41 protein-coding genes and 1 pseudogene (2 of these 42 only partly in view) are annotated in these 57671 nt (G+C 69.8%); 24 read left to right on the forward strand and 18 right to left on the reverse strand.

From position 1 onward, the window contains the following. A protein-coding gene (locus WMF17_RS44070; RefSeq protein WP_437599555.1) for a hypothetical protein crosses the window boundary here: on the forward strand, nt 1-725 show its 3' portion. It extends 25 nt beyond the left edge of the window; 725 of the gene's 750 nt are visible here — the last part of the coding sequence; the start codon falls outside the window, past its left edge; it ends in the stop codon at nt 723-725. Nucleotides 726-796: 71 nt separating this feature from the next. Here the strand turns inward: WMF17_RS44070 and hisC are convergent, their stop codons facing one another. After that, complete coding sequence (hisC, locus tag WMF17_RS44075) at nt 797-1882, reverse strand: histidinol-phosphate transaminase (RefSeq protein WP_437599556.1); 1086 nt, start codon at nt 1880-1882, stop codon at nt 797-799. Nucleotides 1883-2733: 851 nt separating this feature from the next. Between hisC and WMF17_RS44080 the strand changes: the two genes are divergently transcribed. The 6 genes from WMF17_RS44080 to WMF17_RS44105 all read left to right on the forward strand — a co-directional run bounded on the left by WMF17_RS44080 (nt 2734) and on the right by WMF17_RS44105 (nt 13162). Further along, on the forward strand, nt 2734-6687 hold the full coding sequence (locus WMF17_RS44080) for a protein kinase domain-containing protein (RefSeq protein ID WP_437646894.1): 3954 nt from the start codon (nt 2734-2736) through the stop codon (nt 6685-6687). A 305-nt stretch (nt 6688-6992) separates the two neighbouring features. Beyond that, nucleotides 6993-8354: a phenylacetate--CoA ligase family protein gene (locus WMF17_RS44085; protein ID WP_437599558.1), complete on the forward strand. Its 1362-nt coding sequence runs from the start codon at nt 6993-6995 to the stop codon at nt 8352-8354. After that, a complete protein-coding gene (locus WMF17_RS44090) occupies nt 8351-9538 on the forward strand; it encodes a glycosyltransferase family 4 protein (protein ID WP_437599559.1) in 1188 nt (395 codons plus the stop codon). Before WMF17_RS44085 ends, WMF17_RS44090 begins: the two co-directional genes overlap by 4 nt. Nucleotides 9539-9812: 274 nt before the next feature. Next, the gene (locus WMF17_RS44095) at nt 9813-10481 is read left to right on the forward strand and encodes a hypothetical protein (protein WP_437599560.1); all 669 of its coding nucleotides are present in this window, start codon (nt 9813-9815) and stop codon (nt 10479-10481) included. After that, entirely contained in the window at nt 10478-11509 is a 1032-nt protein-coding gene (locus WMF17_RS44100) for a hypothetical protein (protein ID WP_437646896.1), read from the forward strand. The genes WMF17_RS44095 and WMF17_RS44100 overlap by 4 nt, the downstream gene beginning before the upstream one ends. Before the next feature lie 198 nt (nt 11510-11707). Beyond that, a complete protein-coding gene (locus WMF17_RS44105) occupies nt 11708-13162 on the forward strand; it encodes a sensor histidine kinase (RefSeq protein ID WP_437646898.1) in 1455 nt (484 codons plus the stop codon). Between the two features lie 150 nt (nt 13163-13312). On the opposite strand, the gene WMF17_RS44110 is transcribed toward WMF17_RS44105, so the two are convergent. From WMF17_RS44110 to WMF17_RS44125, 4 genes are all read right to left on the reverse strand, one after another. Continuing rightward, nucleotides 13313-13489, reverse strand: coding sequence for a hypothetical protein (locus tag WMF17_RS44110; protein ID WP_437646900.1), 177 nt, complete (start codon nt 13487-13489; stop codon nt 13313-13315). A gap of 197 nt (nt 13490-13686) precedes the next feature. After that, nucleotides 13687-14487 carry a transposase gene (locus WMF17_RS44115; RefSeq protein ID WP_437646902.1) on the reverse strand — a complete coding sequence of 267 codons (801 nt, stop codon included), beginning with the start codon at nt 14485-14487 and terminating at the stop codon, nt 13687-13689. A 17-nt stretch (nt 14488-14504) separates the two neighbouring features. Further along, on the reverse strand, nt 14505-15959 hold the full coding sequence (locus WMF17_RS44120; protein WP_437646904.1) for a hypothetical protein: 1455 nt from the start codon (nt 15957-15959) through the stop codon (nt 14505-14507). 221 nt (nt 15960-16180) lie between these two features. Further along, nucleotides 16181-17146 carry a DUF4365 domain-containing protein gene (locus tag WMF17_RS44125; protein WP_437646906.1) on the reverse strand — a complete coding sequence of 322 codons (966 nt, stop codon included), beginning with the start codon at nt 17144-17146 and terminating at the stop codon, nt 16181-16183. Between the two features lie 29 nt (nt 17147-17175). On the opposite strand from WMF17_RS44125, the gene WMF17_RS44130 reads away from it, so the two are divergent. The 3 genes and pseudogenes from WMF17_RS44130 (at nt 17176) to WMF17_RS44140 (ending at nt 19102) form a co-directional block, all read left to right on the forward strand. After that, the gene (locus WMF17_RS44130) at nt 17176-17430 is read left to right on the forward strand and encodes a hypothetical protein (RefSeq protein WP_437646908.1); all 255 of its coding nucleotides are present in this window, start codon (nt 17176-17178) and stop codon (nt 17428-17430) included. A 79-nt stretch (nt 17431-17509) separates the two neighbouring features. Beyond that, nucleotides 17510-18079 (forward strand): annotated as a pseudogene (locus tag WMF17_RS44135) (hypothetical protein); the annotation flags it as partial. A 201-nt stretch (nt 18080-18280) separates the two neighbouring features. Continuing rightward, nucleotides 18281-19102 carry a hypothetical protein gene (locus tag WMF17_RS44140; RefSeq protein WP_437646910.1) on the forward strand — a complete coding sequence of 274 codons (822 nt, stop codon included), beginning with the start codon at nt 18281-18283 and terminating at the stop codon, nt 19100-19102. 470 nt (nt 19103-19572) lie between these two features. Here the strand turns inward: WMF17_RS44140 and WMF17_RS44145 are convergent, their stop codons facing one another. Then, the gene (locus WMF17_RS44145; RefSeq protein ID WP_437646912.1) at nt 19573-20754 is read right to left on the reverse strand and encodes a hypothetical protein; all 1182 of its coding nucleotides are present in this window, start codon (nt 20752-20754) and stop codon (nt 19573-19575) included. 273 nt (nt 20755-21027) lie between these two features. Here WMF17_RS44145 and WMF17_RS44150 point away from each other — a divergent pair, with 273 nt between their 5' ends. The 4 genes from WMF17_RS44150 to WMF17_RS44165 all read left to right on the forward strand — a co-directional run bounded on the left by WMF17_RS44150 (nt 21028) and on the right by WMF17_RS44165 (nt 28724). Next, nucleotides 21028-23268, forward strand: a complete 2241-nt coding sequence (locus WMF17_RS44150) for a substrate-binding domain-containing protein (RefSeq protein ID WP_437646914.1) — start codon at nt 21028-21030, stop codon at nt 23266-23268. Between the two features lie 112 nt (nt 23269-23380). Continuing rightward, on the forward strand, nt 23381-25747 hold the full coding sequence (locus WMF17_RS44155; RefSeq protein ID WP_437646916.1) for a substrate-binding domain-containing protein: 2367 nt from the start codon (nt 23381-23383) through the stop codon (nt 25745-25747). 74 nt (nt 25748-25821) lie between these two features. Further along, the gene (locus WMF17_RS44160; protein WP_437646918.1) at nt 25822-26922 is read left to right on the forward strand and encodes a hypothetical protein; all 1101 of its coding nucleotides are present in this window, start codon (nt 25822-25824) and stop codon (nt 26920-26922) included. 341 nt (nt 26923-27263) lie between these two features. After that, nucleotides 27264-28724: a hypothetical protein gene (locus WMF17_RS44165; RefSeq protein WP_437646920.1), complete on the forward strand. Its 1461-nt coding sequence runs from the start codon at nt 27264-27266 to the stop codon at nt 28722-28724. A gap of 233 nt (nt 28725-28957) precedes the next feature. On the opposite strand, the gene WMF17_RS44170 is transcribed toward WMF17_RS44165, so the two are convergent. The 4 genes from WMF17_RS44170 to WMF17_RS44185 form a co-directional block, all read right to left on the reverse strand. Next, nucleotides 28958-29527 (reverse strand): hypothetical protein, encoded by a 570-nt coding sequence (locus WMF17_RS44170; RefSeq protein WP_437646922.1) that lies wholly within the window; start codon nt 29525-29527, stop codon nt 28958-28960. A gap of 848 nt (nt 29528-30375) precedes the next feature. Further along, nucleotides 30376-30681, reverse strand: coding sequence for a hypothetical protein (locus tag WMF17_RS44175; RefSeq protein WP_437599569.1), 306 nt, complete (start codon nt 30679-30681; stop codon nt 30376-30378). Further along, nucleotides 30678-30839, reverse strand: a complete 162-nt coding sequence (locus WMF17_RS44180) for a hypothetical protein (protein ID WP_437646924.1) — start codon at nt 30837-30839, stop codon at nt 30678-30680. Before WMF17_RS44180 ends, WMF17_RS44175 begins: the two co-directional genes overlap by 4 nt. A gap of 257 nt (nt 30840-31096) precedes the next feature. Further along, complete coding sequence (locus tag WMF17_RS44185) at nt 31097-31366, reverse strand: hypothetical protein (protein ID WP_437646926.1); 270 nt, start codon at nt 31364-31366, stop codon at nt 31097-31099. Nucleotides 31367-33802: 2436 nt separating this feature from the next. On the opposite strand from WMF17_RS44185, the gene WMF17_RS44190 reads away from it, so the two are divergent. From WMF17_RS44190 to WMF17_RS44215, 6 genes are all read left to right on the forward strand, one after another. Continuing rightward, nucleotides 33803-34924 (forward strand): NAD-dependent epimerase/dehydratase family protein, encoded by a 1122-nt coding sequence (locus tag WMF17_RS44190; RefSeq protein WP_437646928.1) that lies wholly within the window; start codon nt 33803-33805, stop codon nt 34922-34924. Next, on the forward strand, nt 34921-36027 hold the full coding sequence (locus WMF17_RS44195) for an SDR family NAD(P)-dependent oxidoreductase (RefSeq protein WP_437646930.1): 1107 nt from the start codon (nt 34921-34923) through the stop codon (nt 36025-36027). Before WMF17_RS44190 ends, WMF17_RS44195 begins: the two co-directional genes overlap by 4 nt. After that, nucleotides 36024-37316 carry a TIGR04295 family B12-binding domain-containing radical SAM protein gene (locus WMF17_RS44200; RefSeq protein WP_437646932.1) on the forward strand — a complete coding sequence of 431 codons (1293 nt, stop codon included), beginning with the start codon at nt 36024-36026 and terminating at the stop codon, nt 37314-37316. The genes WMF17_RS44195 and WMF17_RS44200 overlap by 4 nt, the downstream gene beginning before the upstream one ends. Further along, nucleotides 37303-38499, forward strand: a complete 1197-nt coding sequence (locus WMF17_RS44205; protein ID WP_437646934.1) for a glycosyltransferase family 4 protein — start codon at nt 37303-37305, stop codon at nt 38497-38499. Before WMF17_RS44200 ends, WMF17_RS44205 begins: the two co-directional genes overlap by 14 nt. After that, nucleotides 38490-39695, forward strand: coding sequence for a CgeB family protein (locus WMF17_RS44210; RefSeq protein WP_437646936.1), 1206 nt, complete (start codon nt 38490-38492; stop codon nt 39693-39695). The genes WMF17_RS44205 and WMF17_RS44210 overlap by 10 nt, the downstream gene beginning before the upstream one ends. 66 nt (nt 39696-39761) lie before the next feature. Further along, nucleotides 39762-40772: a UDP-glucuronic acid decarboxylase family protein gene (locus WMF17_RS44215; protein WP_437646938.1), complete on the forward strand. Its 1011-nt coding sequence runs from the start codon at nt 39762-39764 to the stop codon at nt 40770-40772. 48 nt (nt 40773-40820) lie between these two features. On the opposite strand, the gene WMF17_RS44220 is transcribed toward WMF17_RS44215, so the two are convergent. From WMF17_RS44220 to WMF17_RS44230, 3 genes are all read right to left on the reverse strand, one after another. Then, nucleotides 40821-41933, reverse strand: coding sequence for a DNA glycosylase AlkZ-like family protein (locus WMF17_RS44220; protein ID WP_437646940.1), 1113 nt, complete (start codon nt 41931-41933; stop codon nt 40821-40823). Nucleotides 41934-42263: 330 nt separating this feature from the next. Next, entirely contained in the window at nt 42264-42890 is a 627-nt protein-coding gene (locus WMF17_RS44225; protein WP_437646941.1) for a LysE family translocator, read from the reverse strand. A 336-nt stretch (nt 42891-43226) separates the two neighbouring features. Beyond that, entirely contained in the window at nt 43227-43472 is a 246-nt protein-coding gene (locus tag WMF17_RS44230; RefSeq protein WP_437646943.1) for a hypothetical protein, read from the reverse strand. A gap of 462 nt (nt 43473-43934) precedes the next feature. Between WMF17_RS44230 and WMF17_RS44235 the strand changes: the two genes are divergently transcribed. The 4 genes from WMF17_RS44235 to WMF17_RS44250 all read left to right on the forward strand — a co-directional run bounded on the left by WMF17_RS44235 (nt 43935) and on the right by WMF17_RS44250 (nt 46675). Then, nucleotides 43935-45320 (forward strand): hypothetical protein, encoded by a 1386-nt coding sequence (locus WMF17_RS44235; protein WP_437646945.1) that lies wholly within the window; start codon nt 43935-43937, stop codon nt 45318-45320. A 197-nt stretch (nt 45321-45517) separates the two neighbouring features. Then, nucleotides 45518-45820, forward strand: coding sequence for a hypothetical protein (locus WMF17_RS44240; protein WP_437646947.1), 303 nt, complete (start codon nt 45518-45520; stop codon nt 45818-45820). A 247-nt stretch (nt 45821-46067) separates the two neighbouring features. Then, nucleotides 46068-46247 carry a hypothetical protein gene (locus tag WMF17_RS44245; RefSeq protein ID WP_437646949.1) on the forward strand — a complete coding sequence of 60 codons (180 nt, stop codon included), beginning with the start codon at nt 46068-46070 and terminating at the stop codon, nt 46245-46247. A gap of 14 nt (nt 46248-46261) precedes the next feature. Continuing rightward, the gene (locus WMF17_RS44250; RefSeq protein ID WP_437646950.1) at nt 46262-46675 is read left to right on the forward strand and encodes a type II toxin-antitoxin system VapC family toxin; all 414 of its coding nucleotides are present in this window, start codon (nt 46262-46264) and stop codon (nt 46673-46675) included. 263 nt (nt 46676-46938) lie between these two features. Here WMF17_RS44250 and WMF17_RS44255 read toward each other — a convergent pair whose 3' ends face one another. From WMF17_RS44255 to WMF17_RS44275, 5 genes are all read right to left on the reverse strand, one after another. Next, nucleotides 46939-47118: a hypothetical protein gene (locus WMF17_RS44255; RefSeq protein WP_437646952.1), complete on the reverse strand. Its 180-nt coding sequence runs from the start codon at nt 47116-47118 to the stop codon at nt 46939-46941. A gap of 325 nt (nt 47119-47443) precedes the next feature. Beyond that, the gene (gene istB, locus WMF17_RS44260; RefSeq protein ID WP_437644948.1) at nt 47444-48181 is read right to left on the reverse strand and encodes an IS21-like element helper ATPase IstB; all 738 of its coding nucleotides are present in this window, start codon (nt 48179-48181) and stop codon (nt 47444-47446) included. A gap of 340 nt (nt 48182-48521) precedes the next feature. Continuing rightward, nucleotides 48522-50042, reverse strand: coding sequence for an IS21 family transposase (istA, locus tag WMF17_RS44265; RefSeq protein WP_437644946.1), 1521 nt, complete (start codon nt 50040-50042; stop codon nt 48522-48524). A 194-nt stretch (nt 50043-50236) separates the two neighbouring features. Next, complete coding sequence (locus WMF17_RS44270; RefSeq protein WP_437646954.1) at nt 50237-55084, reverse strand: SIR2 family protein; 4848 nt, start codon at nt 55082-55084, stop codon at nt 50237-50239. A gap of 498 nt (nt 55085-55582) precedes the next feature. Then, a protein-coding gene (locus tag WMF17_RS44275; protein WP_437646956.1) for a hypothetical protein crosses the window boundary here: on the reverse strand, nt 55583-57671 show its 3' portion. The gene runs 149 nt beyond the window's last position; 2089 of the gene's 2238 nt are visible here — the last part of the coding sequence; its start codon lies beyond the right edge, outside the window — the gene reads right to left on this strand; its stop codon occupies nt 55583-55585.

Consider the following 57671-nt stretch of genomic DNA (forward strand, 5'->3'; position numbering starts at 1 on the left):
TCGTTGTTCCGCGCGAGAGGACGCCGGATGAAAAGCAGATCCTCCTCGACGAGCTCTATGGCCTCCGCCGCCGGATCTTCGAGGGCTCGCAGCGGAAGCGGAGCTTCGCCAGCCACGTCATCGAGGCCGGTACGGAGCACGGCGCGGTCATGCTCCGCCGGAGCGCGGGCGGGCAGATCGTCGGCTATTTCGCGATGGAGATCCTCGAGCGGGAGTCCTCCGGCGCGCGGATAGCGATCTTCCGCGGCGAGTCCGGCGCGCTCGGCCAGCGCCCCGGCGGCGATGTCGCCCTGCGCCTCGTCCTGGAGCGCCTGATCCGGTACATGCTCGCCCACCCGGGTCGACCCGTCTATTGCCTGTGCTCGCTGGCGCACCCGTCGAGCTACGCCCTGTTCTCGCGGTTCGTCGACATCACACACACGAGCCCGGCCGAGAGCCGGGCGGCGGGCGCCGACGCGCTCATGTCCGGGCTCGCCGCCTCGTTCGAGCTCGGGGCGAGCGAGCAGGGCAGCCCGTTCGTCTTCGAGGCCGGGCAGCGGGCGAGCGAGCCGGCCGACGGCTGCGACTTTCTGCACCTCTACGAGAACCCATCGGTCCGTTGCTTCGTGTCGGCGCACTCCGGCCCGGCGGAGGGGCGCGGGCTGATCACGCTCGTGCCGCTGAGCCTCGGCGGCATGGTGCGCGCGGCGGCGCGCCATGCAGGGCCGGAGGCGAAGCGCGGGTAGCCGTGGGGCCCTCGACCGCGGTCGAGCGGGCGGCCAAGGTGATCCAGCGCCCGGGCGGTGCGCGGGCCGGGTCAGCTCGCCAGCACGTCTGACAGGCTGTCGAGGAAGCGCTGGTTCTCGCGCTCGGTGCCGATGGTGACGCGCAGGCTGGTCGGCAGGTTGCCGAACGGCCGCACGATGACGCCCTTCCGGAGCAGGGCGTCGTAGACGGCGCGCGCCGGCCGCCCGACGTCGACGAGCACGAAGTTCGCCTGGCTCGGCGCCACCGACAGCCCGAGCCGGGTGAGCTCGCGCGTGAGCCGGTCGCGCTCGCGGAGGTTGAGCGCGCGGCTCTTCTCGACGTGCTCGGTGTCGTCGAGCGCCGCGAGGGCGGCTGCCTGCGCGATCGCGCTGACGTTGAACGGCGCGCGCACCCGGTTCAGGTAGCCGATGAGCTGGGCCGGGCCGACGGCGTAGCCGACGCGGAGGCCCGCGAGGCCGTAGATCTTCGAGAAGGTGCGCGTGACGATGAGCCGCTCGCGGAGCCCGCGGAGTCGGATGGAGTCCGGGAAATCCGCGGCGTCGGCGTACTCGATGTACGCCTCGTCCATGACGATGATGACCTCGGGCGGCACCTCCCTGAGCAGGCGCTCGACCGCGCCGCGGCCCACGTGCGTGCCGGTCGGGTTGTTCGGGTTCGCGACGAACAGGAGCCGTGTCTGCGGCGTGACGGCCGCGGCCATGGCCTCGAGGTCGTGCCGCAGGTCGCGCAGCGGCACGGCCGTGAACGGGGCGCCGTAGGCGAGCGCGGCGAGCTTGTAGACGATGAAGGCTGGGTCGGCGAAGACGATGTGCGACCCCGGCGTCGCGAAGGCGTGCACGATGAGGTCGAGCAGCTCGTTGGAGCCGTTGCCCTGGATGATCTCGCCCATGGTGACGCCGTGGACCGCCGCGAGCCGCTCGCGGAGCCGGTAGGCCGCCCCGTCCGGGTAGAAATGCATGCTCGCGAGCTCCCGGCGCACGGCCTCGACGGCGCGCGGGCTCGGGCCGAGCGCGTTCTCGTTCGAGGCGAGCTTCACGGCGTCGGTCACGCCGAGCTCGCGCGCGAGCTCATCGAGCGGCTTTCCTCCTTCGTACGGTACGAGCGTCTCGACGGTCGGCAGAACAAGCGCTGACATGGGGCGCACCCTATCACACCTCCGCCACGCCATGCGAGCGTGCGGCGCCATGTTGAACGCCAAGGCGCGAAGGCGCAGAGGCGCAAGAAGAGAGAGGGGAGATTCACCGCCAAGGCGCGAAGGCGCCAAGGCGCAAGAAAGAGAGGGGAGATTCACCGCCAAGGCGCGAAGGCGCCAAGGCGCAAGAAAGAGAGGGGAGATTCACCGCCAAGGCGCAAAGGCGCAAGAAAGAGAGAATGGGGGCTTGCCAGAGGGCTCGCCGGCCCTAGCAGCGATGATCCCGCCGCCTCCACGAGGACCGCGGCTATCTCGTCCTCGCCCATCGCATCCCGCCTTTTTGCGCCATGGCGCCTTGGCGGTGAATCTCTCCTTCACGACCCTCTCAGCGACCCGGCCGCACGCTCTGCGCGAAATCGAGAGACCCCCCTGCTCGCGCGACAGACCCCCGCGAGCCGCCCCCGCAACACCTCGGGGTCGCTGCGCACCCCGAGCCGTGTGCACCGGTGGTCACGTAGTGTCATTTCGCAGGGTCTCCTGTAAACGTTCGGGCACACGTAGTGTCATTTCGCAGGGTCTCCTGTAAACGTTCGGGCACACGTCGTGTCATTTCGCAGGGTCTCCTGTAAACGTTCGGACACACGTCGTGTCACGTCGGAGCCCTTCTCCGAACCTCGGGACACACGTGGTGCCATCCCCCGCAGCCTGGCGGCGGTCCTCCCACCTCCCCACGGCTCCACCGCCCCCCTGCTCCCCGCGGGGCCCGCGCGGCGAGGTCTCCGGCGGCCTCACCGAGCGCCCGGCGCCGGGATCTGGCCTCCTCGCGTGTGCTCCGTGTGATACTCGCCGTCCCGATGAAACCCGGGGACATCGTCGCCGACCGCTTTCTGATCGAGCGCCTCGCCGGGTCGGGCGGGATGGGCTCCGTCTACCGCGCCCTCGACAGGCACACCGGCGAGACCGCCGCGCTCAAGGTCATGTCGGGCCGCGGCCTCGAGCACGGCGAGCGCTTCGCCCGCGAGGCGCAGGTCCTGGCCGAGCTGCGGCACCCGGGCATCGTCCGGTACATCGCGCAGGGCGCCACCGAGAGCGGGGAGCCGTGGCTCGCGCTGGAGTGGCTCGAGGGCGAGAGCCTCGCCGACCGGCTGCGCCGGCGCGGGCTCACCGTCAGCGAGAGCGTCACGCTCGGCCTCCGGATCGCCGAGGCCCTCGCCGAGGCCCACCGCAACAACATCGTCCACCGCGACCTCAAGCCGAGCAACCTCTACCTCGTCGACAAGGCCGTCGAGCAGGTCAAGCTCCTCGACTTCGGCATCGCTCGCCTCACGTCGCTCGCGCCCCTCACCATGACCGGCGTCGTCATGGGCACGCCGTTCTACATGGCGCCCGAGCAGGCGCGCGGCGAGCGCGCCGTCGGGACCCCGGCCGACGTGTTCGCCCTCGGCTGCGTCCTGTTCCACTGCCTCACCGGACGCCCGCCGTTCGTCGGAGACGACATCCACACCGCCCTCCTCCGCGTCGTGCTCGACGAGGCGCCCCGCCTCCGCGACATGCGCGCCGACATCCCCCAGAGCGTCGACGCCGCCGTGGCCCACATGCTCACCAAGGATCCGCACCAGAGGCCCGCGAACGGCGCCGCCGTCGCCCTCGAGCTGCTCCGCGTGGGCGAGATCCACAGCACCCCCCCGGCGCCCGTGAGCCGGCGCGCGAGCGCGCTCACCACCGGCGAGCGGCGGACGCTCTGCCTGATGCTCGCCCGCATGGGGCCGCCCGAAGCACCGTCGTGGCAAGGGCCCACCATGCCGATGACCCTCCCGATGACCCTGCCCCTCGCGCGCACCGTCCCGGAGGACGAGGTGAAGCGCGTGGCCACGCGCTTCGGCGGGACCCTCCAGACGCTGTCAACGTTGAGCGACGGGCTCCTGCTCATCACGCTCGAGGGGCGCGGCCTCATCACCGACCAGGCGGCGCGCGCGGCGCGGTGCGCGATCGAGGTGCGAGACCTCCTGCCCGGCGTGCAGATGGCCCTCGTCGCCGGCCGCGGCTCCGCGGACGACCGGCTCCCGATGGGGCCCACCATCGACCGCGCCGTGCGGCTGCTCGACCGCGCCGACGGCGGCTCCATCCGGCTCGACGAGGTGATGGCCGGCCTGCTCGACGCGCGCTTCGACGTGGACGGCGACGCGACAGGCCTCGTGCTCCGCGCCGAGCGCGACCTCGTCGAGGCGGCGCGCACGCTGCTCGGGCGGACGACGCCGTTCGTGGGGCGCGACCACGAGCTCGCCATCCTCGACGCCGTGCTCGACGAGTGCGTCTCCGAGCCGACCGCGCGCGCCGTGGTGATCACCGCGCCCGCGGGGCTCGGCAAGAGCCGGCTGCGCTACGAGTTCCTCCGCCGCGTCGAGGAGCGCGAGGAGCGCGTGCAGGTCTGGCTCGGCCACGCCGACCCGATGAGCGCCGGATCGCCGTTCGGGATGCTGCGCCAGATGCTCCGCCGCGAGGCCGGGCTCTCCGGCGGCGAGCCGCAGGAGGTCCAGGAGCAGCGCCTGCGCGCCCGCGTCGGCCGCACCCTCAGCGGCGGCGACCTCGCCCGCGTGACCGAGTTCCTCGGCGAGGTGGCGCGGATCCGCTTCTCCGACGAGGGGCGGGTCGAGCTGCGCGCCGCGCGGAGCGACCCGATGCTCATGGGCGACCAGATCCGCCGCGCCTGGGAGGACTTCGTGCTCGCCGAGTGCCGCGCCGAGCCGGTGCTCCTCGTGCTCGAGGACCTGCAGTGGGGCGACGTGCCCACCGTGAAGCTCATCGACGCGGCGCTCGCCCTCCGGGACCAGCCGCTCATGGTGCTCGCGCTCGCGCGGCCGGAGGTCGAGGCCGTCTTCCCGAAGGTGTGGGTCTCGCGCGGCGTGCAGGAGATCCGGCTGCGCGAGATCGGGCGCCGGGGGAGCGAGCGCCTCGTGCGCGAGGTGCTCGGCGACGCCGTGACGCCCGACCTCTGCGCGCGGCTGTGCGAGCGCGCCGGGGGCAACGCGTTCTACCTGGAAGAGCTCATCCGCGCCGCGGCGTCGGGGCGCACCGAGGCGCTGCCCGAGACCGTGCTGTCCATGGTGCAGGCCCGCCTGGAGTCGCTCGACGTCGAGGCGCGGCGGGTCCTCCGGGCGGCGAGCGTCTTCGGCCAGAAGTTCTGGCGCGGGGGGCTGATGGCGCTGCTCGGCGGCGAGCGCCGGGCCCCGCAGGTGGACGGGTGGCTCGCCGTGCTGGTCGATCGCGAGCTCATCGCGCGGCGGGGCGAGGGGAAGTTCCGGGGCGAGGACGAGTACGCGTTCCGGCACGCGCTCGTGCGCGAGGCGGCGTACGCGACGCTGACGGACGGGGACCGCGCGCTCGGCCACCTGCTCGCCGGCGAGTGGCTCGAGGCCGCGGGCGAGCGCGACGCGGCGCTCCTGGCCGACCACTTCGCGCGCGGCGGCGACGCCGAGCGGGCGGTCATCTGGTTCCGGCGCGCGGCGGAGCAGGCGCTCGGGGCGAACGACTTCCGCGCCGCAATCCAGCGCGCCGAGCAGGGCGTCGCGAGCGCCGACGCGGACGGCGAGCTCTTCGCGGCGCTGCGCCTCGTCCAGGCCGAGGCGCACAAGTGGCTCGGCGAGGCCGCCGACGCCGAGCGGTGCGCCGTCATGGCGATGAAGGACTTCCCCAGGAAGAGCGCGCTCTGGTACGCGGCGGCCGCGGAGGCGGCGTCGATGCGCGTGCGCCTCGGCATGGGCGAGCGGCTCGCGGACCTCGTCGAGGAGCTCCGGGGCGGCAGGCCGAGCGGCGGGGAGCGCGGCGGCGCGCCGGACCTGCTCGACGAGGCGACCGGCGCCTCGGTGAGCGCGCTGGCGCGCATCGCCGGGTCGCTCCTGCACGGGGGCCAGTACGCCGCGGCGGAGGAGATCGTGCAGGAGCTCGCGCGGGTGGCGATGCCGCTCGCCGAGCGCGACGCGGCGGTGGCCGCGCGCATCCACGCGCTCCGGGCGTCGCGGGCGCTCTGCTACGGCGATCCGGCGGCGTCGCTCGAGTGCACCGAGCAGAGCATCCCGGCGTACCTCCAGACCGGGGACATCAGGAACGCGTGCCTGAGCCGGGTGAACGCGGCGCACTGCCTCGTGCAGCTCGGGGCGTACGGCCGCGCCGAGGCGGAGCTGCGCGACGCGCTCGCCGAGGCGGAGCGGCTGGGGCTCTACAACGTGGCGGCGTTCGCGAAGCAGAACCTGGGGCTGCTCTGGATCCAGCAGGGCGATCTCGGCGCGGCGCGCGCGGTCACGGCCGAGGCGGTGGAGGCGTTCGCGGCCCAGGCGAACCGGCGGCAGGAGGCGCGGTCGCGCGCGTACCTCGCGGCGATCCTGACCCGGCTCGGCCACCTCGAGGCGGCGGACAACGAGGCGGGCGCGGCCGTGGCGATGCTGGCGCACGTGCCGACCCTCCAGGCGCTCGCGCTCTCGGTGCGCGCGCGGGTGCTGCTCGAGCAGGGCCGCGCCCACGAGGCGCTGGAGGCGGCGCGGCGCGGGCTCGGGCTGCTCGTGTCGGTCGGCGGGACCGAGGAGGGCGAGGCGCAGATCCGGCTCGTGTACGCCGAGTCGCTCCGGGCCTCCGGCCACGACGAGGCGGCGCGCGAGGCGATCGCGGTGGCGATGCAGCGGCTCGTCGCGCGGGCGCAGCGCATCCACGACCCGGCGCGGCGGCAGAGCTTCTGCCAGGCCGTGCCGGAGAACGCCAAGACGTTCGCGCTGGCGGCGCTCTGGCAGCAAGAGGTGGAGCCTACCTTGCAATGAACTGAAGGGGACTGAAGGCGACTGAAGGCGAGTGAAGGCGAGTGAAGGCGAAGGCGTCGAGTCGCGGCCCGCGCGCGGCGCCGTGGCAAGGCGAGCTCGCTCGTGCGCCTCGCGCTGTGGCCGGACGGAGCGCCGCGGTCAGCGGTCGTGTCCGCTGACCGCCTGCGCTGGAAACGCCGTGATGTGGAGTTCCTTCACGACTCCTCCGTTGCCGCCCGCGGGCGTGCGCACGACGGCGTCCCGGCTGCCGCAGCTTGACTGTGGGTCGGAGGTCCGAAAGAATCCTCGGTCGGGTTATGTATTCAATGCTCTTCCGGAATGTGCTCTTTCCCCTTTACGAGACGAAACTCCGAAGGAGGGCGACGCTGACGTATTTCGAGGAGCTGCAGCGGTCCCAGTGGCGGCCGGAGGGCGAGCTGCGGGAGCTCAACTGGCGCAAGATGCTGGCGACCCTCCGCTTCGCCGAGCAGAACGTGCCCTTTTACCGGCGACGCTTCGCCGAGCACGGGGTGCGGGTCAAGGACGTGCATGCGCCGGGCGATCTCGTGCGTTTTCCGATCCTGACCAAGGCGGATCTACGCGCACACGGCGACGAGCTCATCGCCGAGGGGTGGAAAGGCAAGCTCTTCCGGAGCGGTACGGGCGGATCTACCGGGGAGCCGGCACGGTTCTTTTACGATCACACGACCTACGAGTGTCGTCAGGCCGCCGCCCTGCGCGCTGACGCGTGGGCCGGCGGTCGGATCGGGGACAAGGAGCTGTACATCTGGGGCATTCCGACCCACGAGCCCCGCTGGAAGAAGGTGAAGCGCACGCTGCACGAGGCGTTCCTCCGGAAGAAGACGGTCAGCGCGTGGAACCTGGCGGAGGCCCGGCTCGCGGGCGTGGTGGACGAGATCCTCCGCTACCAGCCCAACCTCGTTGTCGGCTACACGAGCCCGCTTTATTACACGGCGCGCTACGCGCTCGAGACGGGGCGCAGGCTGCCCACGCCGAAGGGGATCATCGCGACGGCGGAGCGGCTCTTCCCTCACCAGCGCGAGGTCATCGAGAAGGCGTTCCAGGCGCCTGTCTACGATCGCTACGGCTGCAGGGAGATGATGCTGATCGGCGCGGAGTGCGAGCGCCGCGAGGGCAAGCACCTCAACGTCGAGAACGTCTTCGTCGAGGTCCAGTGCGGCGATCGGCTCGCGCGGCCCGGCGAGCCGGGCGAGGTGATCCTGACCGACCTCCTGTGCCGGTCGATGCCGCTCATCCGCTACAAGAACGAGGACGTGGTGATCGCGGCGGACAGGTCCTGCTCGTGCGGCCGCGGGCTGCCGCTGCTCGCCTCGGTCGAGGGGCGGGTGCTCGACATGATCGTCGGGCCGGAGGGCCAGCTCCTGTCGGCCGTGTTCTTCCCCTACTTCTTCAAGGACAACCCGACGGTGGAGCGGTATCAGGTCCACCAGGACAAGTCGCGGGCGATCACGGTCCGGATCGTCCCCGGCGAGAGCTACAGGGCGGAGACGTCGGAGGCCATCCAGCGCGATCTGCGCCAGTTCCTGGGCGAGCGGGCGGACATCCGGGTCCAGCTCGTCGACGAGATCCCGGTCACCTCGGGCGGGAAGTTCCGCTTCACCGTGTCCGAGGTGCCGATCGAGTTCGGCAGCGGGGCCGCGGCGTGAACGGTGTTCCCGAGGTCCGGCCGGCGCGGGGCGTGGGACCGCGCGCCGCGCCGGGTCAGCCCGCGAAGGTCGCCCACGTCGTGCTGTCGCTCAACGTGGGCGGGCTCGAGCGGGTGGTGCTGCGGCTGCTCGAGCGGACGGCGCGCGACCGGTTCGCGCCGGTCGTGTGCGCGCTCCACGAGCCCGGCGCGCTGGCCGAGGAGCTCGCGCGGCTCGACGTGCCGCTCGTTGTGCTCGCGCGCAGGCCGGGCCTCGACCCGGGGCTGCCGGTGCGGCTGTCGGCGTGGCTGCGGCGCGAGGGGATCCGGCTCGTCCACACGCACAACCCGGGGCCGCACCTCTACGGCGCGCTGGCGGCGGGGCTCGCGCGGGCCGTGAGCTTGCCGGGCGGCGGCGGGCCGCGCGTCATCCACACGAAGCACGGGCGCAACTACCCGAAGCAGAGGCGGAAGGTGCTCGTCAACCGGCTGGCCGCGGCGCTGACGGACCGGGTGGTGGCGGTGAGCGACGACGCCCGCGCTGTCGCGCTCGAGGTGGAGCGGGTCGATCCGGCGAAGGTGGTGACGATCCTGAACGGCGTGGACACGGACGTGTTCCGGCCGGGCGACGCGGGCGCGGCGCGGGCGCGGCTCGGGGCGCCGGCGTCGGGCTACCACGTGGGGTGCGTCGCGCGGCTGTCGCCCGAGAAGGACCACGCGACGCTGCTCGCGGCGTTCGTGCGGCTCCGCGCGGTGCGGCCGGACGCGCACCTCTCGCTGATCGGCGACGGCCCGCTCCGGCCGGCGCTCGAGCAGCAGGCGGCGCGGCTCGGGCTCGGCGGTGCGGTCACGTTCACGGGGACGCGCGGCGACGTGGCGGAGCTGCTCCCGGCCTTCGACGTGTTCGCGCTCGCGTCGCTGACCGAGGGGATCTCGCTGACGCTGATCGAGGCGGCGGCGGTGGGGGTGCCGATCGTCGCGACGCGGGTGGGGGGCAACCCGGAGATCGTCGAGGAGGGCGAGACGGGGCTGCTCGTGGCGCCGGGCGCGCCGGAGACGCTGGCGGGAGCGCTCGAGGCGGTCGCGGTGCGGGGAGACCGCGCCGCGATGGGGATGCGGGGGCGGGCGCGGGTGGTCGAGCGGTTCGGGGTGGACCGGATGGTCCGGGCGTACGAAGAGCTGTATGCCGAGGTGCTCGGGGGGTAGCTCCCGCGGAACACGACAGCGAGCGTCTGATTTATAGGTGAACGCCCGGGTTCGGTTTCGTCCCCGCGGCACGCAGTCGCTGGTGGTGCTGTGCCACGGCTCGCCGTCGAGGCTGGTGATTGCCGTCGTCGCCGCAGGCGCGGGACCCAGGAGGGGCGACGTTGCGGACGCCATGCACACGGGATGCCTTGTCGGTCGTGCTCCACGGCCCGCGGGACGTCTTGTCCGGCGACGCGGCGCGGAGTAGCGTCCGCCACGCTCAGGAGGGAACCGTATGAGACCTCTGCGCGTCGCCGTGCTCGTTCCGCTCGTCGTCGGCTGCTCGATCATGGACCCAGAAGATCGCGCGGAGCTGAGACGTCAGATTGCGGCGATGCCGCACGACAGCCTGATGGAGATGAAGCGCTGGACCATGAACGAGCTGGCGAAGGAATGGTTGGAGACAAGGGACAAGAACGACCAGGTGGGCAAGGTAATCTGCCGCGACAACGAGGGCGGGCTATGGAGCGGTTGGTACGACCGCCCGCATCAGTTTATGACTGTTCGTGATATGATCAAGTGTCTTACGGAAAAGCCCGATTTGCCGTCGTACATTTTTTGCGCTGAGGAGTTTGCGCGCTACGTCGTGCCTTCCGCGCAGGGCGAAATCAAGGATCTGTTGCCCGCGTACACCGACATCGAGTGCAAGTATGTATGGGATTTCCGATACGAGCCCGAGAAGGTGGATCCGAAGATCGTCGATATAGATGCGATCGAATCGGATGATATCATCCAAGCCATGATCGCCCTTCCGGGGCCGCCTCCAGGGTGGGCTATTCCTCGGTTCGCGCCGCTCCTCTGCCCGCTCGGCGCAGGGGAGGGCTGGGGATGCCCTCCCAGACCGTCCGACTCGTTCCCTACGGGCGGAGAGCCCACAGACCCTCCTGGCGGGGATCAACCGTGAAACGGTATCTCGTCGCGCGCGAGGCGGGCAATGGGTCGGTCATGTTCAGGACCAAGGACCCACGAAAATGGAAGTCCTACCTCCAGAACCTGGGCGAGGTGTGCGGCACGGCATGGCGAGACGATCTGTCAGAGGAGGAGGAGCGCGCGTGGGCCGAGGCGCACCGGAAAGAGTTCCACCACTGGGTCGACGGCAGAGCCGCCCCGCCGTGGCCGATGCTGATCGCCGCCGTGAAGCGGGCGTTCGTTGCCGGCTATGGGGCTCTCGAGCGAAAGCCCACCACGGAGGCCGAGGCGCTCGCGCGCCTGGACAGGACCTATCTCTGGAAGCTGCTGACGGCCGAGGATGTGGCCCAGGGCCACGGCCCCGAGGCGCTCCGCGCCTTCCAGCGGGGCTTCCGGCTGGGACGAAGCGAGAGACCCTTCTCCACGAAGAGGAACATCCCCCGGATGGTGGATCCTCCCTATCACTGGTACCGCCAGCAGGCGGAGGCGAACTTGCTGGGACCGAGCGCAGAACGCGAGCGAGCCCTCGTGGCCGCATGGCGCGCGAGCGGCGCGAGTCGCGAGGACGTGGAGGCGAGCCAGCGAGCACTGCGCGAGCTCCACGCGAGCGCCTGGCGCAATGATGTGCCTGAGGAGGATCGCGCGTGGGCCGAGGCGTACCGCGAGACGTGCGCGCACTGGGTCACCATCCACCGGCGCGACGCGGTGGCGCAGAGCGCCTACGAGGCCTATCTCCGGAGCAGCGACGGAATCCTCGACGGGGAGCCTGCGCCCCCTTGGTCGAAGCGGCGCCACCGCGACTCGGAACCGTGGCGGTTCGTTGCAGATCGCGTCGAGGACGCGCCCGAGGACGAGAGCGAACTCGCGACGGCCGAGGCGGCAGCGCGCGAGTACTGGGACGCGCGCTGGCGCGAGGCGCCGCCGTGGGACGGCGATCCGGACCAGGTCCACTGGCTCGCGGCGGTCCGCGCCGCGCGGACGACGTGGGCGGCGATGGCCGACCACCTCCCGAGGCCCTGGTAGCTTTACCCAAGGCGCCCGTCGTCACGGCGGCGACGGGTCGTCCCAGGAAGACAAGGACGACGACCAGAGCGGTCGCGCTTTTATCACCGCTCGACACGAGCCCAGGGAACATCCGCCGATGCAGCGCGGGCGATCCGCCGTGGCTCCGGCGCTCTTCCCGCGTTTGCGCTCGGGCGGACGGCGGAGCAGCATCCCGGCATGGAGATGCGACGGCGGAAGGACCCGGCGAGGTCGAAGTCTTCTCTTATGCTCGAGCGGCTGCCGTCTATCCTGCTGTCGCTATTTGTCGCGTTCTTCGTCGCCATCGCGAGCTTCGTGATCTCGGCCGGCTACGCAGAGCACCGAGCCGCCGAGATCGACGCGGCGGCCATGAGCTTGGCGGAGAACGCCACGCCGAGCATCATGCTCCTGGCGACCGCGCGCGCCGAGCTGAGGCATACCCAGGCGCTCCTGAGCGACCTCGTCAAAGACGTCGCGCTAGGCCGCCCGCTCGATCGCCACGAGCTCGAGGAGGCGCGTGACAATCTATCCCGGAGCCTCGACGCCTACCTCGGCATGCCCGTCTATCCGGGAGAGCTCAAGCAGTGGCAGACCGTCGCTCAGGAGCTCCGCAAGCTCGATCTGGACGCCGACCGGGTCCTCTCGCTGCTGGCGAACGGCCATACGGACGCGGCCAACAAGCTCGTGGACGACACGCTGCGAGCGGACTTCGACGCGACGAGCGAGGCCGTGATGGCGAGCATCGAGCTCAACGCGAAGCATGCACGTCGCCTGGCGATCGAGATCGCTGCCAACCGCGTCCGCTCTCGTCGGATCGCGCTCGTGCTCAACACGGCGAGCGTGACGTTCGCGCTGCTGGCCTGCGCGGCGGCCGCCGTGCAGATCCGTCGCCATGTGAAGCTGCTCTGGCGGCAGGGCGTGCTCCTGGAGCGTCGAGCGGATGAGCTCGAGCAGTTCGCCGGCCGGGTCGCGCACGACGTGCTCAGCCCCCTCGGAACGGTCGCGCTCTCGCTGGACTTCGCCTTGCGGCGGTGCGGCGAGGGAGATCCGGCACGAAAGGCGCTCGAACGGGGCCGGCAGGCCATCGCGCGTGTCAAGCGCACGACCGACGGGCTCCTGGAGTTCGCTCGTGCGGGCGCGAGGCCGGAGCCGGGCGCGCGCGCCGAGGTGCGCCCCGTCATCGACGATCTCATGGTCGAGCTCGTCCCTGTCGCGGTGGAGCTCGGCGCGGAGCTCCGCGTCGAGCCCTTCGCCCCGTGCGCGGTGGCCGCGAGCCCCGGCGTGCTGACCAGCATCCTCGCCAACCTGATCCGCAACGCGCTCAAGTACCTCGGCGATTCGGCGGTCTGTCGCGTCGTGATCCGGGTGCTCGACGAGAGAGACGTCGTGCGGATCGAGGTGGAGGACACGGGGCCCGGCGTCGCGCCGGCCCTCGAGCAGGTGGTGTTCGAGCTTCACGTCCGAGCGCAAGGCGCCCGAGTGCCGGGTCTGGGCCTGGGCCTCGCCACCGTCAAACGCCTGACCGAGGCGCACGGCGGCCGCGTGGGGCTCCGCACGGTCGTGGGCGAGGGGAGCCTCTTTTGGTTCGAGCTGCCCAGCGCGAGCACCGAGGCAACGCGCGCGTCCGAGATCGGCTCCAGCACCAGCGCGTGAACTCCGGGAGACGGCACCCCGATGACGAGGCGTGCTCCAACGATATCTGGGCGCTGCGCGGGCTCACGATGCTCGCCCCCCGTTGTGCCAATTCGGGCCCGGTGTGGAAACGCCGAGATGACCAGGATGGCATCGGGGCGGGTCGCCCCACTAGCCGCTCGGATCGAGCACCACCCCCACGGTCCACGTGGCGCCACCCACGTCGTCCTTCACGGTCACCCGCCCCGTGGCAACGTCGAGATCGAACGCCGGATCGCCGCCGTTCGGGGTCGTGTTCCCGTCGTGGACGCGGACGACCTGGTCCCCCTCCACCGTGCACTCGGACACGCCGGGAGGCTAGGACGAGCCGGCCGGATCACGAAAGGCAGAACGGCGCGGGCCACGAACGCGGGCTGGCGATCGGGGATGCGCGTGGGACAAAAAGGCCCAAGAACGAGGGCGCCGCTCGCATGGGGTCGAGCAGCGGGCAGAGGTTGGCCAACGGCCACGCGCGAGCGGCACGCTGAGGGACGAGGCCGAGAGGCTCACGCCGCGTCGAACGACGGGTCTCTGGCCCTGGCGATGGGCGGCGGCTCGGTGGGGATGCCGAGATGGGTCAGGAGCGCCACGATGGCTTCGCGCTGCGCACGTTGACCGATGTCGGCGACGACCCGCCGGCGCCTACCGCACGGACACGCGAGCACATCGTCCAAATAGACGCGGCGGATGAGGGAAGCCCAGTCGATGCGTGCGTAGACGGGCAGGACGATGCCGTCGCCGAGGCTGGTGCGCGCGCTCGCCGGAGGGTCCCAGGTAGCCGCGGGAGGTGGCGCCGTGATGTCGTTGGCGCAGGTCGGTGGCGCCGTCGCGCTCGTCTTCGTCTTCGTCTCCGGCACCGGGATGCCCGTCGCCGCGGGCCGGTGAGGCACCACGGCGGCTCGCCACGACGAGCCCGACGCGAGCGCGCCGGAAAGGCGCAGCAACGGATACCGGGGTGGAGGCACGAGAGCCGCGATGCGCGCCAGAAAATGCACGGGCGCCAGCACCAGGTGAGTCGCGCCGTTGCGACGGGGCTTGCGAAGACCGTACGCGACGCGGCCATCGGGCACGAGCGAGATGGGCTCCAGGCTGAAGGGCGGGCGCGCGCCGTAGCGGCACAGCCGTTCAAGGCCGGCGCGATCCCCCGCGCGGTTCGTGACGCCCGCATGGATGTTGAAGCCTGCCACCTCACCGGCCCACGGGCTCTTGCCCCGGGGGCGGAAGCGATCCTCGTCGTCCGCCTCTGCGAGGGGGGCGCCGTCCTCATCGAGGTGCACAAAGGTGCCGCCGAAGAGCGACAGTTGCATGCACGCTTCGAGCGGGCTCAACGTTTTTTGTTATTGCCCGCCCGCTCTCGTCGTTCCCGCTTCTTCTGGTTGCGGAGTGATCTCCTTTCGGCCATCGTCACAACGGGTCGCCGAGGATCTGGGAACTCGTTCTCTCTCGTGTGGGTGAACTTTGCCCTCTTCAGTAGTCCAACTTCCTTGTGGAGCTTGCGGGCACGGTCGTCTTGCTCCTGCGTCCAAGTCCGTACGTCGAGGTAGAGGAGGTCTTTGGAGGCTCCGTCAGAACCGGCGGGCTCTGTGCCGATACCAACGATGTATTGAAGATTAGGCCGCAAGTGCTTTGCTACGTGGCCGTAGGCAAGAAGGCGCGTTTCGCGATTTTTGCGGTACTTGCTGTAATCCGAGTACCCATGGCTGCTGGCTAAAGACAAGACATAGGCTCGCTCTTCGCGGTCGCGCGAGGTAACTATGCGGGTGTTGTTGCCAGACGCCGGAGTCTTACAAAACAAATCGTGGAGGGCGTCGCCGAGCATCCGTCGAGCTAGGCGTGATTCGGAGGCCATTAACCGGAGTCCCGGCTCTATCATTTGGATACCAAGGTCTTGTCCTACCGCGAGGGTGCCAGCTTGCAGATGTGTCGCAAATCCTTCTATGAGCTTGTCCCAAAGGTAGGATATCTCGTTGCGACGTTTCTTTGCGTTGAATTCCGGGCTTTCGACAAGTTCCTGCCACAGGCCATCCATAATGGCCACTATATCGACATCATGAGTCGGGAAGTTGTGGTCTTCGTCGCGCATTGTGCGAAGGTACAGGCCGAGCAGATCCAGCTCGCCTGGAGCAAATGATAAACGGCCGGATGTGATAAAGTCTTCCTTCTTGCGAAGATATTTGGTGAAGTCTGCGACCGTGTCGAGTTCTCTCAGAATTACGTCAATAGAAACGTCGTCTAGTACATGAACGTAGGGTTTCCCCGGTACAACCCACCCGACCGATAGAGGGGCATTGAATGGGACCTGAGTTCCGTCTGAGCGCTTCGGTATCAGCATGAGGCTGCCATCGTTGCCAAGCTCTCTTTTGCAACGTTCACCGGCGCCAAGTGCGACGACAATGCGATGGAATCGAAACCGAGACGGGTTGGATAGATCGAGCGGAAACTTCTGAGTGCAGCGTTTGTCGAGGAAGATCCGGTCGGGGTGCTTCTTGATCCATCGCTCGGCTCCGAAGATTTGGTCTGCGGATTCCGAAACCGCGCTGCGGAACCACCTGCTCCAGTCCTTCTCAAGGTTTTTCGTCTCCTTGAATGCGCATGACTTGTCCGAGAAAATAATGATTTCGTTCTCGAAGACCACGAGTAGGTCGCAGATCTCGTGTCCACCTCCCTGGTCTCGGAACAGGTTCGGATAGCTCCAGAGGCTTAGGAAGCTGTGTTCACAAAGCTGCTTCAGGTATCTTTCGGATGGGGTCAGTCCGCTGGATTTTTCAATAACTGCCACGAGGCGACTGTACAACTTGTTGATGACGACAGCTACGACGTCCTGTATCGCCGACGCGACCGCCGTCCACGTGGCGCCGGACCGCGCGCGGGCGCGAGCACGCCGGCAGGGAGGCTCGGGCGCTGCTGGAGCTCGCGGAGCTCGGCGTCCCCCAGGTCGAGCTCGCGGAGCTCGGCGTCCCCAAAGCTGGCGAAGCGTGGCACCATACGAAGGCTCTCGTGTCACGGCTTGCGCCGTTGTCGTTTACCGAGGGTGATACCAGAGCTCGTAGCGGCCCTTGAAGACGTTCGCGTTGGCCTACGCTGTAGCGTCGAAGTCTCTTCTGCGACGCCGGTGAGTAGAGCTGCAACGAACGTCGTGCAGTGGACTAGCACGTGGTGCGGAACGCCGGTGTTCGTGAGGTGGCAAAACCACGTTAGGACGGCGTGCATGGATGCAGTGGTGATGAGCCCTTCTCCGGACAGCGAATCGTCCCTCTCCTTGACTGCATCCGATAGGTATTTTTTGAACTTTGCTGTGAAATAGATGATCTTGTTGCTCGGAAATTGAATTACCGATTTGTGACGGTCGACACCGCTTGCTTCAATAGCCTCCGCCTTTAACAGTAGTTCTCCGGCTAGTTGCATCAAGCGGTAGCTGGAATCTTTGTCTTCTTCGTCGTTGTTGTCTTCGAACTTTGCTGCGACGGATGCGGCGGTCTCGACGGCGATGAAAAGGTTGCTGTAGTACTCGACGCGTGCTTGCCACACGATCTGTTTGGCCGAATTCTTGTCGAGTACTGCCGCGGTCTTGAAATGTAGCTTAGTTTTCTCTCTGCCAGATTTGGCCAACTGGTGCTCGTTAAGTGTCATTATTGGGACACAGTAGAGTCCGGAGTTGGTTTTGGTGTTCCAGAGAATTACGATAGTGTACTCGGGAGAGCGTAGCCACTTTAGTAGGTGCGCTATCTTGATGGGTATGCTGTGGGTGTCTGACTTCTTATGTGGGCTGCGTGTTCCGGTGGTGCCTTTTACTTGAGCCCAGATTCGAAATGGCTCGATGTTGTTGTTTTGTGATGGTTGGATGAGCAGGTCTTCTCCGTAATCCTGTTTTACTTTTTCGCATGCACAGCCTGCTGCTAGGAACAGTGCCTCTACTTGATTTACTGCTGTGTCTGCGGTCGTGTGTGACGAGGTGCGTTTGGGCATGCCGGCGGGATTCTACCCCGCCGCTCGGTGTGCCGGCAGGAGCGCGGCGCCCCCAGGTCGAGCACGCGGAGCTCGGCGTCCCCCAGGTCGAGCACGCGGAGCTCGGCGTCCCCAAGGTCGAGCACGCGGAGCTCGGCGTCCCCAAGGTCGAGCACGCGGAGCTCGGCGTCCCCCAGGTCGAGCACGCGGAGCTCGGCGTCCCCCAGGTCGAGCACGCGGAGCTCGGCGTCCCCCAGGTCGAGCACGCGGAGCTCGGCGTCCCCCAGGTCGTATCCGTCCTGTAGACCCCATCCTCGCGTGGTGCGCGCCGTCGCCGTAGATTCGCGACGCGATGCGAGAGCAAGAGCGGTCTGCGGCGAAGGGTGGCTGGGCCCAGCAGCGAGCTGGGGCATGCCGGGGCAAGGCGGCGGCGGAGGGGGCGGACGGCGCGGCGGGCTCAGCGTGTGCGGCGTGGCCACCCAGGGAGGCGCCGGCGGCGGCTCCGGAGGCGCCGGCGGATGTGGCGGCAGGGGCGGCCGAGGGGGCGAGAACGGCTACCCGAGCATCGGCCTCGTCGCGCTCCATGCCAAGGTGACGGTGCGCGACAGTGCGATCCTCACGACGGGCGGCGGCTGGGGCGGCGATGGGGGCGCCCCCGCGAGCGGTGGCGCAGGCGGCCGAGGCATGCCAGGCGGGGCCGTGGGGGACGGCACGTGGTCCTGTCCCGGCGGCAACGGGGGCATGGGCGGCGAGGGCGGCCACGGCGGCCCGGGGCGCGGCGGCGACTCGATCGGCATCGTCTACCTCGACGAGGACCAACTCACGCTGGAGGGCGTCACCTTCGAGCTGGGGCCGCCGGGCCCGGGCGGCGTGAGCTGGGATCGGGGTGCCGGCGAGATCCGAGGGGAGGACGGCATCGCCGTGGAGACGCTGCGGTTCCCCGAGTCGCTGTGATCGTGCTCCTGCTCATGCCCACGAGCGCAGCGGCAGCGGAGCGCCTGGCGCCGGGATGGCAGCTCGACGTCGAGACCCCTTTCCCGAGATCCTCCGGCAGGCTGCCGTCGCGACCCTTCCCAGGGGGTCCCTGGAGGACACCAAAATCGCTTGACGCCGTCCGTTTGCCCATGATGACTTGACAGGCAAGGGAGGTATTTCGTGGCAAAGCCCATCTCTTTCGATCCGACTCCATACCTGCGTCCTCCGAAGCTCGATGTGCGGCAGGCCGTCGCGCTCTCGATCGCGCTCCTCTCGGCGCTGCCCAGGGACGCGACCGGCGGCATGAAGCGCACGGCGCGCGTCGTGCGCAAGGCGACGCTCGCCATGACCAAGGCGTGGGACCAGAAGCGGCGCGCGGCCGGCGCCCCGAAGCCCGCGAGCAAGGCCAAGGCGGACCACCGTGTCGATACCGCCTGGGCCGCCCTGAAGATGCGCGTCGATGCCTGTGCCCTCTTGCCCGTCGACGCGCACCCGAGGGCCGAGCGAGCCAGGGAGATCTCGGGGGTGCTGTTCCCGGAAGGCCTCGAGTTCCTCACGCTCTCGATGGATCTCGAGTGGGCCGAGAGCAGCGCCCTCCTCGGCCGGATCGCCGAGGACGACGCGCTCGGCAAGGACCTTGTCGCCATCACGGGCCCTGAGTTTTTGACCGAGGTGCGCGCCGCCCACGAGGCGTACGGCGAGGCCCTGGGGATCACGAAGGCGCACGAGACGCCGGCGGACGTGGCGGCCCTGCGCGAGCCGCTCCGGGAGCTCGTGGGCGCGATCGGCGATTACCTGCTTCAGGTCGTGGCCAGCGTCGATCGCGAGAGGCCGGAGACGGTCCAGCCAGCGCGCGCGGCGCTGGCCCCGCTGGACCGCCTGCGCCAGGCCGTCGCCCGGCGCGCGGCCGGCAAGAGCAGCAAGGGCGAGCCGGCCGAGGACGACGACGAGGCGCTCCCCGAGATCGAGCCCGACGCGCCGGTCCCGGACGTGCCGCAGTAGCCGCCGCGTTCGAAAGGAGCCTGCTGCGCCGCTCGCTCTTGCTCGTGGCGCCGCGGCAGCGCTCGCAGGCTGGGTGAGGGCCGGCGCATCGTGCTCCGCGCGGAGGCCAGTCCTTGTCCCTCACCCCGCGCGCCGCTCGCGTGCACGGGGCCTTGGACGACCTCGGATCCCTTCGGCTCGTTCAGGGGCACGGACTCGGAATATCTGCCCCTGTTCGGCTCAGCCGAGGTCAGAGGCTCGGCCGACTTTTGCGCCTTCAGTTTGTAGAAGGTTTCCGCCCCGTCCGACCCTGCCGGCCTTCAGTTTGTACAAGGCTGCGGCCTCGTCCGACCCTCGGCGTCTCGAACTTGTACAAGGCTGCGGCCTCGTCCGACCCTCGGCGTCTCGAAGTTGTACAAGGTTCCGGCCTCGGTCGACCCCCGGGGTCTCGAACTTGTACAAGGTTTTCGCCTCGGACGACCGTGCCTCCTTCAGGACGTCGGATCGAGCTTCACGCCCACGGTCCACGTGGCGCCACCCACGTCGTCCTTCACGGTCACACGCCCCGTGGCGACGTCGAGGTCGAACGCCGGATCGCCGCCGTTCGGGGTCGTGTTCCCGTCGTGGACGCGGACGACCTGGTCCCCCTCCACCGTGCACTCGGACACGCCGGTCGTGCCCGCGCCGTAGAGCACGCGGCCGCCGCACGCGAGGCGCGTGAGGCACTTGCCGCCTCGCGGGAGCGGCGAGACCTGCAGCGCGCACCTCGCGCCCGCCTTGGCGGGGCTCGGTCCCGTGGACTCGGTGACGCGCCCGGACCGGCGCAGCGCCATCCGGGTGACGTCGAGGAGCGGCTCCCCCGCGACGGGCGGGCTCTGGTAAGCCAGCATGAGCTCGACGCGGTACGCGGGCGCCGAGTCGCGCCAGACGGCGCCGGCCTTGCGGGTGCTGTCGAGCGAGACCTCGGCCCGATCCCCGGCGCGCGAGCCCTTGTCCTCGTACGAGAGGGCATAAACCTGGGTGCCAGGCTCCGCGCCGGAGTCCTCCTCCACGCCGCTGCTGAACATCGACATGCCGTTGAGCGGATCGCGCGATCGATAGATCGGCTTCCCGCCGCAAACGACCTCGAGCGAGGGCACGCGGATGTCGTCGCCCGCGCTCGTGAGCTCCGCCTCGACGGTGCACCGTGCGCCGGCCGCGAGGGGGAGCCCCGTGGCGCGCGTGACGGCCGCGCTCCAGGTCGCGGTCGCGCGCCGCAACGGCCTCTCGGGCGCCGGCGCGGCCGGCTCCGGCGGCGCCGGCGTGGGCGAAGGCGGCGCGGGGACAGGCTCGGCCGGCACGGCGGGGACCGGCCCCGGAACGTCGACGATCGCGTCGGACGCCGGCCGCATCAGCGCGTAGCCGGCGACCATGGCGCAGAGCCCCAGGCCCGCGAGCATCGCCAGGATCGGCACGGCCAGCGAGCGCCTCGGCCCCCCGCGCACCGCGTCGAGCTCGCGGCCGAGCTGGTCGAGCACGCGATGGGCCTCCGCCATCTGCCGCTCGATCTGCTCGACGCGCGCCGCCCGATCGTCGTCCCGGTGGCCTTCGAGCTCCTTCCTGGCCGCCGCGAGCTGCTCCTCGAGGCTGTCGACGCGCCCGCGCAGCGCGTCCCGTTCATCGCGGTACCGCATCGCCCCACGATAGCACCGGGCTGCTCGCCCAATGGGGCAGCTCGCCCGATGCTCGGGCGCCCCCGAGAGCCTCGCGCCAGCGCCGCGGGGGACGGCGGCCGGAACGCAGGCGGCGCGTGGGCTCGCCATGTCCGCGGTCTGACGGTTCGCTCCGGATTCAGCGGCAGAACGCCAGAGTTCTCGCCCGGGGGGCCGGTGCAGCGTGTACCCTTGGGGGGGCCCACAGAAGTCTTGGGAAGGGCGACCAGGTCGTGGAGCAGGAGGCCGTCGGAAATGGGTCAGGGTCGCCAGGGCAGGGGGGTGCCGTTGCCGGAGCAGTGGGGCGAGCTGCCCGGCGCCGCGGGGCGGCAGGCCAGGGGAAAGGCCGCCGGCCCCGAGGCGCGCCAGGCCGAGATCCAGCGCGGAGCGGCCAGCCCCCGCACCATCGGCGTCGTCGCCCCCTTCCTCTCCGGCGCGTTCTGGGGCCCTGTCATGATAGGCATTCATGCGTCGGCCCAGCAGCGCGGCCATCGCACGCTGGTGCTGCGCGGCACGCCGTCCGAGGTCCAGGCGCCCTCGCTCGCCAGGGAGCAGGTGGACGGGTGGATCGTCATCATCGAGTACGGGGGCCTCGAGGCGCTCGCGCGCGCGGGGGTCCCGTTCATCACCCTCGGCGCCCGCCCCGCCGACATCACCTGTCCTGCCGTGCTCCCGGACAACCACGGCGGCGTCCGGAGCGCGGTGCTCCACCTGATCGAGCACGGGCACCGGCGCATCGCGTTCGTCGGCAGCTTCGACGCGTACGACGTGCGCGAGCGCCGCGACGCCTACAAGGACACGCTCGCCGAGGCGGGGATCCCCCTGGATCCCGATCTGGTCATCCCGTGCGATAACAACATGTACAGCGGAGGCCGCGCCGCCGCGCCGGCGCTCCTCGCGCAGCTGCCCGCGTGCACGGCGGCGGTCTTCGGGACCGACAAGAACGCGCTCGGGATGATGTCCGAGCTCAAGGCGGCCGGCGTCCGCATCCCCGAGGATCTGGCGATCATCGGCTTCGACGACGTCGTGGAGGCGCAGAGCGCCGACCCGCCGCTGACCACCGTGCGCCAGCGGTTCGAGATGATGGGGAGCGCCGCGTGCGATCTCATGGCGTCGATGATCGACGGCGAGCCCTTCCCGGCCGAGGGCGTGCGCACGGCGAACGCGCTGATCCTGCGGAGCTCGTGCGGATGCAATGTGATCCAGAACTTCCTCGACGCGGAGGACGCGGCGCCCGAGGAGGACGCCGGCAGGGTCGTGGCCCGGCAGATGGTCGAGCTGCTGATGCTGCCCCGGCCGCTCCCGCCCGAGCTGCCGCCAACGGCGGTATGGCCGGCGGTCACGCGGGTTGTCGACATGTATTTCTCGGTGCTCCGCGGCGCGGCGCCGGCGCCGGCCGCCGAGCTCGAGCGGGCCTATCGGCAGGCCGTCGACATCACGCCCGATGTGGGGGCGCTGCTGGCGACGGCGCGGCTGCTGGGCCAGCTCCCCGAGCGGCGCGGCGCGACCCTGGACGCCGCGGCCAGGCGGCGGGTGGACGACTTCCTGGAGCTCGCGCGCCTCGCGATCGCGCGGGCCCGGCTCGAGGCCGAGACCCGGTATCTCCACCAGCTCGGGGTGCTCGCGAGGACCAATTACGAGGTGAGCTTTGCCCTGCTCGGCGGCACCGAGCAGGAATACAGGTCGCTCTCGTGGCTCGAGACGACCACGGTGGTCTGGGGCTGCCTCGCCCTGTGGGAGGACCCGGCGGCGCGCACGGACCTCGTCGTCGCCGGCGCCTACAGCCGCGACGGCAGCCCGGTCCCCCCGGACGGCAGCCGCTGTCGGCTGGAGGCGTTTCCGCCGGCGGAGATGCTGCCGCCGTCGGCCAACGACGGCACGCACATGGTGATGCTGCTGCCGATACGCTCCGCCCGGCGCGACTGGGGGATCCTGGCGCTCGTCGGCTCGACCATCGTCGCGATGACCGGGGACGAGGGCACGGTGGCGATCTGGGGGACGCTGCTCGGCGCGGCGCTGGAGCGGGACGCGCTGCTTGAATCGCTGTCGGCGCGGCACGCGGATCTGCAGAAGGCGTACGGGATCGAGCGCGCGCTGTCGGAGACGGTGCGGGAGCTGGGCTGTCCGGTCATCCCGCTGCTGCCCGGCGTGCTGCTCGTGCCGCTGGTCGGGATGATCGACGGCGACCGCGCCCAGCAGGTGCTCGAGAAGGTGTCCGGGGGGGTGAGCCGACACAGGGCGTTCTGCGTGCTGCTCGACCTGACGGGCGTCCCGTTCGTGGATGCCCAGGTCGCCCACACCCTGGGGATGATCAGCCGGGCGGCCGCGCTGCTCGGGGCGCGGGTCTATCTGGTCGGTGTGCGTCCCGACATCGCGATGAGCCTCGTCGGCGTCGACCTCGGCGCGCTGGCCACGTTCTCGTCGCTGTCGGCGGCGCTCCGCGAGCTCGGGCCGGCGGGCGGGCGCGCGCGCAAGGCGAAGCGGGGCGCGCGGTAGGGCCTCTTCGCGTTCCACACCGCGCTCCCGAGATCGGCTAGGGATCGATCTGGCCTCCGGACGAGGGGGCTCGGCTGGACGTGGGCAAGCCCGTCCGGGAGGGAGCGCGAGGATGGGTCAGGGGGGCCGGGACAGCGGCATCGTGGTGCCGGAGCAGTGGGGCGAGCGTCCCGGCGCCCAGGGACGAGGGACCGGCTCGTCGCTCCCGCCGGCGCGGCGCAGCGACGCCCCGGGGCCGGGCTCGTCGCTCCCGCCGGCGCGGCGCAGCGACGCCCCGGGGCCGGAGGAGGGCCCGGGACGAGGGGCCGGCTCCTCGCTGCCTCCGACGCGGCGCACCGGCGCCCCGCCGCTCCACGGCACGGCGGCCGGCGCGGCGGACCGCCCGCGCACGGTCGGCGTCATCTCCCCCTTCCTCGACGGCACGTTCTGGAGCCCTGTCCTGCAGGGCATCCATGCGTCGGCCCAGCAGCGCGGGTTCCGCACGCTGGTGCTGCGCGGCACGCCGTTCGAGGTCCATGCGCCGTCGCTCGCCGGGGAGCAGGTGGACGGGTGGATGGTCCTGATCGAGCTGCACGGCATCGAGGCGCTCGCGCGCGCGGGGGTCCCGCTCATCACGGTCGGCACCCGCGCCGCCGAGGTCGACTGCCCGGCCGTGCTCCCGGACAACCGCAGCGGCATGCGGAGCGCGGTGCGCCACCTGATCGAGCACGGACACCGGCGCATCGCGTTCGTCGGCCACTTCGACGCGTACGACGTGCGCGAGCGCTTCGCGTCCTACAAGGATACGCTCGCCGAGGCGGGGATCGCGTTCGATCCGGAGCTGGTCATCCGGAGCGACAACAACTGGTACAGCGGCGGTCAGGGCGCCGCGCCGGCGCTCCTCGCGCGGCTGCCCGCGTGCACGGCGGCGGTCTTCGGGACCGACAAGAACGCGCTCGGGATGATGCCCCTGCTGAAGGCGGCGGGCGTCCGCGTCCCCGAGGATCTCGCCCTCGTCGGCTTCGACGACATCGTGGAGGCGGAGGGCGTCGATCCGCCGCTGACCACCGTGCGCCAGCGGTTCGAGATGATGGGGAGCGCCGCGTGCGATCTCATCGCGTCGATGATCGACGGCGAGCGCTCCCCGCCGGCGAGCGTGCACACGGCGAACGTGCTCGTCGTGCGGAGCTCGTGCGGGTGCAACACGGTCCAGGACTTCCTCGACACGGAGGACGGGGCGCCCGAGGAGGACGCCGGCGTCCTCGCCCGGCGGATGGTCGAGCTCTTGCTCCTGCCCCGGTCGCTCCCGCCCGACACCCCGCCCACCGACGTGTGGCCGGCGGTCACGTCGGTGATCGACGGCTATTTCGCGGCGCTCCGTGGCGCCGCGCTGCCCTCGGCGGTCGAGCTCGCGTGTGCCTGCCGGCAGGCGGTCGGCATCACGACCGATGTGGGCACCTTGCTGGCGGCGGTCCGCCTGCTGGGCCAGCTCCACGAGCGGCGCGGCGCGCCCCTGGACGCCGCGGCCAGGCGGCGGGTGGAGGCGTTCCTGGAGCTCGCGCGCCTCGCGATCGCGCGGGCCCGGATCGAGGCCGAGACGCAGTACGTCCAGCAGCTCGGGGTGCTCGCGAGGACCAACCACGACGTGAGCTTTGCCCTGCTCGGCGGCACCCAGCAGGCGTCGCGATCGCTCTCGTGGCTCGAGACGACCACGGCGGTCTGGAGCTGCCTCGCCCTGTGGGAGGACCCGGCGGCGCGCACGGACCTCGTCGTCGCCGGCGCCTACAGCCGCGACGGCAGCCCGACCCCGCCGATCGGCAGCCGCTGTCGGCTGGAGGCGTTTCCGCCGGCGGAGATGCTGCCGCCGTCGGCCAACGACGGCACGCACATGGTGATGCTGCTGCCGATACGCTCCGCCCGGCGCGACTGGGGGATCCTTGTGCTCATCGGCCCGACCCCCGTCGACATGGCCGGGGACGAGGGCACGGTGGCGATCTGGGGGACGCTGCTCGGCGCGGCGCTGGAGCGCGACGCGCTGCTCGAATCGCTGTCGGCGCGGCACGCGGATCTGCAGAAGGCGTACGGGATCGAGCGCGCGCTGTCGGAGACGGTGCGGGAGCTTGGCTGTCCGCTCATCCCGCTGCTGCCCGGCGTGCTGCTCGTGCCGCTGGTCGGGATGATCGACGGCGACCGCGCGCGGCAGGTGCTCGAGAAGGTGTCCGAGGGGGTGAGCCGACACAGGGCGTTCTGCGTGCTGCTCGACCTGACGGGCGTCCCGTTCGTGGACGCCCGGGTCGCGGATACGCTGGGCATGACGAGCCGGGCGGCCGCGCTGCTCGGGGCGCGGGTCTATCTGGTCGGCGTGCGCCCCGAGATCGCGATGAGCCTCGTCGGCGTCGACCTCGGCGTTCTGGCCACGTTCTCGTCGCTGTCGGCGGCGCTCCGCGAGCTCGGGCCGGCGGGCGGGCGGGCGCGCAAGGCGAAGCGGCGCGCGCGGTAGGGGGGGCCAATCAGGCACCACCGCGCGGCGAGGCGCCTTGACGTGCCGCGACGCGGCTGGCGTAGAATCGGTCGATGCTCGCCGTGCACTGCCCGCGCTGCGGGCGACCTGCGCCTGTATCGCTCGCCAGCCCGGATCTCATGGCGTGCGCCGCGTGCCCCTACCGCGGCCCGCCGCCCGGGGAGGCGGCGCAGGGCCTGCACGCCGCGGCGCAGGTCGTCTTCCAGACCGATGTTCGCCGGCGCCAGCTCTCGGACGCGCTGCGCCGGATGCTTGTCACGGCGTCGCAACGGCACGCGCGGCTCCTCGTGGTGTTCGCGCTCGCGTCGGTGCCGATCACGGCGTTTGCGGCGCTCCTCCTGCTGGGGCTCTGGGTCAGCCCCGACACCGAGGGGAACCTTGTGACCGGCGGCATGGTGGTGGCGTCGTGGCTCGGCACGGTCGGGGCGGGCGCGGCCGTGCTCGTGCTCGTGCGCCGCAGGCAGCGGCGGATCGAGGAGGCGTGCGCGGCGCGTCCGCCGGCGGTCCCGGGCGAGCCGGCGGCGTGCCACGTGTGCGGCGCGCCGCTCGGCGGGGGCGACGGCGCGATCGCGCGCTGCGGCTTCTGCGCCGCCGACAACCTCGTCGCGCCGGCCGTCCTCGAGCGCGTGCGCGCGCGACAGGTCGTGATCTTGCAATCGTTCGAGCAGGCCGTGAGCGCCGAGCTCGCCTCGTTCGGCCGGGCGACGTCCGGCGCCGCCGCGGCGGTCGTGGCGACCGCGCTGGTCGTCCCGGTCGCCGCGTTCGTCCTCACCATCGCCGCCGTCCTTGTGGGCGAATCGCGGCGGCTGCCGATCGACGCCACCGTGCGCTACGTCGTCGTCAGCACGCCGGTGGGGCCGTGTGTCGGGAAGATTGCATCAGAAACGGATGGCGGGTTGGCGGTGCGGTTCGGGGGGTTCCGGCGCGCGGAGCTGCCCGAGGAGCAGGCGATCGCGCCGGGGGTGCCGGTCGAGGCCGTGTCGCCGGGGTCTCTCGTTGGCCGCTTCGTGACGGCGAAGAAGGGGGCGGGGGTCGTCGAGGAGGTGTTCTTGTCGCCGCTCACGGGCAACACCGCCGAGGTCCAGCGCGAGGACGGGACGTCGTTCACGAGCAGCGTCGCCGGGCTTTGCCTGGGCGGCGAGCTGCCGAGGTAATCCGCGGTAATCCGCTTCCATTTCGTGCGGTCCTGTTTCGTGCGGTCCTGTTTCGTGGAGCGCCGTTTCGTGCAGTGCCGTTTCGTGGCCGTGTCGCGCAATGGAGCTCGAACGGTCGATTGCCGTTCATCGAGAGTCGCCATGCGCAATCTGTCGTGACGGCGCTTGTCGCAATGCGGGCGAAGCTTGCGGCGGCCGATCCTGCGCGGCGGTGCGGGTGCGCTCGGTGCGCTCGCCGCGTTGCGGTTGCGAGAAGTTAGTTGTTCCGTGCCGGCTCCCTCCACGTATAGTGGCGGTGGTTGGGTTGGGCGTAGTTGGAATTCACACCCGGTGGAGACAAGATGAGCCAAGGTGGCTGGGGCGGATCAGGGGGCGGTCAGGGCGGCGGTGGTTACGGCCAGCCGCCGGGTGGCGGCGGCTACGGTCCGCCGCCGGGGCAGCCGCCGGGAGGCGGGGGTTACGGCCAGCCGCCGGGGCAGCCGCCGGGTGGCGGAGGGTACGGCCAGCCGCCGGGTGGCGGAGGTTACGGCCAGCCGCCGGGGCAGCCGCCGGGTGGCGGGGGTTACGGCCAGCCGCCGGGGCAGCCGCCGGGTGGCGGAGGGTACGGTCTGCCGCCGGGGCAGCCGCCGGGTGGTGGAGGTTACGGCCAGCCGCCGGGGCAGCCGGGCGGAGGTTACGGCCAGCCGCCGGGGCAGCCGGGCGGAGGTTACGGCCAGCCGCCGGGGCAGCCGGGCGGGGGTTACGGCCAGCCGCCGGGGCAGCCGGGCGGGGGTTACGGCCAGCCGCCGGGGCAGCCGCCGGGTGGCGGAGGGTACGGCCAGCCGCCGGGGCAGCCGGGCGGGGGTTACGGCCAGCCGCCGGGGCAGCCCCCGGGCGGCGGCGGTTACGGTCAGCCGCCGGGGCAACCGCCGGGCGGCGGCGGTTACGGTCAGCCGCCGGGTGGAGGCGGCTATGGCCCACCCCCTGGCGGCCCGCCTCCTGGCGGCGGGGGGTATGGCCCGCCTCCCGGGGGTGGCGGCTGGGGTCAGCCTCCCGGCGGCGGCGGCTGGGGGCAGCCTCCGGGTGGCGGGGCGTTCGGCGCGCCTCCTGGCGGTGGGGGCTACGGTCCGCCACCGGGCGGCGGCCCTTACGGTGCGCCCCCTGGCATGGGCGACACGACGTCGTGGGGAGCGGGAGATGCGGCGTCGTTCGGCTGGGAGCGCATGAAGCGCGACCCGGCGGTCATCATCGGCGCCGTGGCCGTCGTCGGGTTCGCGGCGAACCTCCCCAACATCATTGGCGGTGGCATCCAGGCGGCGCTCGCGAGCGACGCGCCCGCCGTGGGGTCGGGCATCCAGAGCCTGATGCAGTTCGTTGGCCTCGTGGTGGGCAGCTACTTCGCCGGAGGCCTGTCCAGTCTCCTCCTGAAGGTGGCGCGTGGACAGCCGTACTCGTTCAACGACATCCTCGGCGGCGGGCGGTGGTTCTTGTCCATCCTGGGTGCCCAGATCCTGACCTTCCTGGCCGTCGCCGTCGGCATGGTCTTCCTGTTCGTCCCTGGCGTCATCCTCGCGCTCGGCCTGAGCATGACGAACATGTGCATCGTCGATAAGAACCTGGGCGCCATCGACGCGATGAAGGAAAGCTGGCGAATCACGACCGGCCACAAGGGCGGCATCTTCGTCTATGCCTTGCTCGTCTTCGCGCTCGTGCTGGCGGGCTTGCTCGCCTGCTGCTTCGGAACGCTCGTGGCCGGGCCGATCGCCGCCATCGGTTACACGTACATCTACCTGCGCCTGACCGGCCAGCCCACCGCAAGCTGAGCCCCCGGCGGCTCGCGTCCGCGCCTCCCCGGGCCCGGTCCACGCTCCTCCAGCGCAGCCACTGTCGATGATCGGAACGCCGGACCGGCGCCGTCCGGACTGAACGACCCATCTCCGCATCACCCGAGATCATCCAAGCTCGTCGCTGGCTGGTACTGCGAAGGCAGGCAGGCCTGAGGAGCCCCTGTCCGTCGCGACGCTGGAGGGCGCAAGCTGCCTCTGGTCCGGGAGATTTACTCGATCTCCACGCAGATGGAATCACCGAGCTCGCGAGAGTCGGTCGCGCGGAAGCCGCAACCGTAGCCTGGACCGTCAATGGAGCCCCCTCCAGCGATCCTCGCAATCCCCCAGTACCCGACGTGAGTGCATATCTCAGCCGAGTAGGCGGAGACGGTCGCGAAATCCACGTGCTCGAAGCCTTCCAGGCACTGACCTCCGCCTCTCACTGCCGCAAAGGTGGTCTCGCCGATGTCAAAGAGCTCGTAGTTGGGTTTGCAGAGTATGTAGTCGAGCTCGCGGGTATCTTCAGCATTCTGCTGGCAGTTGTTCCACGGGCCATCCATCGAGTTCCCGTCTGCGATACGAAAGACTCCTGAATAGGGGAGTTCATTGCAGCCGGTGAATGCAAACGTCCAGAAGGCGTCGGCTATGGTCAACGGTGTGTATCCTGCGGGGCAAGTTTCTCCCTCGTATACTCCGAACTCCACCGCCTGAGCTTCAGCGGGGGCGCTCAGCGAGATGCCTCCGACGACAAGGCTGCAAATCAGGGTGCGCATGGGCTTCATGTGAGAGATGTATTTCATTTGTTCGCCAATATGTTGTTATGATGAGTTATGTTTCCAGGCCAAGCGCGTGGTCGAGCGCAGGGGTTCATCTGTGCATCCTGGTCACGCCGCGAGGTGCGTTGTGGGCTCCGCAGTGGAGAGCCCGTCCCGTGCTTCATCGGCCAGCGCGGAGGCATCATTCTCAAAAGCGGAAACGCTGTCAACGTCTGAGCGAGTGTGTCGTTTTGATGGATATCTATGGCTGAAGTGTAAATGGCAGTCTGATCCCAGTCACCCGGTCAGTAGAACAGGCCTTGCCTTCGGTCGGACTCTGGACTTCGCTCGTGGGTCCCAGAGCTCGGCGAGGCGCGTGCCGCTCGCGACGTCGTCTCCCTTCACCCGCAGCCCGAGGTCCGGAGACAGGCGCATCCGACCCGCCCCGCGACCGCGCCAGGATCATGTCCAGAGTATGCGGCGACACGGTGGGCGACGCCAGACAGCGGGCTGGAACGGCGGCGTTCGAGAAATGAAACAGTGCTATCGCTGCTGCGGGGAGTCGCGCCGGGAAGCGAACCGCCATGACGAAGAGGGCGCCAAGAAACCAGGGGATCGGGAGGGGGAATGCAGGGACAGCCCTCGGGTCGCGGGGCCATGTCGGCTTCACGCGGCGCCTCCGTTGCTTCTGCTGGACCGGGTGCGGTGCAACTTTGCGCTGTGGGCGAAGTCTCCGGCGGCGTACGGCGTGCTGGTGCAGCCTGGACGCCGATCAAGTTGCCTGCTCCCTGTGATGATGAAAACTCATGCTCCTGTGCGTCGTGGCGCGGCCCACGCTCAGCAGCGCTACGCGAGCGCGCCGCGGCGTGTTTCGGTCGGACCTTGTCGCTGCTTCATCGCGTCCCATTGCGCTCGCGACGCACGAAGAACCGCTCGATCGCGTCGAGCACCTGCAAGGCGCCGCGCGCCTCGGCGACGAGCTGGCGGTCGTCTTGCGTCTTCGCGTAGAGCTGAGCATCGAGCACGGCGCTCCACAGGCGCTCGCGGTTCCACGGCCGGACGGGGAACGGGAGGAGCGCCAGAGCCGCCTCGGCGATGGCGCTGAGGTCGGCCTCGGTCAGCACGACGTCCGTCAGGATCGGGGTGGGCGGCCTCGGCAGCTTCCTGCGGGCGCGTCTCCGCTTGGCTCGGTCGTTCATCGGCGCCTCCGGAGCTGGAGGGCCAGCGCCTCACGGGCGAGGCGGAGTCGGCTCGCCGCGGTCCCCGGGCGCATGCCGCTGGCCTTGGCGAACGCGACGAGCGAGCGGGGGTCGTCGACCGCGAGCAGGAGGTCGCGCTGCCAGGGCTTCCGGCTCACCGCTTTCAAGGTGACTTCTCTCGGTTCTCCTGAAAAGGACATACCAAAGGTTCTGCGCCGCTCGAGCTTCGCCGGATCGAGCTGCATCTGGACAAGCCGACGGAGGACGGAGATACCGTACTGCGGCTGTTGACGAACCTGCCGGAGAAGACATTACAGCCCGAGCGAGCCGCCCATGGTCGAGCAGCACCCAGGGGAATGAAGCCGAGCACGCCTCGGTCCCGGCGATGGGTAGACTCGGCGCGTCCGCAAGTCGCTCATTGGCCCTCCTTCATTCGCGGCTCGAGCGGCGGCTCGAGCGCATCGCCGTGGAACTCACGTAACATGATCGCGGCGTGCCGGGCTCCGGTCTCGACCGCATCGAGAGGATCCTCCCCGCATGTGGTAAATGGGCGTCCATCTACGTCCACCGTGACAGCCCAAGGCCACTTTTTCTCCGGAGGGTTTCGGGTCGGCTCGTGGATGCGAACCACGATGTCGCGCGGCTCGCCGTCTTCCGGGGTCAACTTAAACGTCAGCTCGATCATCACTTGCGCCTTCTGTCACAATCTTTGAGACGTCTCGAATATTCTTGCATACACCCGTCCTTACAGATCCTGTCACCCTTTGGGCAGTTGTCGGAGCACCGTTCCCAGAGTTGATCGCACTTTTCCTTGCATGCCTCTTTGCAGTCGGACGAGCTTGTCGCCCACCGGCACGAGTCGCACGACTGCGCACCGGAGCCATTGCGAACCCCAGAGGCTTCCTCACATCGATCCTTGGCTTCGTCCAAACTCGCGTGCTCGCCCTGGTACCGCGTTGTGCAGCTATCCGACGCGCCCTGGTTACTGCAGACAGCCGACCCCGCCTTCCACGTTACCGTGCACTCCACGGTTTGGGAGCACGGATCCGCATCGAAGCCCGTGTGATCTTGCGGCTCCAGTGGCACATACCACCCGAAGCCTCCGACCCCTCCTGTCGGCGTGATGATGCTGCCGCCGGCACCTTCGTTTCCCTCACCCCGGACATAGCACTCACCTACATCGTAATTGCACGCCGTGAGACCGAAGCACAGAACAGCAAATATCCTGTTCATCTCGACTTTGCCTCAAGTTTCCAAATGGGCCCAGTGGTCACCATGACGACCAGACTTCCAGGAAGAACTCGACTACTGCCGCCAGCCCAGTCCACATGGGCGCTGGTGGATACGCCCAAGGGCCCGGCGAAGTACCAGTCGGACTGGGCGCGGCCGCCTGGAGCAACCCCCCACCACGCGGTCACAGATCACGGCACCACACACCGACATCGAGTAGATCGCCAGGGACGGCCCGAGGCTGACGGTGGTTGTCTTCGTGGCGTACCCAAGAGTGACGGCCGTTCGATCGTAGACCCCTACGCCTGCCCCTGGAACGATGCTGAGCATGTTGTGGACTTCGAGCCGGAAGTCCCCCTCGCTGCGCCAGAGCCACCCGGCGAAGGGACTCACCGCAAGCCTGGGCTCGATCCCGACCTGGATCCCGCCCACGCTCACATCGCCGCTGAACTCGAGTGCTTGTGCCGGCGCCGGAACACTGACGAGCGCACAGGCACAGCCGCACAGCACGAGCGCGCTCGCCCTCCCCCTCAGCCCCTGCCCCATGCCTTCCCCTGATTCCGGATGCTCCTCCCACCGGAGGGCCGCGTCAACGGTAACATGGGCCACATTGCGTCCTCGCTGTCCCTGCATCGGCGTGCCGAGCGCGGCGGGTCGCATGGGTGGGCCGGGGCGCATGCCAGCGAGCGCAGCGCCGTCGTCGTCCACCAGCTGACCGAGCACGACCTGCCCGGGCCTCGCGAGCCCTCCTACCCCGCGCTTACGAGCATCGACCCGGAATCGTCACACCGTGTGACCTCCGTGTGCCCCGACGTCAGGGCACGGGGCTCCACGAGAGGGCACTCGGATATGCGAGAGAAACTGAGCCCTCGATGGCCTCTGACACCGTTCCGATGCGTCCGACGCGGCGTCTGCCGTGTCTTTCGCGCATCCGCCCCTCAGATTCGTCTCCGGGTTCGATTCCCGGCGCCTCCACTAATAAAGACACAGTGAGAACCGTGTCTTCTTTCTTTTGTGTGACCTGCGTGCGACCTAATAAATTTCAGCAAGAGTGGGCCGTGGTCGGGCTCGGCGTGAACGAGACCACCGGAAGCGGGCGCAGCGGGTGACGCGAGGGTACGGGGCTCCACGGAGAGCTCCACGGCGGGCACCCTGCCGGCGGGGCGCATGGGTACGAGCGGCGATCTGCGCGGTGGCAAAGTCGCCCGCACAATGAGCAGCGGCGATCGTCTGTGTCAGGGTGGCGACGAGCGCCTGGCGCGGGCTCGCCGGTGGCATGGTCGTGCCCCATGGCGCGTCCGTCACGGCCGCCGAGGGCACCGCCGAAAGCGTCACCGAATCGTCCGGCCGACCAGGGATCGCGGGGTCAGCGCCCGCGATCGCCGTGTTGACGTCGGCCTCGGGCCCCTCGAAACCCGCGCAAATCCGCCCGATCGTGTCATTTCGCTCCCCGCGCCGAGCGACGAACAGGCTCTCCTCCGGCCAGGCAACTCGGCGCCACTCCCCGCGCCGCGGCGCCGCAGAATCCCACATTCCGCCCCACTCCGAGCCCCCCGCTCCCCGCCCCCTCCTGTCCACGGCCGCTCCTCGCCGCCATCCCCCCTTTGCCACCCATGAATCCACGCCAGCGTCCGGCGCCTCCGTACCCTCTCTAAGGCCCGCGCCAGGTCAGATACCTACCGTGGGACAAAGCTCCTTGGATCGGATTGCGAGCCTCAAGACCGCATGTTAATCGGTGCCCCTCGGAGACTCCAGCGCAGCGAGGCGCGGAGCCGGGGGGAACATCGCGCGGCGCGCGGACGCTCTGTCCGCCGCGCCGTCCTGCGCCGCCCGCTCGCGAGGTGCTCTCTCGCGCCGCCCGCTGCTCGTCCAGACCGGAACGGAGCATGATATGCCTGACCATGTCCTGATCACGGGGGGCGCCGGATTCATCGGCTCCCACCTCGCCGACGAGCTCCTGCGCGCAGGGCACCGCGTCCGCGCCCTCGACAACCTCGTACCCCAGGTCCACGGCCCCGACCGGCGCCGACCGGCCCACCTCGACCCGGCCGTCGAGCTCCTGGTCGGCGATGTCCGCGACCGCGACGCCGTGAGGCGCGCCCTCCGGGGCGTCGACGCGGTCGTCCACCTCGCCGCCGCGGTGGGCGTCGGACAGAGCATGTACCGCGTCGAGCGGTACACGTCCGTCAACGCCGTCGGCACCGCCGTGCTCACCGAGGCCCTCGCCGAGCAGCCCGTGCGAAGGCTCGTGATCGCCTCCAGCATGAGCGTCTACGGAGAAGGCCTCTACCGCCGGCAGAGCGGCGAGCTCGTCGCCCCGCGGAGCCGGCCCGTCGAGCAGCTGAAGCGCGGCGCCTTCGAGGTCTGCGCCGCGGACGGCGAGGCGCTCGTCCCCGTGCCGACGCCCGAGGACAAGATACCTGCCCTCGACTCCGTCTACGCGCTGTCCAAGTACGATCAAGAGCGGCTCTGCTTCATCGCCGGTCGCGCCTACGGCATCCCCGCCGTCGCGCTCCGCCTCTTCAACGTGTACGGCCCGCGCCAGGCGCTCTCCAACCCCTACACGGGCGCGCTCGCCATCTTCGCCGCGCGCCTGCTCAACAACCGTCCTCCGCTCGTCTTCGAGGACGGGCTCCAGCAGCGCGACTTCGTGAGCGTGCACGACGTCGCCGAGGCCTGCGTCAAGGCGCTCGCCGAGGACACCGCCGCCGCCGGCAAGGTGCTCAACATCGGCACCGGCCGCCCGCGCTCGATCCGCGACGTCGCCGAGGCGCTCTGCAAGGCGCTCGGCAAGCCCGAGATCGAGCCCGAGATCACCGGCCGGTGCCGCGTGGGGGACGTCCGGCACTGCTTCGCCGACACCCGCGAGGCGCGGCGCGTCCTCGGGTTCACGCCGTCCGTCCCGTTCGAGCGCGGGCTCCTCGAGCTCGCCGGCTGGATCGACGGGCAGACGGCGCGCGACGGCGCCGCCCAGGCGCGCGCCGAGCTCGAGGCGAGGGGGCTCTCGCTGTGACGCCGCCCGTCCTCATCACCGGCGGGGCCGGCTTCATCGGATCGAGCCTCGCCGATCGCCTCCTCCGCGAGGGGGAGCCGGTCCTCGTCCTCGACAACCTCTCGCGCGCGTTCGTCGAGCGGAACGTCGAGCTCCTCCGGCAGCGCCACGGCGCCGGCGTGGAGATCCTCCTGTGCGACATCCGCGACGCGCAGGCCGTGAGCGACGCCGTGCGGCGCGCCTCGTTCGTCTTTCACCTCGCCGCGCAGGTCGCCGTCACGCGGAGCGTCTCGGACCCGGCGCTCGACTTCGAGGTGAACGCGCGCGGCACGCTCAACGTGCTCGAGGCGCTCCGGCGGCTCGACCGCCCGCCGCCGCTCCTCTTCGCCTCGACGAGCAAGGTCTACGGCGCGCTGCCCCACCTCGCGCTCGAGCGGCACGAGGACCGGGTGCGACCCCTCTGCGAGCGCGCGCGCGACCACGGCATCTCCGAGGCGCAGCCGCTCGATTTCCAGAGCCCTCACGCGTGCTCCAAGGGCGCCGCCGACCAGTACGTCCTCGATTACGCCCGCACCTTCGGCCTCGACGCCGCGGTGCTCCGGATGAGCTGCATCTACGGCCCCCGGCAGTTCGGCAGCGAGGACCAGGGGTGGATCGCCCACTTCGTCGGGCGCGCCATCCGCCGCGATCCGATCACCCTCCACGGCGACGGGCTGCAGGTCCGCGACGCGCTGTTCATCGAGGATCTCGTCGACGCCTTGCTGCTCGCGCGGCGCGAGCTCAAGCCCGCGTCGGGCTGCGCCTTCAACCTCGGGGGCGGCCCGGAGCGGGCGGTGAGCCTCGTCGAGCTGCTCGACCTCATCGCCGAGCTCGACGTCGAGGGGCGCCGCCCCGCCGTCTCGCTCGCCGCGCGGCGGCCGGGCGACCCGCCGTACTACGTCTCCGACTGCCGCGCCTTCCAGGCGCTCACCGGCTGGGTGCCGCGCGTCGCCCTCCGCGACGGGCTGCGCGCGCTCTATCAATGGCGCCTCGGGGTCGAGGAGCGCCTCGGGGCCGTCTACGCGGACGCGCCCGCGTCCGCCCGGCTGGGCCGCCTGGACCGGCGGCTGGGGGTCGCCTCGTGAAGGTCGCGCTTGTCAACCCGCCCTGGAGCTTCGACGGCAGCGTCTACCTCGGCTGCCGTGAGCCGCACCTGCCGCTCGAGCTCGGCTACGCGAAGGCGCTGCTCGAGCGCGCCGGCCACGAGGCCGCCCTCGTCGACGCCCAGGCGCGCGGGATCGACCTCGACGCCGTGCGCGCCGAGATCGCCGCGTTTCGCCCGGACATCACGGCGATCACCACGGCGCCGAGCTACCTCCTCTGGCGCTGCCCGCCGCCCGAGCTGCGCGTCCCCATGGCGGCGGCGGCCGCGCTGCGGGGCCACGGCGGCCTCCTCGTCGCGGTCGGGCCCCACGGCTCCACAACGCCCCGCGCGGCGCTCCGCAAGCTCGGCGTGGACGTCGTCGTCCTCGGCGAGTGCGAGGAGATCCTCGTCATGCTCGCGGGCGCGACCGGATCGCGCTTCTGGCAGATCCCGTCGATCGCCTACCGCAGGAACGGCATCGATCATGTGCAGGGCGGCCCCTACGCCGCCTGCGCGAGGGCGCTGCCGGCGCTGCGGTGGGACGCCGCGACGATCGCGCGGCACGTCCACCACCACCACCGCTTCGACGCCGTGCCCGAGGGGCCGAGCGCCGAGATGGAGACCTCGCGCGGCTGCCCCCACCGCGGCGCCTCCTGCGCGAAGGAGAGCGCGCGCGACACGCTCCGGAAGCGCCCGCTCGAGACGGTGCTCGACGAGCTCGACGCGCTCCTCGCCCAGGGCGTCCGCCACGTCTACTTCATCGACGAGGTGTTCCCGCCCGACAGGGCCCTCCTCGAGGCGCTCTGCGCGCGGGACGTCGTGTTCGGCGTCCAGCTCAGGATCGACGGCTGGTCGCGCGAGATGCTCGATCTCCTCAGCCGCGCGGGCTGCGTCTCGATCGAGGCCGGCGTCGAGAGCGCCTCGAACCAGGGGAGGGGCGCGCTCGCCAGGCGGTGCAGCGCATCGCCCGAGGAGATCACCGCGCTGCTCGTCCACGCCCGGCGGAGCGTGCCCTTCGTGCAGGCGAACCTGAGCCACGCGGGCGATGGCGACCCGGCCGAGGCGGCGGCGTGGCGGCAGCGCCTCCTCGGGCTCGGGGTGTGGGCGAACGAGCCCGTCCCGAGCTTCCCGTACCCCGGCTCTCCGGCGTACGCCCGGCGGTGGGGCGCGCCCGACGACGGCGCCTGGGAGCGTGCGCACGCCCATTACGTCGCCGAGCACCGGGCGTTCGGCGAACTGCAGGACAGCCGGCCGCTGCCGCTCACGGAGCTCGAGCATGGCGCGCGGTGACGGCGGCCTCTCCGGCGCGGCGGCGCCTCGGCCGCGGCCTGACCGCGTGCTGATGACGGCCGACACGCAGGGCGGCGTGTGGACCCACGCGCTCGAGCTCGCCGCGGCGCTCTCGCGCGCCGGCGTGGCCACGGCGCTCGCGGTCATGGGCGGGCCGCTGTCGCCCGGGGCGCGCGCGGCCGCGGCCGCGATCCCGGGGCTCGAGCTCGTCGAGAGCGCCTACCGGCTCGAGTGGATGGATGACCCGTGGGACGATGTCGCGGCCGCGGGCGACTGGCTGCTCGACCTGGAGGAGCGGACGCGGCCCGACCTCGTCCACCTGAACGGGTACTGCCACGCGGCCCTGCCGTTCCGGGCGCCCCGCGTCGCCGTGGGGCACGCCTGCCTGCTGTCGTGGTGGCGCGCCGTCCACCGCCGGCCGGCGCCGGTCCGCTACGATCGCTACCGCGCGCGGGTCGCGGAGGGGCTCCGCGCCGCCGAGGCCGTCGTCGCGCCGAGCGCGTCCATGCTGAGCGCCCTCGCGGGCGAGTACGGCGCGCTCGGCCTCGGGCGCGGCCACGTCATCCCGCACGCGCGCGACAGGCGGCGGTTCCTGCCGGGGGCGAAGGAGCGGTTCGTCTTCGCGGCCGGCCGGCTCTGGGACGAGGCCAAGAACCTCGCGGCCCTCGAGAAGGTCGCGCCCCACCTCCCGTGGCCCGTGCTCGTGGCCGGGAGCGACGTCGCGTCGGGCGGCGTCGGCCGCCGCGCCGGGGAGAGCCTCTGCTCGCTCGGCTGGATGAGCGAAGGCGAGCTCGCGTGGTGGATGGGGCGCGCCGCGATCTACGCCTTCCCGGCGCGGTACGCGCCGTTCGGCATGTCGGTCCTCGAGGCGGGCCTCTCCGGCTGCGCGCTCGTGCTCGGCGACCTGCCCAGCCTGCGCGAGGTCTGGGGCGACGCCGCCGTCTACGTCCCCGCGGACGATCCGGGCGCGCTCCTCGGCGCGCTCGCGCACCTCGTCCGGGACGTCGCGCGCCGCGAGGCGCTCGGCGCGCTCGCCCGCCGGCGCGCGGTGCGCTTCAGCCCGCGCGCGATGGCCCGCCGCTACCTCGAGGTCTACGCCGTCGCGCTCGCGGCCCGGCGGCCGGCCGCCTCCGAGGTCTGCCTTCCCTCGACGCCCACGCCCCGCGGGACACCATGCGAATAGCGCTCTTTTGCCACTCCCTGCTCTCCGACTGGGACCACGGGCACGCGCACTTCCTCCGCGGGATCGCGGCGGAGCTCGACGCGCGCGGCCACGACGTCCTCGCCTTCGAGCCGGCGGACGCCTTCAGCGCCGAGCGCCTCGTGGCCGCCCGCGGCCCAGCCGCGCTGCGCGAGGCCGCCGCCGTGTACCCCCGCCTCTGCCCGCGCCGCTATGCGCTCTCCACGCTGGACCTCGACGCCGCGCTCGCGGGCGTCGACGCCGTGCTCGTCCACGAGCGGAGCGACCCCGAGCTCGTGCGGCGCCTCGGCGAGCACCGCGCGCGCGCGGATCGGTATCGGCTGTTCTTCCACGACACGCACCACCGCCTGCTCACCGATCCGGCCGCGATCGTGCGGCGCGATCTCTCGGGGTACGACTGCGTGCTCGGCTTCGGAAAGAGCCTTTGCGATCTCTACCTGCGCCGCGGCGTCGCCCGGCGCGCCGTGGTGTGGCACGAGGCCGCCGACGCGCGCGTCTTCCGGCCGCTGCCGGGGGTCGAGAAGGAGCGCGATCTCGTGTGGATCGGCAACTGGGGGGACGGCGAGCGGGCGGCGGAGCTCCGCGAGTTCCTGATCGGGCCCGTGAAGGCGCTCGGGCTGCGCGCGCGCGTGCACGGGGTGGGTTATCCCGAGCACGCGCTCGCGGCGCTCGCGGACGCCGGCATCGAGCACGCCGGCTGGCTCCCCAACCACCGGGTCCCCGACGCCTTCGCGCGCGCGCGCGTCACGGTGCACGTCCCGCGGCGGCCGTACGCCGCGCTGCTCCCGGGCATCCCCACGATCCGGCCGTTCGAGGCGCTCGCGTGCGGGATCCCGCTCGTGAGCGCGCCGTGGACCGACGCCGAGCGCCTCTTCTCGCCCGGCCGCGACTACCTCGTCGCGCGCACCGGCGCGGAGATGACGGAGCACCTCCGCGCGCTCCTCGCGGACGCCGATTTCGCGCGCGGCGTCGCCGAGCACGGGCGCCGGACGGTGCTTTCGCGCCACACGTGCGCGCACCGCGCGGACACCCTGCTCGACCTCGTCGACGAGCTGCTCTTGCGGCCGTTCTACCGGCTCGCCGGCGACGAGGAGGAGGAGGACGAGCTGGAGCGGAGCGGGGCGGCGTCCGGGGTTCGCCGCTGCGACCCGGCGCATCACCGGAGCCCGCCCGCGTGAGGCGCGGCGCGGGCGGGGGTCTCGGCGCTCCGCGAGGGGCGGGGTTGCGACAACGGAGGTGTTCCGATGGTGGATGCGAACGGGAGATCGGTGGGGAGGAGCATGCGCATCCTTGTGACGGGGGGCGCCGGCTTCGTCGGCTCGCACCTGTGCGAGCGGCTCCTCGCGGACGGCCATGAGGTCATCGCGCTCGACGACTTCTCGACGGGCTCGCCGGCCAACGTGGCCCACCTGATGCGCAGCAGGCGTTTCTGGCTCGTCGAGCGCGACGTGGCGCAGCCCTTCGATTACGAGATCGACAGGGTCTACAACCTGGCGTCGCCGGCGAGCCCCGCGCGCTATCAATGCGATCCGGTGCGCACCACGATCACGAACGTGGTGGGCACGCTGAACGCGCTCTCGTGCGCCGAGCGGCACGGCGCGCGGCTCTTGCAGGCGTCGACGAGCGAGGTGTACGGCGACCCGGAGGTGCACCCGCAGCCGGAGGGCTACCTCGGGCGGGTGAACCCGATCGGGGTGCGCGCCTGTTACGACGAGGGCAAGCGTTGCGCCGAGTCGCTGGTGATGGACTTCCACCGTCAGGGGCGGGCGTCGGGGCGGATCGCGCGGATCTTCAACACGTACGGTCCCCGGATGGCGCTCGACGACGGGCGCGCGGTGAGCAACTTCATCGTCCAGGCGCTCCGGGGAGAGGAGCTGACGGTCTACGGGAGCGGGTCGCAGACGCGGAGCTTCTGTTATGTCGACGATCTGGTCGAGGGGTGTGTGCGGCTGATGGAGCACCCGGTGGAGGTGGGGCCTGTCAACCTGGGCAATCCGGTGGAGGTGACGGTGCTCGAGCTGGCGCAGGAGATCGTGCGGCTCACGGGGAGCGCGAGCCGGATCGTGTACCGCCCGCTCCCGGAGGACGATCCGAGGCAGCGGCGGCCGGCGATCGAGCTGGCCCGGCGAAGCTTGGGGTTCGAGCCGCGGGTGGCGCTCCGGCAGGGGCTCTACGCGACGATCCAGAGCTTCCGGGCGGCGCTCCTGGGGGCGGGGGAGTGCCCGCGGCGGGGGGAGCCGGCGCTGGCGAGCTGAGGAGTCGACCGCCGACCACGGCCCGACTTTGTGCCGGGGCACTTCGCTTCAGGTGTCGTGGCCCAGGAAGGCGTGCATGCGTTCGAGCTCGGCCGCCAGCTCGCGGCGGAACGCCGCATCGCGCGGCGCGCGGCCGGACACATAGCCGAGCTCGGCCCGCTCGACGCCGTCGCGTGCGCTCAGGTTGGCCCAGCCGATCACCTTTTCGCCCCACAGCAGCGGCAGCGCGTAGTAGCCCAGCTTGCGCTTGGGTGCCGGCACATAGGCCTCGAAGCGATAGGCCCAGCCCCACAGCAGCTCGAAGCGGCGGCGGTCCCACACCACCGGATCGAAGGGCGCCAGGAGGCGCACCGCCTCATCCGGCGCATGGCGGCGCGATGCCGGGTTCTCGTCGGCCGGCCACAGCCAGGTGGTGCCGTCGATCACGACGCTGGCCAGCTGCGCGCGCGCCAGCCGCATCGCCGCGCGCGATTCGCTGCGCAGCTGCGGCGCGCCGTGACCCAGCAGGCTGACCAGGTAGCCGAAGCTGGCCGCCGGCAGCGGCGCGTACTTGCGCATCACAAGCTCCACCAGCGTGGCGGCGCGGCGCGCGCGGCCGGCCGGGCTGTCGTCGGCCGGCGGATGCGACACTGCGTCGTAGACGCGCGTACCCGTGTCGCGCCGCACCACCCGGAGCATGCCGCGGTAGTGCATGCCCTCGAGCAGCTGGGTGCTGGCATTGAGCGTGTTGCCCCAGTAGCCCTGCACGCGGCCGTGATGCGAGAACTCGGCCGCCACCTCCTTCGGATGAGTTGGGCCGCGCTCGCGGATGAAGGCCAGCACCTCGGTCGCGCGGCGCCGCGTGGCGGCGTCCCATGCGCGCCTGGCGATGCGCGGATGCAGCAGCGCCAGGTGTTCGCGCGGCAGGAAGCCGTAGTTGACCAGGCGGTCCTCCTCGATCGCCAGCCGCGGATAGCGGCGCTCCAGGTCGCCGGCGCAATAGTCCCTGACGCGATGGCGCAGCGTCAGGTCCTGGGCGCGCGCTGGCGCGCGGATCGGGTCGGCCTGCACGAAACCCAGGCGCGAGATCGCGCGCCCCAGCGTGGTGGGCGCGAACAGCGTGCGCGCCACCGCATAGCGGCGCAGGTCGTCGAGATCGATGCTTTTTCTATTGGCGGGCATGGTGGCTCAGGAAGGTCGGCGCGCGGCGGGCGCCGCGAGCAGCGCCAGCTGCCGGTCGTCTGTCAGAGCGGGAGCGCCCGCTCGGGATTCGTCTGTCACGGCCGCGATTGCGGCGTCCTGGCGGGGCACTGCTCTACATCTGCCGGCGCTGAGCTGCCACTGTTTCGCGGAATCCGTGGGTGTAGTCCGAGGGCATGATGGACTTCGGATCTGTCTGGGAATGTTTCCTCTGACGGAGGACTTTGCCCTCTGCGTGCGCGTCAAGGCGTCTCCTGTCGACGATGCGCTCGGAAGCTTCGTGCTCGAGCTGCTCCTGGGAGCGCGGGGAGCTCAGGTGCGCCGCTCGAAGGCGAGCTTGAGGCCCATGCCGACCATCATCGCGCCGCTCGTCCGGTATACCCCGGTGAGGGCCGTTGGGCGCGCGCGCAGCCACGCGGAGATGGCGCCCGCGAAGTAGCCGACCAGCCCCTTCACCAGGAAGGTGAGCCACGAGAACGCCATCCCGAGCCCGATGATGAGCAAGGTCGGGTGCTCGGCGTCGCCCGGGACGAACTGGGGGAGAAAGGCGAGATAGAAGATCGTCACCTTGGGATTGGACAGGTTGGACAGCGCGCCCTCCGCGAACAGCCTGGCCATGCTCGATGGCCTCGCCTCCGAGAGATCGAGCGCGGCAGCGCGCGTGCGCAGGAGGCGTACGCCGAGATAGACGAGGTACGCAGCGCCGACGAGCTTGAGGATCAGAAACAGGGTGGCAGACGCCATGAGGATGGAACCGAGCCCCAGCGCGGCCAGCACCGTGTGGCCCACCAGGCCGAGGCTGATGCCGCCCGCGGTCGCCATACCCGCGGACGAGCCCTGCGCGAGGGAGCGCGACATCACGAGGATCATGTCCTGGCCCGGAGTCACAATGACAAGGAGCGAGGTAAGCAAGAAGAGAACGATCTGGGTCTCCGTCATCGCATCGATCCTATTTGTTGAGGTCCTTGCATGCGCAATTGTAACTGAGCGCGAACGCCTCCGCTACAGGACTGGGCTCCGCCGAGCAGGACCGCGGCGAACCACAGGCTGTCGCGCGGCGGTCAGAGCACCTCCCGGAGGTCGCGACGAGGCCTCTATCGCCCCTGCCAATATGTGCCAAACTGAGTCGGCCGGAGGGGTTCGGGTCTGGTTGAGGTCCGTGCACATCGTGGTGCTGGGTGACGGCACCGCGCTCGTGCAGACCCGCGAGAGGCACTGCGGAGCCCCCGACGAGCCGCCCTGCCAGGCCGACACGTGGGAGGCGCCGTCGCTGCATCAGACCTGCGATATCGAGAGTCCCTGCCGCGCCCCCATCGCGGCGAGCGGCGGTATCCCGGACCGCTCGCGCACCGCGCCGAGCGGCAGGTGGACGACGTCCCACAAGTTCCAGCGGTCGCTCAGATCGACCTTGCAGGCCGCGCCGCGCGCCACCGCGCGCCGCACCTTGCGCGCCTCGAAGAGGCCCACCTGCGGCGCCGCGATCGGCGTGATCTGGATCCCGATGCCACGTTGCAGGGTCATGAGGCAGTACCTTCCGCTCTCACACCACAGTACACTTCCGACGAGGCGCAAGATTTCCTGTGGACATCGACGCCTCGCTGAAGGTACCACTCGTGGTGATGCCCAGATCGCGCGCCGGCCCACGTTTGTGGTGCCCGGTCACGACGAAGCGATGCAAGGATGAGCGAGCGGTGTCCGCCGATGCGACCTGACACGACGCCAGGGTCGTGCCGGCCCGCTACCGGCTCAAGGAACCAAGCCGAGTGGCGCTGTCGGAGCTCACCGTCCGATCGCCGCCCCACAGCGCTGAAATTATCAGAAGAAGGACCGATGCGATTCAACAAATTCATATGGTCCCTGTTTTGCGCCTCGAAGGCAGGTCGGGCTGCCATTTCCAGATACAAGTCCTTCCTCGCGCGAGACGAGCGATGGGCCGAGCTCGCCCCGAAGAACTGGATGGAGAAGCTCCGACCGATCGATGCGATGGCCGCGCAGGTGGTGTTCGACGAGGCCGTGGGCGGGCGGGTCGCTTCCCAGGATCATGCCGGCGAGCTCTACGGGCGACTGCTGGACGAGGGCTTCACCCTCTCGCTCGAAGTTGATGACGGCGACACCATCTATACGGTCGTCGGTGGTGACGACGGGCTCGAAGCTTGGATCAGCATGATCCAGGGTATCTCCCTGGGCCTGTTCAAGGCCCACCCGGAGCATTTTGCTCTGTACCTTTTTTTGCGCCAGTTCAATCGATTCAACGAGATCTGTGATGAATTCGGGATCGCCGTTCCGGTGCTCCCGGGTAAGGCGAGCTGGCGGGATCGGGCGATGTTCTACCTGCGCATCAACGCATCCCTCCAGGAGTTCCGCCGCATCCATGGGCTGACCCCCGCCGAGCTCTGCGCGTTCCTGTACGACTTCGCGCCGCACCACCTCGCGCAGGAGCAAGACGAGCTCCCGCCTGCGTCGAAGGTCTGGTTCCTCATGGGCGGCGCCGGGGACAGCAGCGATTTCGAGTTTCTTGACGCCGCTGGCGACGACTCCACGAGCTACTGGCAGGGGAACGTCGACACTCGCCGGGGAGACATCATGGTGATGTGGTGCGTCTCCCCGCGCAGCTACGTCCACTCCGTCTGGCGAGCGGAGACCGACGGCTTCATCGATCCATTCTTCCATTACCATAGTACCGTGTGGATCAGCGCGCCCGTGAAGGTGCCCGAGATTTCGTTCAGGGAGATCGCCGCAGATCCGGTCTGGTCCAAGAAGCCGGCCGTGAAAGCTCACTTTCAAGGCGCGAGCGGCAAGCCCGTGACGGCCGAGGAGTACGAGGCGCTGCTCCGGATGTTCAAACGGAAGCGTGGTAAGATAGTGGATCTGCCACGGCTCCACAGGCCGGACCTGCCCGAACATGACGACGTGGAGAGCGAACGGGAGGTAGAGCAGAGGCTGCTGGAGCCACTCCTCCGAGAGCTCGGGTATGTCGAACGCGACTGGATCCGAAACATGCCTGTCCGCATGGGTCGCGGCGAGCGGGTGTACCCGGACTACGCGATCGGGGCCGTGCTGAAGCGGGGTGAGGAGACCGCGCGGATCATCCTCGAGGCCAAGCGAGAGCTCGCGACGGAGAAACAGATCCTCGACGCGTACCAGCAAGCGAAGTCGTACGCGCAGCGCCTCCAATCAGCCTCCTTCGTCCTCGTCGCCCGCGAGGGCATCTGGATCTTCTTGCAGGAAAAAGGAGGGTTCTTGAGGAGCCGATACCTACACAGGTCGTGGGCGGAGCTCGGCGGCTCGGATGGGCTCCACGAGGTGAAGCTGCTGATCGGCAAGGCGAAGTCTCGCGCCTGGGCTGCCGCGCCGAGGATGCCTGGCTGACGCGCTCAGGAGAGCGCCGGCCTTGGTAGCCGTGGCCACCTCACCGGCTGCGCCATGCCGACCCCCCGGACGAGGACCTCGGCCGCGCCGAGCCCCCGCCGACCTGCCTCGGAGCGCGCCGGCCGCCCGGCTATCCGGGTGCGCGGTACCTCGCCACGACGATCATCGACGACCTGGTGGAGGTGTGTGTGCGGCTGATGGAGCACCTGCTGGAGGTGGGGCCTGTGAACCTGGGCAATCCGGTGGAGGTGACGGTGCTCGAGCTGGCGCAGGAGATCGTGCGGCTCACGGGGAGCGCGAGCCGGATCGTGCTCCGGCCGCTGCCGGATGACGACCCGAGGCAGCGGCGGCCGGCGATCGAGCTGGCCCGGCGAAGCCTGGGGTTCGAGCCGCGGGTGGCGCTCCGGCAGGGGCTCTACGCGACGATCCAGAGCTTCCGGGCGGCGCTCCTGGGGGCGGGGGAGTGCCCGCGGCGGGGGGAGCCGGCGCTGGCGAGCTGAGGAGTCGACCCGGCTGGTCGAGCGCGCCTCGGGGCTGCGCGCCTCGTGGCCACCCGCTGCGCAGCACGTCGGGCTGACGTCAGTATGTCTCGACGGTGATCGCCATGCCGTTCGTGCGCGGTGGCTTTCCCCCGTGCAACCTTTGTGATGAGGGGTCCTTGACAATGTATGCCGGCTGAGGGCAGGATGTATGCCTGCGGGTCACGGCGCGGAGGTGCTCATGGCGAACGGGGGTAGCGGAACGAGCATGAAGCGGAAGTCCTTCTTCGTTGACGAGCAGACCTTGCGCCGCGCCAAGCGGCTCCTCGGCGTCGATTCGGAGGCGGAGGTCGTCCGGCTGTCTCTGGAGCGGGTGGTGGAGATGGAGGAGTTCTGGCAGTTTATGAAAAAGACCCGGCTCAGCATCCCGCCTGGAAGCATAGAGTAGAGAGAGCCCGTGACGTGCGCTGGGCCATCCTCGACACGAACGTGTATATCGGCCACTGGGAGCGCGGTCTCTACCAGGCCGAGCTCGAGACGATCCGGCGTAGTTACATCGTCCGACACAGCTCGGTGGTTTTTTCGGAGCTGCGCCGAGGCGCACGGACGCGGGCCGCTCAGCGCCTTGTGGAATCGCTCCGCCGGCTGGCGAGCGTCCAGTGGGAGCCGTCTGACGCTGACTGGTGGGAGGCGGGGCGTCTGATCCGGAAGATCGGCGACGCGCAGGGCTGGGAGACGAGCAAGCGCCGGGACTTCCAGAATGATGCGCTCATCGCGCTCACGGCGCGGCGTCAGGGAGCGACAGTGATCACCGCGAACCGGGCGGATTTCGAGATCCTCTCGGCAGAGATCAAGGTCCCGCTCCACGTGCTCTGACGGCGCACCTACCGGGCGTCAGGCAGCCCACCCGGCTCACGCAGGCCCGGGCAGGCAAGCTCGTCGCGGCGGGGCGCTTTGCGCGAGGAAAGCTTTCACGCCGCGAGCCAACCACCGACTAGGCGCTGCACTGTATTCGCCTTCGGGTAGCGGCCGATGCCGGCCCGTTCTCCCGCCTCCCCGAGGAGCGTGTGCGAACGCCGGCGGGACGCGCCGCGAGTGCCGGCGCTCCGGCGGCCGATCGTCAAGCTGTGTGGAGCTCGTCATTGAGACGGCGCGCGACGCTTGACGAGGCCGAGGCGGACGCGCTCGGCGGAGAGGGCGGCCTCGCAGGCGGCGTAGGTGTCGAGCCCGAGCGCTGCGGGCTCAGGGAGATGACCGGCGAGGGCGGCCTTGACGAGATCGGGGCGGTGGAAGATCGGGGCCCAGAGGGAGGCGGGCATGACACGGTCGGCGGAGGCGAAGCTGAGGAGCGAGGAGAGGTTGCCCTCTGCGGCGAAGAAAGGGGTGCCGTGGACGAGGGCTGCGTGTTTCGCGCATCGTGAACACTCGTCCCGCGCCATCGTGAACGCCCGTCACGCGGCATCGTGATCGGAGCGAAGCGACGTCCCTCTGGTTCCCTCTTGGTGTCTCCTTCCCGTCTTGCCGGACGGGTCCGAGGGTACCCCACGTTCCACTTGACAATCAACCGCCCGGCCGTCGCGGCGTGTCTCATCTCCATTGTGGGTGAGGCGCTCCCCGTTGCGCGCTCACGTCCGTCGCGCGCTCTTATCCGCGCTTGCCCTCCTTTCGCCTCGAAGGCCCGTTCAGCGCGATGCGATGGGCGCCGTGCAGGACGCGGTCGCAGATCGCGTCGGCGACGGTCGGATCGGCGAGGTAGTCGTGCCAGCGCTCGGGAGGGAGCTGGCTCGCGATCACGGTGGCGCGCATCGCGTACCGGTCCTCGAGCACCTCGAGCAGATCGCGCCGCTCGGTCTCCGACACGGGCGCGATCGCGAAGTCGTCGATCACGAGCACGTCGACGCGCGCGAGACGCGCGAGCTGGCGCGGGTAGCTGCCGTCGGCGCGGGCGAGGCGGAGCTCGTCGAAGAGGCGGGACGCGCGCCGGTACACCGCGCGGTAGCCCTTGCGACACGCTTGCTGGGCGAGCGCGCAGGACACGTACGTCTTGCCCGTTCCGGTCGCGCCGCTGATGAGCACGACCTGGTGCTCCTCGATCCATTTACCGGTCCCGAGTTGCCGGATGAAGGATTTGTCGAGTTCTCGACGCGGTGGATAGTCGATGCCCTCGACCGTAGCCTCTGCGATGCGCAGCTTCGCCTCCGTGAGCGCTCGCTTCAGGCGCTTGTTCTCGCGCGCCATCCACTCAGCGTCGACGAGCATCGCGAAGCGCTCGTCGAAGGACAGTGCCACGGTGTCTGCACTCTGTTGCTGCTCCAACCATGCGGCGGCCATCGTGCCGAGCCGCATCGCGTAGAGCTTCTCCATCGTTGGTTCTTTCAACATCTATTCTCTCTATATGCAACAGGATTGTCTGACGTCCACGCGCTCGTTGCCGACCACGATCGGGGGCCCACGCGCGCGTCGCCGTGCCTCCCGGGGGCGCGACATCGGAGGCAACGTGCGTGGGCACGAGACCGCGTCGGCGAGCGCGCCGCGCTGCGAGGCTCCAGCGTCCTCGTCCAGTGTCTCGAAGAGAGCTATCGCCCGTTGCTCGTCGAACCGTCCACCGAACACGGCGGCGAGCCACTGCGCTCGATGCGCCTCTGCTGGCAACGTCGTGACGGCGAGCAGCATCGTCGTCAGCCAAGCGATCATGAGACCTGTCGGCATGTCGTCACTCCGGTCAGTGGTAGTAGTCGCTGCCGCGCACGTTCTCGTGGGCGACGCTCGGCGCTTCGCGTGGCGCGTTGTCGAGCATGGGCGCGCGATCCAGCCCATGCTTCAGGATCGACTCGACGTGCCTGTACGAGCGCGCCCCCACGGCGAGCGCTCGCCCGCACGCCGCCTCGACGCGCTCGTTGCCGAAGCGCTTCGCGAGGCGGAACAGGCCGAGGCACGAGCGGTAGCCGTGCTCGGGATGGCGGCGCTCGGCGAGGATCGCCTCCGACAGCATGGCCGTCATCGGCCCCACGGTGCTCGCCCAGCCGAGGATGCGTGTCGGTGTCCACTCCGCGTGCTTCTGGTGCGATGCCGGCATGTGCTGCGGATCGGTCGTGTGTCGCCCGGGAACATCGCTGCGCAGGTGCGACGCGACGCGCCCACGGCTGTGGAACAGCTCCACCGTCGTCGCCGTCGAGCGCGCCCAGAGTTCCTCGTGCACCAGCGTGAACGGCGCCGAGTAGAAGTGGTCGCGGACCTTCGCGTGATAGTCGATGTTCAGCCGCGTCTTCGTCCACTCGGCGTGCACGAACGGCTCCTCCGGCAACGGGCGGAGCGCGGGCTTGTCGAGCCGCTCGAACAGCTCGAGCCGGCTCGCCTTGTAGTGCCTCATCACACGGCGATTGAGCTCGGCGCAAAGCTCGGCGATCCGCGCGTTGAGCGCGCCGAGGGAGTCGAACTGCTCGTTGCGCATGCGCGCGAGGATCCATCGCTCCGCGACCAATACGGCGACCTCGACCTTTGCCTTGTCGCGCGGCGATCGCGGGCGGGCCGGCAGGATCGTCGTGCCGTAGTGACGCCCGAGCTCGGCGAACGTCCGCTGTACGCCGGGCTCGTAGCGGCTCGACACCGTGACGGCGCTCTTGAGCTGGTCGGGCACGACCGCGTTCGTCACGCCGCCGAAGAACGTGAACGCCCGCGCGTTGCTCGCCGTGAAGTCGGCGAGTCTTTGCGTGCGCGTCGCCTCTGCGTACGTGTAGCTCGAGGCCCCGAGGACCGCGACGAACAGCTCGACCTCGACGACCTCGCCGGTCGCCCGCTCCACGTAGTGCGGCTTCTTGCCCGCGTAATCGACGAACATCTTGTCGCCGGCGGCATGCACCTGGCGCATCGTCGGCGCACGCTGGTCGAGCCATGCGCGGTACACGTCACAGAACTTCGTGTAGCGGTAGCCGTCTGGATGATGCTCCAGGTACTCGAGATGAAGCAGCTGCAACGTCACGCCTGGCCGTCGCAGCTCCACGTGCAACGACGCCGGATCTGGCAGCGGTCGCGGGTCATGCGACGTGATCCGCGGCCCGAAGAGCCGCTCGTCGAGCGCCTCGTCGTCGAGCGCCTCTATCGCCGTCCAGTCCAGCCCGAGCGCCATCGCCCGGCCCGCGACCTTGCTGACCGTCCCTATGCTCACGCCAAGCGCGGCCACCACCTCGCGGTGGCTTCGCTTCAGCGTCAACTTCTGCCGCAGGATCTCTCGTGCTTGATGCATCGCCAGCCTCTCCGTCGCCATCGCACCTCCTCGCGGGGCCGACGGCGTTCGGGGAACCAGCAGACGTCGCTCGCCGTCGTCCCGGCACGACGGTCGTACCGGAACAGACGGTCAGGTGATGCTACGTTCACGCGGCGGCGAGACGGGCGCTCACCATCGCGAAACGAGCGTTCACGATGCCGCGATCTGGGTGTTCACGATGCCGCGATTTCGGCGTTCACGATGCCGCGGCGCACGCAGACGAGGGCTGCCCACGCGCCCATGCTGCCGGCGAGGACCGCCAAGCACCGGCCGTCCCGCGGCGACCAAAGTCGGACGGTTCCATCCATCGATCCCGAAAAAATGATGTTCCCGCGCACCGAGATTGCCACCCACCAGACGCTGTCCTCATGCCCTGCGAGCACGTGGAGGCGCTCTCCCGAGCGCGCGTCGAACACCCAGACGGCGTTATGGGAGGTCGTCGCGAGCAGGGCTCCGTCGGGCGAATAGGCCAGGGACAGGACGACGTCGCCATGGCCAAGCAGCGTTCTCGGCGGCGTTTCGGAAAGCACACTTAAAAGGCGGACGATTCCAGCGTTTGAGCCGACTGCGAGGGCATCGCCGTCGGGCGAATAGGCGGCGGACACGATCCCGTCGGTATCGGGATAAACAAACTTACGATGCGCGCTTGCCCTTCGGACGTCCCACAGGCAGGCGGTCCTGTCTTGGGAGCCGGAGGCCAGAAAGCTCCCATCGGGCGAGAAACATAGAGCCCGAACGTCGTCCCGGTGCTCAACGGCGAGTGCGCGTACGTTGCCAGAGCTGACATCCCAAAGCCGGATCGATCCGTCCACCGATCCAGACGCGAGCAGGCTGCCGTCCGGCGAAAAGGCAAGGGCTCTCAGCCACTCCGAAGCAGGGCGCACCCTCGTGATCGGTGCCTGAAGATCATACGAACAGCGCAGCGTGATGCGCGGCGTATCCGTGCCCGGCGACCACACATGAATGACGCCGTCTGCCGTCCCCGCAGCGAGGTCTCCGCCCGAAGAGAATGCCATCGATAGGATTCCCGTGCCACGCACGACGAGTTCTTGCGCAGGTTCTCCAGCGCTGACGTCCCAAAGCGTGATACCTGCTCGGGACGGGAAAGCCAGGCGGCTGCCGTCGGGCGAGAGTGCAGCCATGTGGAGCCCGCGCTCTCGCCACGGAAGGTTGCGCTGGATCTCTCCGGTCGCTGTCGCCCGAACTTGAACGGTGTCCGCGCGCGAGAGGACTAGCAGAGAGGCATCCTTCGTCATAAACGCCGCATTCGCTTGCTCGCGCATCGTCAGGCGCATCGGCCCGGAAGGCGCTGTGCTCCGCCTCCAGACGGCACCACCGTCCGTCGTGAAGAACAGCGTGCCGCCGTCCGATGAGAACGCGATAGAACGGACTGCCCTGTACCCTTGTGGCTCCTTCTCCTCTTCGGGACGATCGATCCTCTCGCGCACGTCGGCCGTTCGAGCGTCCCAGAGACACACGAGCCCGTCCTGATCGCCGGACGCGATGGCATCGCCGTCCGGCGAGAAGACCACCGGCCGGGCCCGCTCCTTGTGACCCACGAGCACCTTCAGCAGCGCCCCGGTGCGCGCGTCCCACAGCCGAACCGTGTGATCGTACGAGGCGGATGCGAGCTGGTCGCCGTCAGTGGAAAAGTCCAGGGAGCTAACCATGGCCGTGTGCCCGGTTAGCTCCGCGAGCAGCGCCCCCGTGCGCACATCCCACAGCCGAACGCAATGGTCGTCCCCGCCGGAAGCGACCCTGCCGCTGTCGGGTGAAAAAGAGATCGCGCGTACAGCTCCGCGATGACCGGAGAGCGTGTGAAGGAGCGCTCCGGCGCGCACGTCCCAGAGCCGCAGGGCATAGTCATCTCCGCCGGCCGCCAGAACGAGACCGTCGGCCGAAAAGACGAGCGCGTTCAAGCTGTCCTCGGGCTCCTCGAACACGCGGCGCAGATCCCCTGTGATCGCGTCGACAATCTTGATCACCCGCCCCGCGGCGCAGGCAAGGAGCCGCTGGTTCGTCGACATGCAGAGGATGCGGACGTAGACGCCGGTGCGAAGGAGAGGCGCCGGGGGCTGGCGAGCGCCCGCTCGCACTGGAGAAGCGGCGGCCGGGTCTGGCGTCGCGTGGAGGAAGACGGCCCCTTCGAGATCGGCGCCTTCCCAGCGCGCGCCATCCATGGATGCGTCAACGAAGGAGGCGCCGAACAGGCGGGCGCCATCGAACCGGGCGCTGTCGAGCAGCGCGCCGTCGAAGACGGCGTGGTCGGCGATGGCGCGCGTCGCCCTCGCTCCCCGGAGATCGGCGAGGGAGAGCACTGTCTGCGATAAGTTCGCGCCGGTGAGGTCCGCTCCCTCGAGCCCGATCCCGGTCAGATTCAGCCCCGCGAGATCAGCCCCGGCGAGCCTGGCGCGCATGGCGACATCGACGCCGGACGCCTGACTTGACGTGGTGCAGGCAGCGTAATAGAGGGTCAGTAAGGCATTCTCGCTTACGCGACGCCGGTAGGGGGCGGTCAAGATGCCCCGGAGGGTCCACTGCCTCTTCTCCCAACCCGCCATTCCCGCCAGGAAACCGACAACTTCGCGCGAGACGCGCGGCAGATCGAGCGCCTCGGCGCGGTCCTCGCCGAGGCGCTCATCGATATCGACGGCGACGAAATATTCGAGAAAAGAGCGGTGAGCGAAGCGATAGCGACCTCCGGTCTCGTCGAACGTCAGGAAGACGGCGGTGCGGACCTCGAGCATTGCAGGGTCCAGGGGCACGCGCGCGAGCCGGCGGCCCAGGATCTCCACGATGAGCTTGGTAATCTCGTTGAACGTTGCGCTCTCCTGCCCCGTCGCGAAGAGCTCGCGGGCGAGTCCGCACGCGAAGGCGAGGCGCAGGGGGCGCTCGACGTGGCGTTCGCGCTCCGTGCGGCTGTCGAGCCAGTCCTCAGTGGCCGCGCGGTAGAGCGTGGCGGCGGTGTTCTCGCCGGTCGTGAGCTTGTCGCTCTGCTGCACGATGAGCTCCAGGAGCTTCGGACGCTGGGCAAGGTTTTCCAGATCATGCGTCCTCGCAATGCAGTCTAGCGTCTGGAGTGCCTCCTCCGACGATTGCGCTGCCTTGCCAACAAACTCCTGGACCTCGGCCTGGTTCAGCGCCTGGATCTCGACCACGCCCAGATCCCCTGCGGGGCGGAGGATCTCGGACATCCGCTCGGCCGTGGGAAACAACGTCTTGCGCGACGTGAGCACGATACGCGAGAACGGCTCCGGGAACGGCCTCACCAACGGGTCAATCGCGGTCTCGATCGAGCCGGCTTCCAGATCGAGCTCGTCCAGGCCGTCGAAGAGCGGCATGGCCATGCCGAGATCCACCGCGAGCCGGAGCGCTTCGAGGGACACTCCAGGGATGTGCCGCTCGATGATGGCGCTGAGATCCGGGCGGAGGCCGGTCAGCGGGAGGAGCACGGGGGCGACGGCGTGCTTGTCCGTAACGTACGCGTCCGCCATCTTCTTCGCGAGGCGCTGGAGCTGCGTTGACTTCCCGGAACCGAAGTCACCGAGCAGGAGCGTGGTGCGATGTAGCTGGATCGCCTGGTGGATCGCCTCGGGTACCGGCAGCTCAGCGCCGTCTCCGGACTTTGCCCGGCCGGGGACGAAGCGGCGCTCTCGCTCGTCGGTCCAGGCCGAAAAGCACATCTCCGCGTGTTCGCGGAGCGGCTCGCGTATGAACGTGGCGATGGCTTCCTCGAGGATGAGCGGCTCCGCGCCGTCGATCAGATAAAGCGGATCATCCCACGTTCGATAGACGCGGACATCGGCACCGAGGGCGCGGAGCCGTCGAGCAAGCGCTGCGACACCTGGTGCAAACCACTTAACGGGCAGCGCCTCGAGAGGTGGCTGGCTCAAGGCGACCAGAAAGGACCCATCCGGACGGAGCGCGACGGCGGCCTCCACGGGAGGGGGCTCGTGTCGATGAGGCTCGCCGGGCAGCGTGCCCTCGTCCGTCAGTTCGTAAAGGCCGAGCGTCATCGCTTGGCCGGCAGGTCTAGGGCCGGCGTTTGAATGGTCGCCTCGGAGGCCCAGGGGCACGACATCCATCCTCTCGAGACGAAGGATGCGGAGCATGAGCTGGCCGGGCCGCGCCTGTCCAATGTCGAGCTCGATCGTCCGGTGCTCCGATGTCTTGGGTACGTGAAGAGGCCTCTCGAGGAGCAGGCCGCTGGCTCGAAGCAGATTGAGGACATCGGCGATGGTCCGAGGCGTCGCGGAAGCGGCGCGGGGTTCGGGTTCGGTCGCCGCGTCGTCGCCGAGCTCCCGGAGGATCTCCACCAGTTTTGCCTGCTCGCCTTCCGCGTCCCCGTACGTGAGCAGCCGGACACCGGCCTCTTCGAGGCGCCTCTTTCGCCATGGAGAGGGGTCGACGGCGGAGCGCCGGACGAGTGCGAAGTGCCGCGGGCGCTGCTCTCCCGCCGTTGCGTGCACCCAGCGGAGCAGGTTTTCGAAGTCATCGCCCGCAGGGCCGTATCCGATGAAGAGGAGCGGCCGCGTGTGGAAGAGAGCGGTGAACGCCTGTCGGTGCGTGAGATCGCCGTAGACCGCTCGGTCGTAGTCATCGCGAGTGAGGACCCAGGTCGACCGATCCCGGAGCGCCCCGTGAAGCTTGAGGATGTAGCGGGAGCGCGTGGCGATATCGCCTGTCGCGCGGGGCAGCTCATCCCATTCGCCCCGGAAGGCGCGCTCCAGAATGCGGTCCAGGTTCGTGGTGAGCACCGCCCGGAGCTTCGGCGCGAGCGCGGCGATGGCGACGGCGATCGCGGGAACCTCGCGGCCGCCATCGTCAAGGCTGTGCTCGACGACCGCACCGAACTCCGGGGCGCCCAGCGCGTCCTTCGCGGCCGAGATCGCGTCGACGAGCTGATGCTTGTTCGCGAGGTCGCGGATCTCGCGGACCGCTGCCTCACCCTGGTGCCGCTTCTCGACCCGCTCGGCGAGGATTTCCGTGAGACGCTCCCGGTCCGGCAACCCAGCGGCCACAGGTACTCCCGGCCCAACCACGAGAACCAGGTCCCGTCGACCGTATGCCTCCTTCAGCTCGGCGAACGCGGGGTCCCGAAGCGGATCGGGGCTGAGCTCCCCTGGCGGTGTGGTCACGAACCCAGGTTAGGTGTGTGGTCCGCGCGGACGCAACCCGGTGGTTGAGAAAAACTCACGCCGCGCTCCGGGGAGCCGAGGATCTCGCCACCATCGGCCCCTCACGCGGTCTTGACGGGTGACAACGCCGGTGAAAATGGCGTGCTTGCAAGACCGCTTCCATCCAACCTCATGCGGTCGCCGACTTCGCCGGGCGCATGATCCCGCGGAAGGGAGGGCTGGTCCGACGCGACGGCGTGCGCAGAGTGAAGTGCCGTGCCTGAGCCGCGAGGCGGCGCGGCCGGATGCGGCCTGGGTCTGACCACGCGGGCAGGATGTCTGTGGGCTGGAAGCGCGAGCAACGTGCCAGGGGCATCGCGATCGTCGCGCGGCGCACGAACGCTACGTTCGTGGAGCGTCGAGTGTATCGACCTTCATCGTCACTTCCAGAATGCGGCGTGGCCTGAGGTATGGATCATCTCCATTTGCCACGCTGAGGGCGCGTTCTGTGCTGCTTCCGATCCATCCGCCCATGAATAGATCCACCAGAAATTGTTGCAGTGGTATGCTCATCGAACGCACGTCCGCATAGTGCACACGGGCGGCGCCCTGCCTTTCCCGCCCGCTGCCCGCGATGATCGCGAACAGGAGACGCGCGGGGACGACGAGCAGCTCGCCGTAGCGGCCGAATAGCCAGTAGACAGCTGTCTGTGAGACGCTGGTGATGGTTCTGATTTGCTGGACGTCGATGTCGTAAGCATCGATGAACTGCGTCCCCGCCCCACCCTCCCGTGCTGGCTTCTTGCACTGGATGAGCTCGGCGGACCGAAAAAGGAACGCTCCTGGCACGGAGACGTTTACGACGATCGCGAGATCTGCGCCATGCTCTGTCTCCTCGCTTTTTGTTGTCTGCCGGTCCTCAATCGTGATCGACGCGCCCCGCGTGCTTCTAGAGCTTCCTACCGCTGAGACCGTTACTGCAGCGCTATTCAGCGAGTTCTTGATGGCACTGGCGAGCCGCTCGGTGAGGACCTCCTCCATCGCCCCCAGCTGATCATTCAACTGCCCACAAAAGGAGGATACGGCCGCCTTGACACGAGTTCGAATCGTTGCTTCGGCGGGCAGCGAACATAGCCATGTGCTTGCTCTGACGTCGAGCGGATGCGGAAACGCGGGGCGCCCGTCGACACAACGCGCGAGCCGCGAGAGAATGTGTCCCGAAAGCGCCTGATCGGCCGTGTCCAGGCCTTCGACCGTCGCGAGCATTCCCCGCGCGCGATCGCGCAGGGCTTGCTCATCGGGGCTGCTGCGACAATCGCGAAGCGCCTCCCGTACCGGGCGGGAAGCCGCTGCAACCAGCAGCGTAACAGACTCGACGAGTTGCTGAATCTCTGCATTCCGAGTCAGCAGCATGGGGATCATTGCGGCCCAGTCTTCCGGGGACTTCAGAGCAAACGACGTGATGGCCTCCTCGAACCCGCGGCGTTCAGTCCGACGCTCGCCGCGCTGCGACCCGTACCAAGCGTACCTCAGCAGGTACGTCCAGGCACGAGCGCGCCTCAAGAGAGCTGGATTAGTCCCGGAGTCCCTGACGCCCAGCAGTGCAAGCAGGGGCGCGGAGACATCCTCCGGCGTATTTAACTCTTCACGGTTACCATGCACGATGAGCGCGTATTCATATGCGAGCTCGGCCGAGAGAAACTGCGAGAGCCGCGCATAGTCTAGAAGCAAGACGTCGCGTACGTCGTGCGACAAGCCGGATCGGAGATCACTTGCCTCACGCCACGCGCGGGCCACTCTTTGGGCGACCCGGTCGGGTTGATGGTGGATGAGGTGGCGTGCGAGACGGGGTGCTTGTCGCGCGAGCGAGGCAAGCGCTGGGCACGTCAGGCTGTCCACGATCGCGCCCGCTACGCCGGTCTCTATGCACCGGTTCAGCAGCTGCTCCAGGACCTCCGAGTCGAGCTTCGAGTGACCAGTGGTCTTTGCGGTTGCCCATCCGACGAGCGCGTCGCGCCAGGTGGATGCATGCTCGTCGAAGTCCGGTGCCGCCAGCGCCGTACGGACAACCAGGTCAAATAAGGGCTGGGAGACGTTGCACCTATGCTTTAGCGCGAGCGGAAACAATCTCTTGGCGATGGACAGCGTGCGCTCGAGCATGGTCTTCGTTTCTGCGTGGTCCGGATCGCGAGCGAGGATACTGTCGATGGCGCCGGCGAGGGCCAGGGCGAGTACGCAAGGATTTGTGCTATCAAGCTCGAGAAATGCCTGGTAGTCGCCATACTCGGCGCCATCGAAGATGAGCGCCCAGTGACACTGCGTCATGGCCCATTCGAATCCGTCAAGCGCGCCCGCCGGCATCAGTCGGAGAAGATGCCTGCCAAGGTATCGTAGGAGCGGACGGTACTCCGATGGCTCTACATTATGCACGAGCGGGGCGACGACCTCCTGCACGAAGTCGGGCCTGCATGGCGCCGCGCGTTCATCGAGC

Origin of the sequence: Sorangium sp. So ce362, assembly GCF_051519845.1 — a bacterium.
Classification (GTDB): domain Bacteria; phylum Myxococcota_A; class Polyangia; order Polyangiales; family Polyangiaceae; genus Sorangium.

Excerpts from the sequence above, each read along its gene's own strand:
- WMF17_RS44170 (WP_437646922.1), bottom strand. The coding sequence starts at position 29,527 with ATGAAATACATCTCTCACATGAAGCCCATGCGCACCCTGATTTGCAGC.
- WMF17_RS44105 (WP_437646898.1), top strand. The coding sequence starts at position 11,708 with ATGGAGATGCGACGGCGGAAGGACCCGGCGAGGTCGAAGTCTTCTCTT.
- WMF17_RS44205 (WP_437646934.1), top strand. The coding sequence starts at position 37,303 with ATGGCGCGCGGTGACGGCGGCCTCTCCGGCGCGGCGGCGCCTCGGCCG.
- istB (WP_437644948.1), bottom strand. The coding sequence starts at position 48,181 with ATGTTGAAAGAACCAACGATGGAGAAGCTCTACGCGATGCGGCTCGGC.
- WMF17_RS44215 (WP_437646938.1), top strand. The coding sequence starts at position 39,762 with ATGGTGGATGCGAACGGGAGATCGGTGGGGAGGAGCATGCGCATCCTT.
- WMF17_RS44085 (WP_437599558.1), top strand. The coding sequence starts at position 6,993 with ATGCTCTTCCGGAATGTGCTCTTTCCCCTTTACGAGACGAAACTCCGA.
- WMF17_RS44220 (WP_437646940.1), bottom strand. The coding sequence starts at position 41,933 with ATGCCCGCCAATAGAAAAAGCATCGATCTCGACGACCTGCGCCGCTAT.
- WMF17_RS44145 (WP_437646912.1), bottom strand. The coding sequence starts at position 20,754 with ATGCGGTACCGCGATGAACGGGACGCGCTGCGCGGGCGCGTCGACAGC.
- WMF17_RS44245 (WP_437646949.1), top strand. The coding sequence starts at position 46,068 with ATGAAGCGGAAGTCCTTCTTCGTTGACGAGCAGACCTTGCGCCGCGCC.
- WMF17_RS44155 (WP_437646916.1), top strand. The coding sequence starts at position 23,381 with ATGGGTCAGGGGGGCCGGGACAGCGGCATCGTGGTGCCGGAGCAGTGG.
- WMF17_RS44240 (WP_437646947.1), top strand. The coding sequence starts at position 45,518 with ATGGAGCACCTGCTGGAGGTGGGGCCTGTGAACCTGGGCAATCCGGTG.
- WMF17_RS44115 (WP_437646902.1), bottom strand. The coding sequence starts at position 14,487 with ATGCAACTGTCGCTCTTCGGCGGCACCTTTGTGCACCTCGATGAGGAC.
- WMF17_RS44235 (WP_437646945.1), top strand. The coding sequence starts at position 43,935 with ATGGCCGCGCAGGTGGTGTTCGACGAGGCCGTGGGCGGGCGGGTCGCT.
- WMF17_RS44210 (WP_437646936.1), top strand. The coding sequence starts at position 38,490 with ATGCGAATAGCGCTCTTTTGCCACTCCCTGCTCTCCGACTGGGACCAC.
- WMF17_RS44190 (WP_437646928.1), top strand. The coding sequence starts at position 33,803 with ATGCCTGACCATGTCCTGATCACGGGGGGCGCCGGATTCATCGGCTCC.
- WMF17_RS44225 (WP_437646941.1), bottom strand. The coding sequence starts at position 42,890 with ATGACGGAGACCCAGATCGTTCTCTTCTTGCTTACCTCGCTCCTTGTC.
- WMF17_RS44230 (WP_437646943.1), bottom strand. The coding sequence starts at position 43,472 with ATGACCCTGCAACGTGGCATCGGGATCCAGATCACGCCGATCGCGGCG.
- hisC (WP_437599556.1), bottom strand. The coding sequence starts at position 1,882 with ATGTCAGCGCTTGTTCTGCCGACCGTCGAGACGCTCGTACCGTACGAA.
- WMF17_RS44175 (WP_437599569.1), bottom strand. The coding sequence starts at position 30,681 with ATGAACGACCGAGCCAAGCGGAGACGCGCCCGCAGGAAGCTGCCGAGG.
- WMF17_RS44165 (WP_437646920.1), top strand. The coding sequence starts at position 27,264 with ATGAGCCAAGGTGGCTGGGGCGGATCAGGGGGCGGTCAGGGCGGCGGT.
- WMF17_RS44160 (WP_437646918.1), top strand. The coding sequence starts at position 25,822 with ATGCTCGCCGTGCACTGCCCGCGCTGCGGGCGACCTGCGCCTGTATCG.
- WMF17_RS44255 (WP_437646952.1), bottom strand. The coding sequence starts at position 47,118 with ATGCCCGCCTCCCTCTGGGCCCCGATCTTCCACCGCCCCGATCTCGTC.
- WMF17_RS44125 (WP_437646906.1), bottom strand. The coding sequence starts at position 17,146 with ATGCCCAAACGCACCTCGTCACACACGACCGCAGACACAGCAGTAAAT.
- WMF17_RS44080 (WP_437646894.1), top strand. The coding sequence starts at position 2,734 with ATGAAACCCGGGGACATCGTCGCCGACCGCTTTCTGATCGAGCGCCTC.
- WMF17_RS44095 (WP_437599560.1), top strand. The coding sequence starts at position 9,813 with ATGAGACCTCTGCGCGTCGCCGTGCTCGTTCCGCTCGTCGTCGGCTGC.
- WMF17_RS44185 (WP_437646926.1), bottom strand. The coding sequence starts at position 31,366 with ATGATCGAGCTGACGTTTAAGTTGACCCCGGAAGACGGCGAGCCGCGC.
- istA (WP_437644946.1), bottom strand. The coding sequence starts at position 50,042 with ATGCATCAAGCACGAGAGATCCTGCGGCAGAAGTTGACGCTGAAGCGA.
- WMF17_RS44150 (WP_437646914.1), top strand. The coding sequence starts at position 21,028 with ATGGGTCAGGGTCGCCAGGGCAGGGGGGTGCCGTTGCCGGAGCAGTGG.